Below are 57469 nucleotides of genomic sequence, written 5' to 3' on the forward strand. Positions count from 1 at the left end.
TTCTTAAAATATGGCGGTGAGGGGGGGATTGACTCGCTTCGCTCGCCCCTGCGGGGCAGCCCGCTTACTGCGTTCGCGGTCTGTCCAACTGGCTGCGCCAGTTGTCGAACCCCGGTCGGGGGTTCTCATCCCCCCGTACGGAGAATATAAAAGAAAAAAGCCCGTACTTTCGTACGAGCTCTTCTTAAAATATGGCGGTGAGGGGGGGATTGACTCGCTTCGCTCGCCCCTGCGGGGCAGCCCGCTTACTGCGTTCGCGGTCTGTCCAACTGGCTGTGCCAGTTGTCGAACCCCGGTCGGGGGTTCTCATCCCCCCAGCGGGTGCCACATGCGAAAAAAAAGCCCGTACTTTCGTACGAGCTCTCATCTCGAATATGGCGGTGAGGGGGGGATTCGAACCCCCGATACGTTGCCGTATACACACTTTCCAGGCGTGCTCCTTCAGCCACTCGGACACCTCACCATATTGTCTTGCTGCTCACCTTGGGTGGGCAACGGGGCGCTACTATAGGGAGTTGAGCTAAAACGGTCAAGCATATTTTTTTCTTTCTTTACCGTTCGGTTAAGCAATGAACACTGCCCCGTCGATTCATCGACGGGGCAGCTATTTTAACGCTGGGAGTCCAGCTTTTCGTTATTCTTCACGACGTCCTGCGCCTTGCTGTAGCTTTCAATCAGCAACTGATACGCCGGGAAGACTTTGGTGTACACCTCAGCCCACTCGGCGGCATCCGGACGGTTCCAGGTGCGCTGCAGTTCAGAGGCTACCGCGGCGGTATCCATTGGTACTACGCCGGCCTGGACTACGCGGGCCAGGGTGATCTCCTGCGCCATTTTGCTATAGGTACCCGAGGCGTCGATAACGGCAAACACCTTATAACCGTCGGCGACGGCGGCAATCGCCGGGAAAGCCATGCACACGCTGGTAATAGTACCGGCAATGATTAAGGTTTTACGCCCGGTGGCTTTCACCGCGGCGACAAACTCCGGGTTATCCCAGGCGTTGATCTCGCCTTTACGCGCAATATACTTCGCATGCGGCGCATTTTCATGAATTTCCGGAATCAACGGGCCGTTCGGGCCCTGCGGCACGGAAGCGGTGGTGATCACCGGGATCCCGGCAAGCGATGCCATTTTCGCCAGCGCGGCGGCGCGAGCGCGCAGTTCCGGCATCGGCATATCGCCGACGGTCTGAAACAGGCCGCTTTGGTGGTCAATCAACAGCATCGCGGTATCGTTAACATCAATCACCGGACGAGAACCGTTAAAGTTAGCTGGAGTAGACATATTCTTCACCTCAATTTCGTTAGATTTGGCCAAAACGGCCGCTGTTAAAATCGCGAATTGCTTCGGCAATTTGCGTTTTGGTATTCATCACAAACGGGCCGTAGCCCACGATCGGCTCCTGGAGCGGCTCGCCGGCCATCAGCAGAACCTTCGCGTTGGAGCCCGCTTCCAGATGGAAGGCTTCACCTTTTTGGCTCAGCACTACCAGCTGTCCTTCCCGTGCGTTTTCGGTACCGTTGACGGTGACTTCGCCCTCGAGTACAACCAACGCGGTGCTCCAGCCTTCCGGCTGATGCAATGTCACATCGTGACTTTGTTTGAGCTGCATATCCCACACGTTCAACGGTGAGAACGTATGCGCTGGGCCGGCGACATCGCCGTAACGCCCGGCAATCACTCTGACGCTGCCGGCCTCGTCTTCCAGCGTCGCTTGCGGAATGACGTCTGCGGTAATGCTCTGATAGCCCGGGGTCGTCATCTTGTCTTTCGCCGGCAGGTTGACCCACAGCTGCATCATTTTCAGTTCACCGCCGGAGCGGGTGAACGCTTCCGAGTGGAACTCTTCATGCAGGATCCCGGCCCCAGCCGTCATCCACTGCACGTCGCCAGGGCCGATAATGCCGCCTCTGCCGGTTGAGTCGCGATGCTCTACTTCACCGGAGTAGACAATGGTGACGGTTTCGAATCCGCGATGCGGATGCTCGCCGACGCCGCGTTTACCGTTTCCCGCCGGAAAAGTATGCGGACCGGCATAGTCGAGCAGTAAAAATGGGCTCAGTTGTTCGCCGTGGGTCTGGTAAGAAAACATTGAGCGAACCGGGAAACCGTCACCCACCCAGTGCTGCGAAGGGGCGGTGTAAACGCCAGTAATCTGTTTCATGGTTATCTCCTGCGTGTCTGTATCTGATGTGAATAAGCTTATATCTGGGGCTAATATTCCGGTAGATAGCGAAAATGACCTATACTGTTCTAAAAATGGAACGATGGAGAAAAGGATGCAGGATCTCAACGACCTGGCCTGGTTTGTTCAGGTGGTAGACCATGGCGGTTTTGCCGCTGCTGGTCGGGCGCTCGACCAGCCTAAATCCAAACTCAGCCGCCGCATTGCGCAACTGGAAGAACGCTTGGGCGTGCGCCTGATTCAACGAACCACCCGACAGTTCGCCGTCACGGAAGTCGGCCAAACTTTCTACCAACATTGCAAGGCGATGTTGATAGAAGCCGAAGCGGCGCATCAGGCGGTAGAAACGCTGCAATCTGAACCGCGCGGCAGCGTCAAGCTCACCTGCCCGGTAACCCTGCTGCATGCCCATGTTGGCCCGATGCTGGCACGCTTTATGGTGCGATACCCTGGAGTAACGCTGCATCTGGAAGCCACCAATCGGCGGGTGGATGTGGTGGGCGAGGGGGTTGACGTGGCCATCCGCGTGCGGCCAAGGCCATTTGAAGATAGCGACCTGGTCATGCGGGTGTTGGCCGATCGCGGTCATCGCCTGGTGGCGAGTCCGGCGCTGATCGCTCGGCTTGGGCGCCCACAGGCGCCGGCGGAATTGAGTACCTGGCCGGGGCTAAGTATTGGCGCCGGAAAACATCAGCATAAATGGCAGCTGACCGGTCCGGAGGGGGCGCGAGCCGAGGTTTATTTCACCCCGCGGATGGTGACCAGCGATATGCTGGCGCTGCGCGAGGCGGCCATGGCGGGCGTTGGCGTGGTTCAACTTCCTTTATTAATGGTGCGCGATCAGCTGGCGTCAGGGGAGCTGGAAATCGTGCTTGATGAGTGGCAACCGCGTCGGGAAGTCATTCATGCGGTGTTCGCCTCGCGGCGCGGTTTATTACCTTCCGTCAGAGCGCTGGTGGATTATCTCAGCGAAGAGTATCAGCGGATGGAAGAGGATTAGCTTCGTTTTTTCCCGGCGGCGCTGCGCTTGGCCGGGCTACTGGCTAATGGTGCGGCCTGTGGGATGGGTAGCCCGGGCGAGGCATTTATGCCGACCCCGGGAAGGGCGGCGGTGCCACATGCGAAAAAAAAGCCCGTACTTTCGTACGAGCTCTTCTTAAAATATGGCGGTGAGGGGGGATTGACTCGCTTCGCTCGCCGTTACTCGGCCCATCCATGGGCCTCGCCCCTTCGGGGCCAACGCAGGCGTTGTTCAAAAACGCTCCCGGCGTTTTTGTCGGGGCAGCCCGCTTACTGCGTTCGCGGACTGTCCAACTGGCTGCGCCAGTTGTCGAACCCCGGTCGGGGGTTCTCATCCCCCCAGCGGGTGCCACATGCGAAAAAAAAGCCCGTACTTTCGTACGAGCTCTTCTTAAAATATGGCGGTGAGGGGGGGATTGACTCGCTTCGCTCGCCCCTACGGGGCAGCCCGCTTACTGCGTTCGCGGTCTGTCCAACTGGCTGTGCCAGTTGTCGAACCCTGGTCGGGGGTTCTCGTCCCCCCCAACGGAGAATATAAAAGAAAAGAGCCCGTACTTTCGTACGAGCTCTCATCTCGAATATGGCGGTGAGGGGGGGATTGACTCGCTTCGCTCGCCCCTGCGGGGCAGCCCACTTACTGCGTTCGCGGTCTGTCCAACTGGCTGCGCCAGTTGTCGAACCCCGGTCGGGGGTTCTCGTCCCCCCCAACGGAGAATATAAAAGAAAAGAGCCCGTACTTTCGTACGAGCTCTCATCTCGAATATGGCGGTGAGGGGGGGATTCGAACCCCCGATACGTTGCCGTATACACACTTTCCAGGCGTGCTCCTTCAGCCACTCGGACACCTCACCATATTGTCTTTCCCGTTGTTGCTGGGAACGGGCGCTAATGTAGGGAAATACGTATCTCCCGTCAATCATCTTTTTTAAAAAAAGATGCGTTTAGCCAAACTTCAAACAACTTGCTTCTTAATCGCGCGGTAATCGTTTTTTTTGTCGCCATTCTCTTTATTGCTCGATAGCGATGCGGAATTTGTTATGCTGGCAAACCAATACAAAACAAAGAGTAAAACACGACGCAAACCTCAACCTACTCACGCGTCAGTAATCAGGAGTCATTATGGAGATTATTTTTTACCACCCAACGTTCGATACCCCATACTGGATAGCAGAACTGGAAAAACATCTGCCGGGAGCGCGCGTTCGTGAGTGGAAACCTGGCGACAATCAACCAGCCGACTATGCGCTGGTCTGGCATCCACCGGTAGAAATGCTGCAAGGCCGCGAATTGAAAGCGGTTTTTGCCCTCGGCGCAGGCGTGGATTCCATTCTTAGCAAGCTGCGGGAACATCCGGAAATGCTGCCGCTTTCGATTCCGCTGTTCCGCCTCGAAGATACCGGCATGGGCCTGCAGATGCAGGAATATGCGGTAAGCCAGGTATTGCACTGGTTCCGCCGCTTTGATGATTATCAGGCGCTGAAGCAGGAATCCCGCTGGCAGCCGTTGCCGGAATATCGTCGCGAGGATTTCACTATTGGTATCATGGGGGCAGGGGTGTTGGGCGGCAAAGTCGCGGAAAGCCTGTTGCGCTGGGGTTTCCCGCTGCGCTGCTGGAGCCGTAGCCACAAATCCTGGCCGCAGGTTGAGAGTTTTGCCGGTCAGGAAGAACTGGGCGCGTTTCTACAAGAAACCCGAGTGCTGATCAACCTGTTGCCCAATACGGCCGAAACCGTCGGCATCATTAATGAAACCTTACTTTCTCAACTTCCGGATAACAGCTATGTTCTGAATCTCGCCCGCGGCGTGCATATCGTCGAGCCGGATTTACTGGCGGCGCTTAATAGCGGCAAACTGAAAGGGGCGATGCTGGATGTCTTTAGCCGCGAACCGTTGCCGAAAGAGAGCCCGCTGTGGGCGCATCCGCGCGTGGCCATGACGCCGCATATTGCCGCCGTTACCCGTCCGCAGGAAGCAATTGCCTATATCGCCAGCACCATTAGCCACCTGGAGCGGGGTGAAACGGTCAGCGGGCTGGTCGACCGCCAGCGCGGTTACTAATCGATAACCCCGCTACGGCGGGGTTTTTACTGATCATGACTCCTGATTCCTGCTATTCTTGCCACAAATAGAGGAGGAGATTGTGATGTATCCTGTTGACCTGCACATGCATACCGTCGCCAGCACCCACGCCTACAGTACCCTGCATGACTATATTGCCGAGGCCAAACGTAAAGGCATTAAACTATTTGCGATAACCGATCACGGCCCGGATATGGCAGATGCCCCGCACTACTGGCATTTCGTCAATATGCGTATCTGGCCGCGTCTGGTTGATGGCGTCGGCATTCTGCGCGGTATTGAAGCGAATATCAAAAATACCCAAGGTGAAATTGACTGTACCGGACCAATGCTGACTTCGCTGGATCTGATCATTGCTGGATTTCATGAGCCAGTATTCCCGCCCCAGGATAAAGCCACTCATACTGAAGCGATGATTGCCGCGATTGCCAGTGGCGCAGTCCACATGATTAGCCATCCTGGTAATCCGAAGTTCCCAATCGATATTCCAGCGGTAGCCGAAGCGGCGGCAAAGCATCATGTGGCGCTGGAAATTAATAATTCCTCATTCCTCTCATCGCGTATTGGTAGTGAGGATAATTGCCGGGCGATCGCCGCCGCAGTGCGTGATGCGGGTGGTTGGGTGGCGCTGGGTTCGGACTCGCATACCGCCTTTACCCTTGGCGAATTTACCGAATGCCGCAAAATCCTTGACGCGGTGAATTTCCCGGAAGAGCGGATCCTCAACGTCAGTCCGCGTCGACTATTGAATTTCCTCGAATCACGCGGAATGCCGGCGATTGCGGAATTTGCAGACCTTTAATTTGAACCACTGGAACATATTGTATGAATGAATTTTCAATCCTCTGTCGCGTGCTGGGCTCGCTGTACTATCGTCAGCCGCAGGATCCGCTGTTAGTGCCGCTGTTCACGCTGATTCGCGATGGCAAGCTGGCCGCCAGCTGGCCGCTGGAACAGGATGAATTACTGGAGCGTCTGCAGAAGAGTTGTGATACCCAGCCCTTAACCGCTGATTACAACGCCCTGTTCGTCGGTGACGAATGTGCGGTTTCACCTTATCGTAGCGCGTGGGTTGAAGGGGCCACTGAAGCGGAAGTCCGCGGTTTTCTTACTCAACACGGTATTCCCACTGGCGAAGGCCCGACCGATCATATCGGATCCTTACTGCTGGCCGCATCCTGGCTTGAAGATCATGCCTCGGATGACGAAAGCGAAACGCTGGAAACGTTGTTTGCCGATTATCTATTGCCGTGGTGCGGCACCTTCCTTGGAAAAATGGAAGCGCATGCGCAAACTGCATTCTGGCGCACCATGGCGCTATTAACGCGTGAAGCGATTTCCGCGATGTGGGATGAACTACAGGAAGAAAACGACGAATAAATGTGACACAGGTCACTTTTGATGTGAAACAGCAAACTCACGCATTCATATTGTGTGTTCTGGATCGCATTTGGTTGCCGCGTATCTGCTATGATACGCGGCATGAACATACTCTTCGCAATCGCACTCACGACGGGCATTCTCTCCGGCATTTGGGGATGGGTGGCGGTCTCACTTGGCCTGCTGAGCTGGGCCGGATTCCTCGGCTGTACGGCCTATTTCGCGTGCCCACAGGGCGGTCTGAAAGGGCTGTTGATTTCCGCCTGCACGGTCATGAGCGGCGTGATATGGGCGCTGGTGATTATTTACGGTAGCGCGTTGGCGCCGCAGCTGGAAATCCTCAGCTATGTGATGACCGGAATAGTCGCTTTCCTGATGTGCATTCAGGCGCGCCAGCTGCTGCTCTCTTTTGTTCCCGGAACCTTTATCGGCGCCTGCGCGACGTTTGCCGCGAGCGGCGACTGGCGCATTGTCGTGCCGTCTCTGGCGCTGGGATTGGTTTTTGGCTATGCCATGAAAAATAGCGGGCTGTGGCTGGCAGCGCGAGCGGCAAAGAATAAATCTTTGGCTAACGATCACGTCTGATTTTCTTCACATTTCCTCGATGACGGGAGGAAGCTTCCCGTCACGCACTACATGAAAGCCTTTTCGCATCAACCCCTCTTCGATTGTTTTTTCCTCTTAATGCAGACATTTTGAGCAAACAAACCATAATAATTTGATACCGTTTGCAAAAACGAAGAGAAAAAAGTATCAACAGGTACTTCATATATATACTGATTTTGTATGTAGTTGCTTGTATTCAACTGCGCTCATGGATGATTTGTAAGGTTTTTTTGACCGTTACGCAGAGGGGTTTTGCCGTGAAAAAAATGACTGGCGTACTACTTGCTACAGTTTGTTTCCTTCCCGCTTTATTGACTTTTTCGACTACCTCTAGCGCCGCAAGCGGCGTGATTCGTTTCCACGGCGGCGTTGTCGAACCGCCTTGTCAAATTCGTTCTTCAGAAGATCAGGTCTCGATGGCCTGCGCTAAGCAGAAGTCAGTTACTTTTTCTGCTCAGCAGGTGGCCCGAGGGGATCTGCAACATGCCAATATCAAATCTACGCAATTAACCTACATTAATCCTCAGCACACTAACGCTATCCTCGAAGTGAATTATCGTTAACAGTACAGCCCCTGCCGGACCCGCAGGGGTTTTCCCGTCTCTCACCTGATATTCCCACGCAGATTTTTTGTAGCAAAATCAAGATGAATCGGTTTTGTTATCAAAAAGAAAACAAAAAGTAATATATTTGTGTTTTATAACGCAATCATTGCCTTGCCGTAGTCTGGCGGCGCAGTGCGCTCAGGGATGGCCTGTTGCTTCTTTGCTATTCAAACAGAGGAGTCTGCCGTGATAAAAAAAATCCACGCCTTAGCGGTGCCATGTCTGATGTTGTCATGCTTATTTGGCTCAGTGAATGCCGCGCCGACCGGCGGCGTTGTCGCCATTTACGGGCAGGTCGTTGACCCCTCCTGCGAAGCCAATAGTGTGGGTGATAAGATTGAAATGGCCTGTCCGCGGCTGCGTACCCATATGGTTTCGCCGCAGGTGCTGACGACGGGGAATTACAGCAATGACGCCGTCCATTCGGCACAATTAAAGTATATTGATCCGCAACATACCCGCGCTATCCTCGAAGTGAATTATCGCTAAATACTGGCCCTCAGGCTTCCGCCTTGGGGGCTATCATGCCATAGTAGACATCACGCTAGGTATGAAGACGTTTGCCGACAGGAGGGGGAAATGGTTGTTCAACCTGAAGTAGTTCTCGGCGATATTACGACGTTGCAGGTAGATGTTATTGTTAACGCGGCCAACCCATCGTTACTGGGCGGCGGTGGCGTTGATGGCGCCATTCATCGGGCCGCGGGCCCGGAATTACTGGCCGCCTGCAAAATAGTCCGTCAGCAGCAGGGCGAATGTCCGCCCGGGCATGCGGTTATCACCAGCGCCGGTAATTTACCGGCCAGCGCGGTGATTCATGCGGTCGGCCCCGTCTGGCACGGCGGCGGCGAGCAGGAAGCTGAATTACTGGCGGATGCCTATCGCAATAGTCTGTTGCTGGCGGCAGCCAATAATTATCGTTCTATTGCTTTTCCGGCTATCAGCACCGGCGTATATGGCTATCCGAAACAGGCGGCGGCGGAAATTGCGGTAAAAACGGTGAATGCTTTCCTCACCCGATATAATCCGCTGGAACGGGTCTATTTCGTCTGTTTTGATAAAGAAACGGCGGAAATCTATCAGCGATTATTACAGGCAGAATGAATCGTGATACCGACAGCGCGCGGGCGCGCTGTCGGTTGCAGATTTTAGTTAACCGACACCGGCGCTTTCGCCGGTTTTTGTTGCGGTTTACCTGAGAACAGGAAGCGCAGCAGCGGAATACGAAGATGGATTTCGTACAATATCAGCGCAATCCCCACCACAAATACCAGTCCGGTGATAAAACCTAACAGGTTCGATTTTATTATCGGCGTAATCCATGCCCCATACAGCAGGGTGAGCGGATGGTGCACCAGGTAGATAAACAGCGAAGCGTTGACGAAGTAAGTCACCCGAGCGGACTGGAAGTTAAGCAGGCGGTGGCCCAGTGAGAACACCACGTTTACCATCCACAGCCCCAGCACCATCGTAATCACCGATTCGGTTTCATACATCCAGCCATCGCCAGAACCATACTGCTGGTTAAGACGATAGGCGATAAAGCCCAGCAGAGCGCCAACAAAACACCAGGGTGATGAAGTGGTGAACATCGCTTTTAGTCGCGGATTGATGAAGGTCTGCGCGCCGAGAATGAAGAACGGCAGATAAAACAGGGTCTGCATAACGATAAAGTTAAACAGTCCGTTGCTGAGAATCGGCGGGTATACGATAAAAATGGTGCGACGGATCACCGCATACAATACGCCAAGCCCCAGAAAAATCAGCGATAATTGACTGAATGTGACGGTGTCACCGAAGCTGACGGTCTGCGTTTTTCGCCGATTGGCCAGCCACTTAAACAGCACTATCCCGGCGGTGGTCAGCACCACGAGCACCAGCAAAAACCACAGATGGGAGATAAGCTCCCAGGCCAGGGTGTTGAATTTGTCATAGCCGGAGAGCGTATGCCAGTCCTGGGCTTTACCATTGACGTATTGCAGCATCAGAAACTGCGGCAGGGTGAGCAGCGGGATCGCGGTGAGCATCGGGATGCCAACTCGCTCTACACGCACTTTCCACCATTTCTTCAGCGGATAGCGGAGAAAAAGCATGTATGAGAAATAGCCGGAAATAACAAAGAAGACCTGCATACGGAAGGCATGGATAAAATCGTTGAACAGCGTTAGCCCCCAGGAGGGCTCCAGGCTATTCACATGCCAGCTGTGGCTGGAGTAGATAAGTGAGATGTGAAACGGGATCCCTAACAGCATCAGCCAGGCGCGGATACTGTCGAAGAAATATTCACGTTCTACTGGTGTTTTATTCATAAATTCACAACAATCTCAGACAATTCGTCTTATCACTCAGGGCGATAACGGTTACATTGCCAGCAACCCTACATGAACTCAGGGTATCTGTCTCCAGGATAAGTACGCAAAGTGCAATATGGGACAGAGAACTGTTTATTCCCTGGTCCGCTAAGCTGAACAATGCAGGGATTATGTTGTCGGATTGCCTGAGTTTCCATTAAAATAGATCGGATCGATTTAAGCACACAAAGGGGGAAGTGCTTACTTACTATGAAACATAAACCACAGATGATGAAAATGCGTTGGTTAAGCGCAGCCGTAATGTTGTCCCTGTGTACTTCATCTGCATGGGCATTCAGCATTGATGACGTAGCAAAACAGGCGAAAACGTTAGCCGGGAAAGGCTATGAAGCGCCAAAAAGTAACCTGCCCTCCGCCTTCCGCGATATGAAATACGCGGATTACCAGCAAATCCAGTTCAATCACGATAAAGCCTACTGGAATAATCTGAAGACCCCATTCAAGCTGGAATTTTACCACCAGGGCATGTATTTCGACACGCCGGTTACTATTAATGAAGTGACCAGCACCAGCGTACGTAAAATTAAATATAGCCCGGATTATTTTAATTTTGGCAATGTTCAGCACGATAAAGACACGGTGAAAGACCTTGGTTTCGCCGGTTTTAAAGTACTGTATCCGATCAATAGCAAAGACAAGAATGACGAAATCGTCAGCATGCTCGGGGCCAGCTACTTCCGCGTTCTGGGCCAGGGTCAGGTCTATGGGCTTTCCGCCCGCGGCCTGGCTATCGATACCGCGCTGCCGTCCGGCGAAGAGTTCCCTCGCTTCCGCGAGTTCTGGATTGAGCGTCCGAAAGCGACCGATAAGCGCTTAACTATCTACGCGCTGCTGGATTCCCCGCGTGCGACCGGCGCCTATCGCTTTGTGATTATGCCCGGGCGCGACACCGTGGTTGATGTGCAGTCGAAGGTTTATCTGCGCGACAAAGTCGGCAAGCTTGGCGTGGCGCCGTTGACCAGTATGTTCCTGTTTGGGCCGAACCAACCGTCGCCGACCACCAACTATCGTCCGGAATTACATGACTCCAACGGTCTGTCGATTCTTGCCGGTAACGGCGAGTGGATCTGGCGTCCGCTGAATAACCCGAAACATCTGGCCGTCAGTAGTTATGCGATGGAGAACCCGCAAGGGTTTGGCCTGCTGCAGCGTGGCCGCCAGTTCTCCCGATTTGAAGATCTCGACGATCGTTACGACCAGCGCCCGAGCGCGTGGATCACTCCGAAAGGCGACTGGGGTAAGGGTAAAGTCGAATTGGTTGAAATCCCGACCAACGATGAAACCAACGATAATATCGTCACCTACTGGACCCCGGATCAGCTGCCGGAACCAGGCAAAGAGATGAACTTCAAGTACTCTATTACCTTCAGCCGCGATGAAGACAAACTGCATGCGCCAGACAGCGCTTATGTGGTGCAGACTCGCCGCTCAACCGGTGATGTGAAGCAGTCTAATCTCATTCGCCAGCCAGATGGCACCATCGCTTTCATCGTTGATTTCACCGGCGCTGACATGAAAAAAATGGCGGCGGATACCCCGGTAACGGCGCAGGCGAGCATCGGCGATAACGCCGAAATCGTGGAAAACTCGGTCCGCTATAATCCGGTTATCAAAGGTTGGCGTATGACCCTGCGCGTGAAAGTGAAAGATCCGAAGAAAACCACGGAAATGCGTGCGGCGCTGGTCAATGGCGATCAGACGCTAAGCGAAACCTGGAGCTATCAGCTGCCTGCCAATGAATAAGATAACGAATTATATCGACGCATTGCCGCTGTCGGATGCAGAAAAAGCCGCATTACCTGATACGAGCCTGCAAGCCGTACATGAAGCGCTTGACGCAGAGCATCATCATTTTTCGCGCGATGAAGATTCCCCATTAGGATCGGTAAAAGCGCGGCTGGAGCATAGCTGGCCGGACTCTCTGGCCGGCGATCAGCTGGTGAAAGATGATGAAGGACGCACTCAGCTTCATGCGATGCCGAAAGCGAAACGTTCCTCGATGATCCCCGACCCGTGGCGTACCAACCCGGTAGGCCGCTTCTGGGATCGTCTGCGTGGCCGTGATGTGACTCCGCGCTATCTCTCTCGTCTCACGCAGGAAGAGCGCGAAAGCGAACAGAAATGGCGTACCGTCGGCACCATTCGCCGCTATATTTTGCTGCTGCTGACGCTGGCGCAAACGGTGGTGGCCACGTGGTATATGAAGACCATCCTCCCTTATCAGGGGTGGGCGTTGATCAATCCATCCGATATGGTTGGCCAGGATCTATGGGTCTCCTTCATGCAGCTACTGCCGTACGTGTTGCAGACCGGCATCCTGATCCTCTTCGCGGTACTTTTCTGCTGGGTCTCGGCCGGTTTCTGGACCGCGCTGATGGGCTTCCTGCAACTGCTGATCGGGCGTGATAAATACAGTATTTCGGCATCCACCGTTGGTGACGAGCCGCTGAACCCGGAACACCGGACGGCGCTTATTATGCCAATCTGCAACGAAGATGTTGACCGCGTGTTTGCCGGCCTGCGCGCCACCTGGGAATCGGTGAAAGCGACGGGTAACGCTGCGCATTTTGACGTTTACGTGCTAAGCGACAGCTACGACCCGGATATTTGCGTTGCCGAGCAAAAAGCGTGGATGGAGTTGATTGCCGAAGTGCAGGGTGAAGGCCAGATCTTCTATCGTCGCCGTCGCCGTCGCGTGAAACGTAAAAGCGGCAACATCGATGATTTCTGCCGTCGCTGGGGTAGCCAGTATAGTTACATGGTGGTGCTCGACGCTGACTCAGTGATGACCGGCGAGTGCCTGAGCGGGCTGGTGCGCCTGATGGAAGCGAATCCGAATGCCGGGATCATCCAGTCTTCGCCGCGCGCCTCCGGTATGGATACCCTTTATGCGCGCTGCCAGCAGTTCGCCACCCGCGTGTACGGCCCGCTGTTTACCGCCGGGCTGCACTTCTGGCAGTTGGGTGAATCGCACTACTGGGGTCACAACGCCATTATCCGCGTGAAGCCGTTCATCGAACACTGTGCGCTGGCGCCGCTGCCGGGCGAGGGTAACTTTGCCGGTTCGATTCTGTCGCATGACTTCGTGGAAGCCGCGCTGATGCGCCGTGCGGGTTGGGGCGTATGGATCGCCTACGATCTGCCAGGCTCCTATGAAGAGCTGCCGCCGAACCTGCTGGATGAGCTGAAGCGCGACCGTCGCTGGTGTCAGGGTAACCTGATGAACTTCCGCCTGTTCCTGGTGAAAGGGATGCACCCGGTACACCGTGCGGTGTTCCTGACCGGCGTCATGTCTTATCTGTCGGCGCCGCTGTGGTTTATGTTCCTTGCATTGTCGACTGCGCTGCAGGTCGTGCACGCCCTGACCGAGCCGCAATACTTCCTGCAACCGCGCCAGCTGTTCCCGGTATGGCCGCAGTGGCGTCCAGAACTGGCTATCGCGCTGTTTGCCTCGACCATGGTACTGCTGTTCCTGCCGAAACTGCTGAGTATCATTCTGGTGTGGTGCAAGGGGCCGAAAGAGTACGGCGGCTTCTTCCGCGTGACGCTTTCCCTGCTGCTGGAGGTGCTGTTCTCGGTGCTGCTGGCGCCGGTGCGCATGCTGTTCCACACCGTGTTCGTGGTCAGCGCGTTCCTCGGTTGGGAGGTGGTGTGGAATTCACCGCAGCGCGATGATGACTCAACGCCCTGGGGCGAGGCCTTTATGCGTCACGGCTCGCAGCTGCTTCTGGGTCTGGTTTGGGCGGTTGGTATGGCGTGGCTGGATCTGCGTTTCCTGTTCTGGCTGGCGCCTATCGTCGTGTCGCTAATTCTCTCTCCATTTGTTTCGGCAATTTCCAGCCGCGCGACGGTAGGTCTGCGTACTAAACGCTGGAAATTGTTCCTGATCCCGGAAGAGTATTCGCCGCCGCAGGTACTGAAAGATACCGATGCTTACCTGACTCTGAACCGTCAGCGTTCGCTGGGCGATGGCTTTATGCATGCGGTGTTTAACCCATCGTTCAACGCCCTGGCGACGGCAATGGCAACGGCGCGTCATCGCCACGGTCGTATTCTGGATATTGCCCGTGAACGCCACGTTGAGCAGGCGCTGAATGAAACGCCTGATAAACTTAACCGCGATCGTCGTCTGGTTCTGTTAAGCGATCCTGTAACGATGTCGCGTCTGCACTACCGCGTGTGGAACTCCCCGGAGAAATACTCTTCCTGGGTGGGGGAGTATCAGAAACTCACGCTGAACCCGCTGGCGTTGAAAACGAAGTAAGCCGTACGTTAAGGAAAATACCGGCAATTGTGCCGGTATTTTTTTGCCTGAGAGGAAGTGAATGAGAATATTTGTGCTTATCGCCATGACGCTGGTACTCAGCGGCTGCGGCAGCATTATTAGCCGTACGGTACCGGGGCAGGGCCATGGCAACCAATATTACCCCGGCGTACAGTGGGATGTTCGCGATTCAGGCTGGCGCTATCTGACCATTCTCGATCTGCCATTCTCGCTGGTATTTGATACGCTGTTGCTGCCGTTAGACGCCAGCCATGGTCCCTATGAGTAATTAACGCTCGTCCCACTCATCGGCTGCCGTCTGCCCCTCTTCGGTATCCAGGGAAGGCTCCAGCTGAAACTCGCCTTCATCCCATTCGTGTAGCGTATTTTCTTCCACCCACTCCTGGCGTAGCTCGATTTCGTCATAATCACCGTCAAATACGCTTTGCGCCGCTTCACCACTGAGCATGGGGAGACACTCGCCTTCTTCATCTTCGCTGGCGAAGAATTCAGCCCGCCAGGCGATATCACCGTCCTGGAGTACGTACTTCTGCATATTGAACTGTTCGATATCGGCAGTTTCTTCATCGCTATCGGGATTATCGGCCAAAAACTCTTCCCGGGCGGCGTCGATTGCCTCTTCGAGCGTGGCGTAGAAAACTGATTCCGTTGACATAGCTAACCCCCTAAGAAGAATGAAAAAGGAACACGTTTCAATCTATAGAAGGCGGTTAGCCTGGCGTCAAGGCAGAGAAGCGCTGAAGCGCTTAATTTACCGAACGTTTACCCGAGCCTCCGTCATCCGCTGAAGCGTTATGCCGTGGGCGACGTAGACTGATGGTCGAGTAAAAAGCGTTAAACAGGACGACGCAGGCGGTGACGAGGAACACGGCGCGGAAGCCGTAGTTAGCCGAGACCGAGGCGCCGATTAACGGCCCGGTGACGTTGCCAATATCGCGAAATGACTGGTTATAGCTGAAGATACGCCCCGATATCTGGCTGGTGGAGTTGTACACCAGCAGAGTTTGTACGGCGGGTAATAGCGCGCCGTCGGCGGCGCCGAGCAAAAAGCGCAGAATACCCAGCTGTAGCGGCGTCTGAACGAATGACATTGGGACCAGCAGCAGCACGGAAATAACCAGGGCAACGATCAGGATCTTTTCCGGCCCAATACGATCGCCGAGCTTGCCTAAACGTGGCGCGCTCAGCAGGGCGGCAATGCCGGGTACGGAGGCAATCATACCGCTAATAAAGGCGATATTGCTGACGTTACCCGCCAGGTCGCGCACGTAGAGCGTCAGGATCGGCGCAATGGAACCCGTCGCCACCTGGATAATCAATGAGGTCACGAACAAGCTGAGCACCAGTTTAGGGTTCTTGAGCGAACCGAAAACGTCCCTGGCATTGAGCATCTCTTTTTTGTTCACCGGAACAAAGTTTTCGCGAATCAAAAATAGGGTGAACAGGAAGCAGATAAACAGCACCGTGGCGGTCATGAAGAAGACGGTGCGCAAACCCCAGTGGTCGGCAAGGAAACCGCCCGCCAGCGGGCCAAGGAGGGCGCCGCTTACCGCGCCGGTTGAAAGCGTTCCTAGCGCCCAGCCGCTTTTTTGACGCGGGATCTGGGTTGCGATCAGCGCATTGGCATTGGGGATAAAACCGCCCAGTAAACCCAGCAGCGCGCGCAGGATCAGGAATTGCCAAATGTTTTGCGCCATGCCCATCAGCATCATGACGATGGCCATTCCCAGCGCTGAACGCAGCAGCATAATCTTACGCCCTTTACGGTCTGCTAATCCGCCCCAGAACGGCGAGGCAACGGCGGAAAACAGGAAGGTAATGCTAAACACCAACCCTGACCACATATTCAGCGCGCTATGGCCGGTCACACCCAACTGTTCGACATAGAGTGGCAAAAAAGGCATCACGAGGCTAAAGGCGGCGCCGGTTAAAAAGCAGCCAAGCCAGGTGACGGTAAGATTTCGTTTCCAGTTAATAGGCGTATCAGCAGACGACATAAGGTCTCACTGGCCCGCGGCGCGGGTCAAAATAAAGGAAAATATGAGCCTGCTAATTATGCGCCTGAGAAATGGTTGTCGCAATGGAGCGTAGCTTTTAAAGCTAAAGGAGTATTAAAAAGGATCGGCGGTAAAAATATATCCGGGCAGGGGACCACCCGGATAATGAGTCAATCAGTAGCGCGAAGGCACGCCTTCCGGACGCGTCTTAAAGCGACGATGCAGCCACATATATTGCTCTGGCGCCATCATGATGCATTGTTCGACGATTTTGTTCATCCATGCGGCGGTGGTCTCCGCGTTATCCAACGGCGGATCGCACTCCGGCGGCAGCATGATGAGCTCATAGCCTTTGCCGTTTGGTTTGCGGCGCGGAACAAATGGCACAATGCAGGCTTTGGACATTTTCGCCAGCATCCAGGTACCCGAAGTGGTGGCGGCCTGGTCGACGGCGAACAGCGGCGCGAAGACGCTGGCGGTCGGGCCGTAGTCGTGATCCGGGGCGTACCAGACCACTTCGCCTTTTTTCAGCGCGCGGATCATGCCTTTGAGATCTTTACGGTCAATCATATCTTTGTTGGAACGCAGGCGGCCCCAGGTCTGCAGCCAGTCGATAACCGGATTGTCATTCGGGCGATAGACGCCGATACCGGGCTCGTTCATGCCGAACATGCGCGCGCCCATTTCCAGCGTCAGGAAATGAATACCAATCAACAGAATGCCGCGCTGTTGTGCCTGCACGTCGCGGACATATTGGAAGCCGATGGTGTCTGTCCAGCGCGCAATGCGTCGGGTTGGCCAGAACCATGCCATCCCGGTTTCCATCAGGCCCATGCCGACGGACTCAAAGTTTTGTACTACCAGCTGATGACGCTCTTGCTCGCTCTTCTCAGGAAAGCAGAGTTCAAGATTGCGATAAGCGATTTTTGCGCGGCGTTTCATAAAACGCATTGCCAGACGACCAATGGCATTACCGAGACGGTAGATAACCGGATAAGGGAGTTGGACAACTAACCACAACAGGCCTATGCCCAGCCAAAGCAGCCAGTAGCGCGGATGGAGCAGCGCGGCGGAAAATTTCGGTAAATGGGTCATTTCATACCTGTCTGATTTAACAACGCGTTCTATTATCGCATTTTTTTGCGCTGCCGCCAAAAGCAGTCTCCTGCTGAAGCTGATTGTTAACGGCTGAAAATTACGTGGCTGAAATGTAGCGTAAAATGTAGGGATGTAAATTAACGGTGTTTGCTATATGATGCCCGCCGTTTATTTTACTCATTTCCTATGTCGAGCAGGTACACCATGCCAGTGTTACACAACCGCATTTCAAATGAGACGTTAAAGGCGCAGATGCTGGCTGAAACCGAGCCGCGCACGACGATCTCGTTCTATAAATATTTCACTATCGTTGACCCGAAAGCGACCCGCGACGCCCTGTGGCTGGCGCTGACTAAGCTGAATGTCTTTGGCCGCATCTATCTGGCCCATGAAGGTATCAATGCGCAGATCAGCGTGCCGGAAAGCAAGGTCGCGGCGTTACGTGAGTTTCTCGATGGTTTTGACCCGGCGCTGAAAGGGTTACGTCTGAATATCGCGCTGGATGATGACGGTAAATCCTTCTGGGTCCTGCGCCTCAAGGTTCGCGACCGTATTGTGGCCGACGGTATTGATGACCCGACTTTTGATCCCTCTGACGTGGGCGAGTACCTGAAAGCGGCGGAAGTGAACGCGATGCTGGACGATCCGGACGCGGTATTCATCGATATGCGCAACCATTATGAATACGAAGTCGGTCACTTCGAGAACGCGATGGAAATTCCGGCGGATACCTTCCGCGATCAATTGCCGAAAGCGGTTGAGATGATGCAGGAGTACAAAGACAAGAAGATTGTCATGTACTGTACCGGCGGCATTCGCTGTGAGAAAGCCAGCGCCTGGATGAAGCATAGCGGTTTCAATAAGGTGTGGCACATTGAAGGCGGGATTATCGAGTACGCACGCCGCGCCCGTGAACAGGGCTTGCCGGTACGCTTTATCGGTAAGAACTTTGTCTTTGACGAGAGAATGGGCGAGCGTATTTCTGATGATGTGATTGCCCACTGCCATCAATGCGGCGCACCGTGCGACAGCCACACCAATTGCCTCAACGACGGCTGCCATTTGCTGTTTATTCAGTGCCCGGCTTGTGCCGAGAAATTTGCCGGTTGCTGCAGCGAAGCCTGTATGGAAGAGCATAAACTGCCGGAAGAGGAGCAGCGCAAATTGCGGGCGGGGCGAGAAAATGGCAATAAGATTTTTAATAAATCCCGCGGCCGTCTTAATACCAAACTAGGTATCCCGGATCCCGACCCGTCAGTAAAACCATAACCAGATGAGGTCGATTACTGCTAGCAGCAGCCACAGCGCGAGATAAATCATAAAGTGCTCGCGCACGTTGTTGACTAACCAGTGGTACAGGCGACGCATACACGCTCTCTGAGATGAAACGGCCTCAATCGAGGCCGTTTTGTTTTATAGCTGGCTATTATTGTGAAAATCGCGCCAGCGAGAAGGGAGTCAGATCAAACTCCGTCGTTTCACCTTGCGCAAATTGCGTCGCAATTTCGCCAAGTACCGGCGCAAACTTGAAACCGTGACCGCTTAAACCGGTAATGAGTAATGTATTGTCGTGACCGGGAAGGGTATCAATGATGAAATCTTCATCTGCCGTATTATCGTATGTGCAGGAAGCGCCGTGCAGGCAGCCGCCAATTCCGGGTAGCACGTTGCGCAGGAAATTGAACGACTCAGAGCCATCGCTGGCGACAGCGCCAAACGGTTTCCGCTCGCCCGGCTCGGAAATCAGCTGGCCGCCATTATGCTTGCCGATCTTCAATTCGTTGTCTTCCGCCGGGAAGCCATAATACTGATCGCCATTCGGCAGCTCGCCGGTGAAAGCCGGGAAGTTATTTTTCGCGCTATAGCGACCATCGGCCTGGAACCAGGCGAAGACTTTACGTACCGGTTGAATGGGCAGTTCCGGCAATAATTTTGTTACCCAGGTCCCGGCGCTGATCAGCAGTTTTTTGCCGCTGTAGCTACCATCGGCGGTATCAATGGTCACGCCGTCGGTGTGATGGTGAATTGCGGTAACCGGGCAGTTGAACAGTTGGGCGCAGCCCGCTTCGCGCGCCAGGCGAATCCAGGTTTCTACCGCCAGCTCGCTGCGTAACACGCCGGAAGCCGGTTCAAAAATAGCCCGGTAATCTTGCGGGATACGAATCTCCGGCCAACGTTTCATAACCGCCTCAGCATCCAGCTCTTCCACGTTAAGCTCAAACTGACGCGCGCTGTGGGCCACGTTATTGAGAAAATCGGAGCCGGCGGGGCCAAGGTTAATAACCCCGGTTTTTTCGAATACGGCCTCGCCGCTACTTTGCGCAAATTCGTCCCATAGCTGCTGGGCGCGTAGCACCAACGGTACGTATCTTTCGCCCTCGCCATAAGCGTGACGAATCAGACGCGTGTTGCCATGGTGGCTGCCTTCCAGGTGCGGCGGTTTGTGGGCATCGGTCATCAGGACATTCAGACCGGCGCGGCGGGCGTAATAGCCAGCGGCAGCGCCAACGGAGCCGCTACCGATAATGATGAGGTCGTATTGCATGGTGAGTTCCGGGTTATTGTTTTATTAGCAGGGTAATTAACATCAGCCGGATGTACAAGCGCGAAAAATAATTCAGGCACCCGCAGGTGCCTGTTCAGTGAATATTTAGACATCATCGGTGATGCTAATGTCTGCGATACTCATTTGCCTGGTAATCGCCAGATTCTATCTTCGCTATTCCTGCTTCCAGAATAGAAATAAACTGACGTGCGACATCCGTCGTTAGCCATAGCGTCTGGCCAATTTCTGCTTCTTTATCGCTTTCTTGGGTGGGGTTTTGGTAGTGCAGGCGCAACATCAGCGCATCGTAGCTATCAACGGTGCTGATGTCCCATCCGACGAGGGGATGGGTCTGGATGACTTCATTATTCTTTTCCATCATAACCCCTTATTCATATGTTAAAAGACAACAATTCTCGAGGTTTAATGCTTGTTTTCTGAAGCAGGTTAATTATATCAGCAGTTAAGTGCAAACTCGAGAAAATAAATAATTAGAGACAAATTTTGCGCTGATCGGTTGTTTTTTGCGCGGATTTCATCCTGAGTCTCATTATTTTTTAAGGAATTTATCAGGATATTAAGGAAAGTCTTAGTTATAGGCGGAGATAAAAAAGCCGGGGCGACCCGGCAAAAAAAAGCACAATGAGGGAGCAAATTGATTTTGCGTAAGCAAACCCGGAGGCTTAGTCGTGGATAAACCAATCGTCGGCGCTTTCCCAGGTTTCCTGCAGGATTTCGCTAATCCGGTCTTTGTCTTCTTTCAGGCCACCGATGACAGATAAATTATTGCCGGCGGCGTAACGTACCGTGACCTGGTTTTCTCGTTCCGGATAATGTTGAGCGATACGCTTAGCGAGTTCGTTATTCAGCGCTTCCAGCGCGCCGCTGGGTAAGGCTGTGGTTTTGGCAATTGACACTTCGATGCGCATAATGGCCCCCTGGGTAATATACTGTTTATTTATACAGTAACACTTGCGCATTTACAACAGGGGGCAAAAAACTTTATTTTTTCATCGTCCAACGCACGGTTTCACCGGCCAGGAACGGCACCAACGTATCGTCTGGAAGAGCGATACTTTCGGCAACGGTGCTCTCTTCACGTACCAGTTCAACGTAGCTTTCATTCACCGGCAGGCCGTAGAAACGCGGGCCATTCAGCGAGCAGAAAGCCTCAAAATGCTCCAGCACATTCATCTCTTCAAAGACGGTGGCGTAGCTGCCGAGCGCGGTGGGGGCATTGAAACAGCCCGCACAGCCGCAGCTGGCCTCTTTACGGTGGCGCGCGTGCGGGGCGGAGTCTGTGCCGAGGAAGGCGCGGCTGAACCCGCTGGCGACCAGTTCACGCAGCGCCTGCTGGTGGACGTTTCGCTTGAGGATCGGCAGGCAGTATAGATGCGGACGAATACCGCCAACCAGCATATGATTGCGGTTAAACATCAGATGCTGCGGCGTGATGGTGGCGGCCAGCAGTTCGTTGCCGTCGCGCACGTATTCAGCAGCATCTTTGGTGGTGATATGTTCGAAGACCACTTTTAACCCCGGCAGCCGTTTGCGCAGCGGTTCCATCACCGTCTCGATAAAGCGCGCTTCGCGATCGAAGATATCGATATCAGCATGGGTAACTTCGCCGTGCACCAGTAGCGGCATGCCCAGTTTTTCCATCCGTTCCAGTACCGGCATGATGGCGTCGGTGCTGGTTACGCCGTGACTGGAATTGGTAGTGGCGTTTGCCGGGTAGAGCTTGGCTGCGGTGAACACGCCTTCATGGAAACCGCGCTCCAGTTCGTCCGGGTCGAGCGTGTCGGTCAGGTAGCAGGTCATCAGCGGCGTGAAATCATGCCCGGCGGGAATTGCATCGATGATGCGCTGGCGGTAAGCAATGGCAGCAGCGACGGTCGTTACCGGCGGTACCAGATTCGGCATCACGATCGCCCGGCCATAAAACTCACTGGTGTAAGGCACGACGGTTTTCAACATATCATCATCGCGTAAATGAATATGCCAGTCGTCAGGGCGGCGGATTTTCAATACCTGGGGTTGTGCTGTCATGGAAGGCTCCGGCTAATTGGTTCAGTCATCAGGGCTGTTTTTTGCCGGGCACTAAGGATAAGCGTAAACGTTTTCCTTTGCACTCATTTCCGTAAAAAATTAAGGGCGCCATATTCAGCGCCCTTATCGTTTAGTCAGTGAAGGGGATGATTATCTCGCCCGGTTTCACTTCGATGCCTTTAGCGTATTTCTTCGCTAAGGCTTCGCCGGTGCTGGCATCTTCACGCAGAACGTAGGCCGGTTGCTGGTTGAAATAACTGCGCAGCGACTGATTCAGATAAGGGATCAGCGTCTGTACCACGGAGGTGAGCTTTTCCGGCTTAACTTTCGCATCGACGACTTCCATTTCACGCAGATAAATCGCGCCTTGCTCTTTATTGAACACCGGCAGCGCTTTGAGCTTCAGGTCGATGGTCGCTTTCTGATTGCCAAACAGCGAATTCAGATCCAGATTAGCGGTTCCGCTCAGCGCCACTTTATTCGGCTCTTCACGACCGATGGCGCTGGTCAGGTTTTGCAGTTCAATATGCGCATCCGCTACGCCAGGCAGGCCGATATCTTTGGCGAAGTGATTACGTTTCTGCAGCGCCTGGTTAATCTCCTGCTCGCTAACGGAGTATTGCGTAAGCTGGTTACATCCGCTCAGAAGGCCGCCGACAATCAGCGCGGCCGCGATCAACATCTTTTTCATTGGGTTCCTTAACGTCATGCCATAGCTAATCCTGACACAAAGCAGCATGGTCTGCTAGCCCCGCTTGTACTAGCGGAAAATGCTGAAAAAAAGGATTACCACTTTGGCCGAGCGTCAGGTGCGCGGTTCCAGCATGCCGGAAGCCGAGCGTTTTTGACTGAACTGCCACCACAGCGCAATGAATGTCGCAAAGCCGATAATGCCCAGCATCAGCCACGGCAGCTCGGGCTGATTGAGCACTTTACCGGCGTCAAACAGCCAGCCGCCGCCGGCGTACCCCAGCGCGCCGCCGAAAGCCAGGCCAAGGCGGCTGAAACCCATATAGCTGCCGCGAGCGCGGGCATCGGCCAGTGACGCGCCCAGCGTTTCGCGCGCGGGTTCGGCAATGATTGAGCCGATATAAAAGATACAGATTAGGGTAAACAGCTGCTGCAGTGTGCTGGTTAAGCCAATCGGCAGCATCGCCGCCGTCATCACCAGCAAACCCGCCATCAGACGATGCTCGAGGCGAAAACGTTTCTCGCTCCAGCGGGCGATGGGGTACAGCAGCGTCAAGGAAATTGTCGCTTCAATGGCATACATCCATTTCACCGCCGCCGGAGAGCCTGCAATATCGTTAACCATAATCGGCAGCATAAGCATCACCTGCACGGCCAGCATGTAGTAACCGGTCAGGGTCAGCACATAAGTGACAAAGCGCTTATCGCGTAACACCAGCCCCAGTCCTTCGCGGATTGGCGTTTTGACCGTCGAGAGTTTCCATGCCGGCAGATACCAGGCGTTAAACGCGGCACAGGCAATGAAGAGCGCTGCCCCTGCGCTGCACACCAGACGGAAATCGTACTGTAAGAGCCAACTGCCCAGCAGAGCGCCGATGACCGCGCCGGCGCTATCCTGCATCATCAGGATAGAGAAGAAGCGACCACGTTGATGCGGGCGCACCAGTTTGACCACCAGCGCCGCTCGCGGCGGGTCGAACAGGGTGCCGCCGAGACCGGACAAAATGCATGAAAGCCAGAGCACCCAGGGCTCATGGGCGACGGCCATCGCCGCGAAACCGCCGGCGCGCATCAGCATCCCGGTGACAATCATCGGTTTGGCGCCGAAACGGTCGGCAATCGCGCCGCCGAAGATGCCTAAACCTTGTTGCACCAGTTGACGTAGACCGAGGGCAATACCGACCATCAGCGCCGCCCAGCCCATTTGGTCGACAAAACGGATCGATATCAGGGGGAATACGACAAAAAAGCCGAGCACAACCAGCATGTTATCGACCAACAGGAAATATTTACCCAGGCTCCTTGCCTGCGATACGCGGGACATTTCCCCTCCAGGGAAAAAGAAAGATAAGCTTAGATATTCTGCGGTGGCGGCGGTTATTTTCCCAGCATACTGGCGACAATATTTTTTTATCAAAAAGCAAGATCGATTGAGGCTATTCATCGAAAAACGGAGGTGGTGCAGAAAATGGTATGTTGCTGTTTTCCCACCTTCACTCAGGGAAGGTATAGTGAAAGATATCAGTTTGGGGCAGGGAACAGGAGTGAGGAATGTTTGGCTATCGCAGTAACGTACCCAAGGTGCGTTTGACGACGGACCGGCTGGTGGTGCGGCTGGTTCACGATCGTGACGCCTGGCGTCTGGCCGATTACTACGCGGAAAATAAAGGGTTCCTGAAACCCTGGGAGCCGGTGCGCGATGAAAGCCACTGTTATCCCTCCGGCTGGCAGGCGCGGTTATCGATGATTACGGAGTTTCACAAACAGGGTTCGGCATTTTATTTCGCGCTACTCGATCCTGATGAGAAAGAGATTATTGGCGTAGCGAATTTCTCAAACGTGGTGCGTGGTTCATTCCATGCCTGCTATCTCGGCTATTCCATTGGTGAAAAGTGGCAAGGGCAGGGGCTGATGTTTGAAGCGCTGACCGCGGCGATTCGCTATATGCAACGTACGCAGCATGTCCACCGCATCATGGCCAACTATATGCCGCATAACAAACGCAGCGGCGATCTGCTCGCCCGGCTCGGATTCGAAAAAGAGGGTTACGCAAAGGACTACCTCCTCATTGATGGACAATGGCGAGATCACGTATTGACGGCGTTAACGGCCACTGACTGGACCCCAGGGCGCTAAGGAGACAACATGAAATATCAGCTAACCGCGCATGAAGCGCGCATCATTGGTTGCCTGCTGGAGAAGCAGGTAACCACGCCGGAACAGTATCCGCTATCAGTGAATGCGGTGGTTACCGCCTGTAACCAGAAAACCAACCGCGAGCCGGTGATGTCGCTGGCGGAAAGCGATGTCCAGGATTTGCTGGATGAGCTGGTTAAACGCCACTACCTGCGTACGGTAAGCGGTTTTGGCAACCGGGTAACCAAATATGAACAGCGCTTCTGCAATTCCGAATTTGGCGACCTCAAATTAACGGCGGCGGAAGTCGCCATCGTCACGACGCTGCTGCTGCGCGGCGCGCAAACGCCAGGCGAGCTGCGCAGCCGCGCGCAGCGGATGTATGAATTCCGCGATATGGCCGAGGTGGAAAGCACGCTCGACAATTTGGCCAGTCGTGAAGACGGTCCTTACGTCGCGCGCCTTCCGCGCGAGCCGGGTAAACGCGAAAGCCGCTATATGCACCTGTTTTGTGATGACATGGATTCGCTCATTACCGTCGTGGAAGCCGTGTCCCCGCCGAATGACGATTTGCAGGCGCGCGTTGAGGCGCTGGAAAGTGAAGTCGCTGAGCTCAAAATACGTCTTGATTCCCTGCTGGCTCATTTAGGAGAGTAACCGTGACGGCGAAATTACGTGTTGGCGTGGTGGGGCTTGGCGGCATTGCACAAAAGGCATGGCTGCCGGTGCTTGGCGCCGCTGATGGCTGGACGCTGCAGGCCGCCTGGTCGCCGGGGAAAGAGAAAGCGTTACGCATCTGCGAAACCTGGCGTCTGCCTTATGCCGAGTCTCTGGATGCGCTGGCGGCGCAATGTGATGCGGTATTTGTTCATACATCAACCGCTTCACATTATGAAGTGGTTCATCATCTGCTGAATGCAGGCGTTCATGTTTGTGTGGACAAGCCGCTGGCGGACAAGCTCAGCGAAGCCGAATCACTGGTTGAACTGGCAGCGCGTCGGCGTTTAACGTTAATGGTGGGATTCAATCGCCGCTTTGCGCCGCTGTATCGTGAATTGAAAGCGCATCTCAATGATGCGGCGTCATTGCGCATGGATAAGCACCGTAGCGATAGCGTCGGCAAAGAACTGCGTTTTACCCTGCTGGATGATTATCTGCATGTTGTTGATACCGCACTGTGGCTGGCAGGAGATAAGGCGCGGGTGAATGGCGGGATCCTGCAAACCACTTCTCAAGGGGAAATGCTCTACGCCGAGCATCACTTCAGCGCGGGGCAACTGCAGATAACGACTAGCATGCATCGTCGCGCCGGAAGCCAGCGTGAGTGGGTGCAGGCGGTAACCGATGGCGGGCTGTATGAGGTGAGCGATATGCGCGAGTGGCGTGAAGAGCGTGGCAGCGGAATCTTGCAGCGCCCGGCGCCCGGCTGGCAGACAACGCTTGAGCAGCGCGGATTCGACGGCTGCGCACGGCACTTCATTGAATGCGTGCAAAATCAGACGGTTCCGGAAACCGCCGGCGAGCAGGCGCTTTTAGCCCAGCGGATCGTGGAAAAGCTCTGGCGTGAAGCGATGAGCGAATAACTGGTTGTAACAACTGACAGTAGTAATTCATTGCGAACCCGGTAGACTATCGCCACTTTCCAGCGCCCGCTTTTGCGGGCGTTTTACTCCATGGGTTGTGGAATAAGACAGTAATGAATCTATTAAAATCATTAGCGGCAGTCAGCTCGATGACCATGTTCTCGCGCGTGCTGGGGTTCGCCCGCGATGCTATCGTCGCGCGTATTTTTGGCGCCGGGATGGCGACCGACGCCTTTTTCGTGGCCTTCAAACTGCCAAACCTTTTGCGGCGTATTTTTGCCGAAGGCGCCTTTTCTCAGGCCTTTGTGCCGATCCTCGCTGAATATAAAAGCAAGCAGGGCGAAGACGCGACGCGGGTGTTCGTCTCCTATGTTTCCGGGCTGTTGACGCTGGTTCTGGCGCTGGTCACGGTGGCAGGGATGCTGGCTGCGCCATGGGTGATTACCGTAACCGCTCCGGGCTTTGCCGATACGCCGGATAAATTTGCCTTAACCACCCAACTGCTGCGTATCACCTTCCCCTATATTTTATTGATTTCGCTGGCGTCGCTGGTGGGGGCTATCCTTAACACCTGGAACCGCTTCTCGGTTCCCGCCTTCGCGCCGACCTTCCTTAACGTCAGCATGATTGGTTTTGCCCTGTTTGCCGCGCCTTATTTTCATCCGCCAATGTTGGCGATGGCCTGGGCGGTCACGGTTGGCGGTATCCTGCAACTGGCGTACCAACTGCCGCATCTGAAAAAAATCGGTATGCTGGTGCTGCCGCGGGTTAATCTGAAAGATGCTGGGGCGATTCGCGTGGTCAAGCAGATGGGGCCGGCGATCCTCGGCGTATCCGTCAGCCAGATTTCGCTGATTATCAACACCATTTTCGCCTCCTTCCTGGTCTCAGGTTCGGTCTCCTGGATGTATTATGCCGATCGTCTGATGGAGTTCCCCTCCGGTGTGTTGGGCGTGGCGCTGGGGACCATTCTGTTGCCATCGCTATCAAAAAGTTTCGCCAGCGGCAATCACGATGAGTACTGCCGACTGATGGATTGGGGGCTGCGCCTGTGCTTCCTGTTGGCCTTGCCAAGCGCGGTTGCCTTAGGCATTCTCGCCAAACCGCTGACGGTATCGCTATTCCAGTACGGTAAGTTTAACGCTTTTGATGCGGCGATGACCCAGCGCGCGCTGGTGGCTTATTCGGTTGGTCTGATGGGGCTTATCGTCGTGAAGGTGCTGGCGCCGGGCTTCTACTCGCGCCAGGATATCAAGACGCCGGTTAAAATCGCCATTGTTACCCTGATTATGACCCAGGTAATGAACCTGGCGTTTATTGGTCCGTTGAAGCATGCCGGTTTGTCGCTGTCTATTGGTCTGGCCGCGTGTCTGAACGCCGCGCTGCTTTACTGGCAACTGCGTAAGCAGAAAATCTTCACCCCGCAGCCGGGCTGGTTCGTCTTCCTGCTGCGTCTGGTCATCGCGGTGCTGGTCATGGCGGCAGCGCTCGTCGGCGTGATGTATCTGATGCCGGAATGGTCGCAGGGGACGATGCCGTTCCGCCTGATGCGTCTGATGGTAGTGGTAGTCGCCGGCGTTGTCGCCTATTTCGCGACCTTGCTGCTGCTCGGCTTCCGCCTGAAAGAGTTTGCCCGCCGCACGATTTAAATTCATCGTTACGTCGGGCCTGATTAACCCGTTCCGCTATGCGGAGCGGGTTTTTTTATCTCACGGCGCGTTCAGCGGCCTGTAGACGGGCATTTTCCAGCAGGCGGATAATCAGAGCAATCGCGCCGCTGCTCACCGCCAGAATCACCACGCCATTCCAGCCAGCCAGCACGTACAGTTTACTTCCCAGCACCGATCCCAGAGCCATACCGATGAAGACCACGGTAAACAGCAAGGCGTTAAGCCTGCCGCGGGCCTGGGGCTCCAGGCTGTAAACCAGATTTTGATGCGCTACCAGGCTTGATTGCAGACCAAGGTCAAAACCGATAGCCGATAACGCAATCAGCGCCAGTTGGCCGTGTACCGGCAGGGCGGGCAGCAGCAACATCAGGGCAAAGGAGACGGTGACGAATGCCGCGCCGAGCTGGGTGACTCTCCCCGCGCCAACTTTATCCGCCAGACCGCCTGCCAGCGGTGCCGCCAGGGCGCCTGCCGCGCCCGCGATACCGAAGCCGCCGGCGACCGCGCTACCCATCTGGTAATGTTCGGCGAGCATCACCGCCAGCGTCGACCAGAATGCGCTAAAGGCGATAGATAAAAAGCCCTGGGCGAATGCCGCGCGGCGCAGCGCGGGGTAGCGCTGCCACAGATGGGCCATTGACTTCATCAACTGCGGATAACTGAGGGTAGAGTGGATCTCAAAACGCGGCAGAACACGCCACATTAACAGGCCGATGAAAGCGATACTGACTGCCGCAGCCTGGTACATGACCCGCCAGCCAAATAGCGCGCCGACCAGCCCGCTGACGGTACGCGAAAGCAGGATCCCGAGCAGCAGGCCGGTCATCACCGTACCGACCATTTTCCCCTGTTTGCCCGCCGGCGCCAGAATCGCCGCCGCCGGGACAATATCCTGCGCCATGGTCGCCGCCATGCCGATCAGCAGGCTGACGACCAGCAGCGAGGTAAGCTGACCGGTCACGCTGCAGAGTAGCAACAGCGCCGCCAGCACGGCGCTTTTCAGCAGGATAAGCGTTCTGCGATCGTGGCGGTCGCCGAGCGGCAGCAGAAATAATATTCCCAATGCATAGCCTGCCTGAGTCAACGTGGGCACCAGCCCCATTCCCTCTACGCTGAGATGCAGGTTGGCGCCGATTAACGGCAGCAGCGGTTGGGCGTAGTAGATGGATGCGACGCTAAAGCCTGCGCCGAGCGCGAGAATAAAAATAACCCATCCGGCCTGGCGGGTGGATAAAGGAAGCGGTGTCATGGTAATGCCCTCGTAAATGCGTTGGCGCTATTGTTCCCCGAAGCGGACTGGCGCGGAAGATAGGGTAGTGGTAAAACGGTTATACGTAGCACGTATAGGCAAAATATAAATGAAGAAACAAGAGCGTATAGATCGGATTGAGCTGATGCGGACGTTTATTCGCATCGTCGAAGCGGGTTCGCTCTCGGCGGCAGCTCTCCAGATGAGTACGACACAGGCGACCGTTAGCCGACGCTTGCAGTCGCTGGAGACGTTACTTGGCGCAAGGCTTATTCTGCGCACGACCCATGCGATGAAACTGACCGATGACGGCGAGCGTTGCTATCAACATGCGCGACGACTGGTGGAGAGTTGGCTGGCGCTGGAAGATGATCTACGCATCGAGGAAGACCGACCGGTTGGCGTGCTGCGGGTGCGGGCGCCGCACGCGTTTGGGCAACAGCAATTGCTGGGCCCGCTGGTGAGTTTTCTGCAGCGATATCCTGAGCTCTCCGTTGAGTGGATGCTGAATGATAAAACCGTCGATTTTCTGAGCGATAATATTGATTGCGCGATCCGCGTCGGTGCGGAAGTCGATCCGGCAACGGTATCGGTACTATTGGCTGTGGTTCCCCGCAGCCTGGTGGTTGCGCCTGAGCTATTGGCGCGCCACCCGGAACTCAGCGAACCTCAGATGCTCTCCACGCTGCCCTGGGTCGCTATCAGCACTTTTTACCAGCATGAAGTCACGCTACAGCATCAGGTGGGCGGGCAGTTGATGAGCTTCCCGATTGTCCCTTGTCTGAGTACCGATAGCGTCTACGTTGCGCGTAACACCGCGCTGGCGGGGTTGGGGGCGGCTATTGTTTCCAGTTGGGCGGTGGAGGAGGATATTGCGGCAGGCCGGCTGATTGAACCGTTTGCGCAGTGGCGGGCTTCGCCGCTGCCGGTGCATCTGGTTTACCCCTGGGCGCGCTATTATCCGACGCGGCTACGCAAGTTTCTCGATTTGATGCGCGAGGTAATGCCGCAGGTGGCGGGGATGCAGCGTCCGGACGAGAAGAAATAAAAAAACCGGCCAGTTGGCCGGTTTTTTAGTGGTGCACCGTTACTCTACAGGTTGCGGGCGAGTCGCTTCCGCCGTGGCCTGATGAGTGGCGCTATGGCCGCCTGCAGACCCTTTACCCTCAAAGGCAAACGGAGGACGAACCCAATCGCTTTGGCGCGGTGCTTCCGGCACGTATTCCGGAGCCGGGGCGCGGGTCATCGGCGCGGTCGCGTGGCGAGTCGCAGTGGATGTCGGTTGCGCTTTCACCACTGGCGCGGCGTTGACGACCGGTGTCGGTTCAACAACCGGCGCGGCTTCTTCAACGGCGGCAACGGTGGTTTCTTCGACAACAGCGGTTTCTTCTGCGACGGTTTCTTCAGTAGCCGGAGCAGGAGTCGTCTCAGTTTCTTCGGCTACCGTCTCTGCTGGTTCACTGACCTCTGCCTGCGGCACAACGTTTTCCGCAACAGCCACAGTCTCTTCAACCACCGCCGTTTCTTCGACGACCGGCGCTTGAGCTACAGTCGCTTCTGGGGTCGGTTCGTTGGCCACTGCCGGTGCGGCAGTTTCAGCCGCGACGGTTTCCGCAACGACAACCGGAGCGATAGTCTCCGCGACGACTGGCGTAATGATAGGCTCAACGCTGGCGGTTTCTTGTACCGGTAACTCTTCCTGCTGCTGATCCTGCACGCGAGCAATCGGATAACGGATCCACGCTTTACCAGATGCCAGCTCAGGCGATGCGCAGGCGATAGCCAACGGCATCGGCGACTGGGTCGGATAACGCTCATCGCGGTAACGGCGACGACGCTGACCGCTTACGCGCAGGTGACGCGGAGAGCGACGTGAACGGCGAGGCATACCGTTAGATTCACGAGCGTCGCCGTTTTCATCCTGCTCAGCGGCAGTTTCAACGACGGCCGGCAGATCGACTTTTGCCAGTTCAGTACGCGGCGTAGTAGATTCCGGCTGCTGCTCGGCTACGGTTTCGATAACCTGCTCGGTTTCCACGGACTCAAAGCGGATTTTCTGCGCCAGCTGACGCGGCTTACGACGCGGCATGCTCTGAACGCGTTCTTCCTGCTCGGTTTCCTGCTGGACTACCGGTTCTTCACGGGTCTGAGCTTTCGCTTCCTGCTGTGCCTGGCGCTTGTCATCATTACGACGACGGTTGCGTTCACGGCGCGGTTGCTGCTGCTCATCACGTGATTTGCCGGTATCAGCCTCATTGCCTGCGGTTTGACGAGATTCGCGCTGTTCAACGTTCTGCGGTTGTTTCTCACGGCGATTACGGCGGTTTTCCTCACGAGACTCACGAGAGTCGCGACCTTCAGCGTTTTCACCACGGTTGTCGCGATTGTCACGATTATCGCGGCTATCGCGGTTATCACGACGGTCATTGCGATCGCGGCGATTATTAGAACGCGGTTTACGACGCTCTTGCTGACGTTCCGGTTTCTCTTCTGTTTTTTGCTCAGTCTTGACTTCCGCCGGTTTGGCTTCTTCTGCGCCAGCAAAAATGTTTTTCAATGCGCCAAAGAAGCGGGACAGCAGGCCAGGTTGGGCAGGCGTTGCTACTTTTGCGGCTGGAGCGGCGGCGGCTTTCGCTGCGACCGGGGCGGCTGAGGTTTCTTCCTGTACCGGTACTGGCGGCGCATCCGGCATCACGAAAGCGGCCAGCGCAGGTTCCTCACGGCGTTTACGCTCAGCAGGTTCCTCGTCGGACGGCATCGCCATCTCTTCTTCGTGCAGTTTCGGCAGCAAATAGCTCAGGGTTGAGGTCTCTTCGCCTTTACGCACGCGCAGTACGGAGTAGTGCGGGGTTTGCATCTCGTCGTTCGGGACGATGATGACGCGAATGTCGCTCTGACGGGTTTCAATCGCGCTGACTGCGGCACGTTTTTCGTTAAGCAGATAAGACGCAATGGGGACCGGAACGATCGCGTGGACTTCTTTGGTGTTCTCTTTCAGCGCTTCTTCTTCAATCAGACGCAGGATAGAGAGCGACAGCGATTCGTTGTCACGCACGGTACCGGTGCCGCTACAGCGTGGGCACACGTGGTGGCTGGATTCACCCAGTGACGGGCTCAGACGCTGGCGGGACATCTCCAGCAGGCCGAAGCGCGAGATATGGCTGATCTGGATACGCGCGCGGTCCTGGCGGACGGCTTCACGCAGGCGGTTTTCAACTGCGCGCTGGTGGCGTACCGGGGTCATATCGATGAAGTCGATAACGATCAGGCCGCCAAGGTCGCGCAGACGCAGCTGGCGCGCGATTTCGTCAGCCGCTTCGAGGTTAGTATTGAACGCCGTTTCTTCGATATCGCCGCCGCGGGTCGCGCGAGCGGAGTTGATGTCGATAGCGGTCAGCGCTTCGGTACTATCAATAACGATAGAACCACCGGATGGCAGGCGAACTTCACGCTGGAACGCGGATTCAATCTGGGATTCAATCTGGTAGTGGCTGAACAGCGGGATTTCACCGGTGTACAGTTTGATTTTGCTGCTGAAATCCGGACGACCGAGGGCGGCGATATGCTGGCGCGCCAGCTCAAGCACTTTCGGGTTATCGATCAGGATTTCGCCGATGTCCTGGCGCAGGTAGTCGCGGAAGGCACGTACGATAACGTTACTTTCCTGGTGGATCAGGAATGGAGCAGGGCGGCTCTCAGCGGCTTTCTGAATCGCTTCCCAGTGCTTCAGGCGGAAGCTCAGATCCCACTGCAGCGCTTCAGCGGATTTGCCGACGCCCGCGGTACGTACGATAAGACCCATGCCGTCCGGCAACTGCAGGCTCGCCAGCGCTTCTTTCAGCTCGGTACGATCGTCACCTTCGATACGGCGTGAAATACCGCCGGCGCGAGGGTTATTCGGCATCAGTACCAGGTAGCTGCCTGCCAGGCTGATAAAGGTGGTCAGCGCAGCGCCTTTATTACCGCGCTCTTCTTTATCAATCTGAACAATGACTTCCTGACCTTCGCGCAGAACGTCCTTAATGTTAGGGCGGCCATGAGAGCTGTAATTGGCTGGGAAGTATTCGCGGGCAATTTCTTTGAGGGGGAGGAAACCATGACGCTCAGCGCCGTAATCGACAAACGCGGCTTCAAGGCTAGGTTCAATACGTGTGATTTTGCCTTTGTAGATGTTCGCTTTTTTCTGCTCGTGCCCGGGGCTTTCGATATCCAGGTCGTACAGGCGCTGCCCATCAACAAGAGCGACGCGCAACTCTTCCTGCTGAGTTGCGTTGATTAACATTCTTTTCATCGTAACTTACTCATTATTCTTACATTGACGACTAAGCTACGGGCAGAGTAACGCCTTACCGGGTGAAAACCGATGGCCTCGAGTCTGGTTCACGTCGCCAACCTCACGGTTGTCGCGCGCTTAAGAGGCGCAGAGTGTCGGTCGCCTGTGTTTCAAACGGAAACACAGCGCAATTATTCAGGGGAACAGCCTGGGATGTATCACCAGAGAATATTCCATTTATACACTTCATCCTTTAAGTGATTTCGCGTTGGCCGCGCTTGTTCACTTCAATCGATTGCTTGTACAACCGACTGAAGATTCTCTCTTTTGCAGCCTTGACGCACCTCAAACGATGTTGCGTATATTCTCATCGTCTCTCACGTCGCAGGGGTAATGGCTTAACCTGTTCACCTCAATCGGAGGATTCAGATGAACTCCCGGTAGTCCCGGAGTCGTCGCCGTCCTGCCACGCAAAAATCTTATAGAGCCTGTGCCGGTAAGGACTGCAACCCGCAGCCCGCTAACTGTCTGAAAGATCAATACGTCTTACGCCATTGCTGCGTGGATGATCGGTCAGACAAAATTGGTCATTCCGCTAATTTCTTGTTCTAACAAGTGTCAACACGGAAAACAGCCTCATTATTCCATTGCTAACCTTGTTATAGCAAGTTCACTTTTACCTTTTATCACCGGGTTACTCACAGTTTTTTCACCAGCGTCTACAGATTGTTCTAATAACAAACAAAACGCCGATGAAGCATGCGATGAAATCCGGATACTGATAAATATAAGCATATAAAAATGAGTGGCGCTAATGCCCTCGGCTATTTAGAATCGCCGACCATGAAAACTGAGACTCCAACCGTAAAAATGGTTGCCATTTCCGCCGATGAAGCGGGGCAACGTATCGACAACTTTTTGCGTACGCAACTTAAGGGCGTACCGAAGAGCATGATTTATCGCATCCTGCGTAAAGGCGAGGTGCGGGTAAACAAAAAACGCGTCAAGCCGGAATATAAACTGGAAGATGGCGATGAAGTGCGTATCCCGCCAGTGCGTGTCGCCGAGCGCGAAGAAGAGGCCGTTTCGCCGCACCTGCAAAAAGTGGCGGCGCTGTCGGATGTGATTCTCTATGAAGACGATCATATCCTGGTGCTGAATAAACCTTCCGGCACCGCAGTGCACGGCGGTAGCGGTCTGAGCTTCGGCGTGATTGAAGGGCTGCGCGCGCTGCGCCCGGAGGCCCGTTTCCTTGAACTGGTTCACCGTCTCGATCGCGATACTTCCGGCGTGCTGTTGGTGGCGAAAAAACGTTCGGCGCTTCGTTCGCTCCACGAGCAGCTGCGTGAGAAAGGGATGCAGAAGGATTATCTGGCGCTGGTGCGCGGTCAGTGGCAGTCGCACACGAAGGTGGTACAAGCGCCTCTGCTGAAAAATATTCTGCAGAGCGGCGAGCGTATCGTGCGCGTGAGCCAGGAAGGTAAGCCCTCCGAAACGCGCTTTAAAGTAGAAGAGCGTTACGCATTTGCCACGCTGGTGCGCTGTAGTCCGGTTACCGGGCGTACGCACCAGATTCGCGTTCATACGCAGTATGCGGGACATCCGATTGCTTTTGACGATCGCTATGGCGATCGCGAGTTTGACAAGCAGCTTTCAGGGACTGGCTTAAACCGCCTGTTTTTGCATGCGGCGGCGTTGAAATTCACCCATCCTGGCACCGGAGAGGTGATGCGTATTGAAGCGCCGTTGGATAACCAACTGAAGCACTGCTTACAGGTTTTACGTAATAGCAAATAGGTAAAGCGGCGGATTTATACTCCGCCGCTTTCTTTTCTGACTAACTGAGTAACGGGTTGTAGCCTTCCCGGCGCAACATCTGGCATAGCGCTATTAGCGGTAACCCAACCAGCGAATTAGGGTCGCGTCCTTCCAGTCGTTCAAATAGCGTAATACCTAATCCTTCGCTTTTAAAACTCCCGGCGCACTGCAGAGGGTTCTCTTTACGGATATAGGCCTCGATCTCCTGATCGCTTAAATGCCGAAAATGGACGTCGAAAGGTTCGCATTCCGTTTGCAGGTGTCCGTTGGCGGAATTATAGAGCGCCAGTCCGGTATAAAAAGTGACAATCGTGCCGCTGGCTTTGCGTAGCTGACGGTGGGCGTTTTCTTCAGTGTGTGGTTTACCGGTAATTTCGCCGTCTAAGACGCAAACCTGATCGGAACCTATAATAAGGTGCTGAGGGAAGCGGGATGCTAGCGCCTGGGCTTTGGCTTGCGCCAGACGCACAACCAACTGGCGGGCGGATTCGCCGGGCAGAGGCGTTTCATCAACCTCAGGCGCTGCGCATTCGAACGGCAGCGAGAGTTTTTCCAGCAGCATCCGTCGCCACGGCGAGGTTGAGGCCAGGAGAAGATTAGACATATTTTTTCATCCACATATAGCGCTTCGCAGAGCATCATTTTAAACTATGCGCCGCAATGTGTGCGAATAAATGGCAAAAGGCAACCTGAGGCTGCCTTTTTCTTTGACTCTATGACATTACAAAGTTAATATGCGCGCCCTATGCAAAAGGTAAAATTACCCCTGACTCTCGATCCGGTTCGCACGGCTCAAAAACGCCTTGATTACGAGGGTATCTACGCCCGTGATCAGGTTGGCCGTGTCGCCGATTCAGTCGTCAGCGTGGACAGTGATGTGGAATGCAGCATGTCGTTCGCTATCGATAACCAGCGTCTCGCCGTTATTACCGGTGAGGCGAAGGTATCGGTAACCCTCGAATGTCAGCGTTGCGGGAAACCGTTCCCTCATCATGTTCACACAACGTATTGTTTCAGCCCTGTCAGAAATGACGAACAGGCAGAAGCACTACCGGAAGCGTATGAGCCGATTGAGGTTAACGAATTCGGTGAAATCGATCTGCAGGCGATGGTTGAGGATGAAATCATTCTTTCCTTGCCGGTAGTTCCGGTGCATGATTCTGAACACTGTGAAGTGTCCGACGCGGACATGGTCTTTGGCGAACTGCCTGAAGAGGCACAAAAACCAAACCCATTTGCCGTATTAGCCAGCTTAAAGCATAAGTAATTGAGGAGTAAGGTCCATGGCCGTACAACAGAATAAACCAACCCGTTCCAAACGTGGCATGCGTCGTTCCCATGACGCTCTGACCGCAGTCACCAGCCTGTCTGTAGACAAAACTTCTGGTGAGAAACACCTGCGTCACCACATCACTGCCGACGGTTTCTACCGCGGTCGCAAGGTAATCGCTAAGTAATCACGCCTTACTCCGTGGATTTCACGTTGCAAGAAAACGTAATTAACGTCCTTGTAACGTGAAAGACAAGAGTAAAAGCGTGGTGAAGCTTAGTGAGGATCTCCCCAGGTAACTGGGGAATAACCGAACCGGGCAGCGACGATACCTTGACACGTCTAACCCTGGCGTTAGATGTCATGGGGGGCGATTTTGGCCCATCCGTGACAGTGCCTGCAGCACTGCAGGCACTGAACTCTAATTCGCAACTCACACTTCTTTTAGTCGGCGACCCCGACGCCATCACGCCATTACTTGCCAAAGCTGATTTCGAACAACGTTCGCGATTGCAGATTATTCCTGCACAGTCAGTTATTGCCAGTGATGCGCGGCCCGCTCAGGCTATCCGCAATAGTCGCGGTAGCTCGATGCGCCTGGCGCTGGAGCTGGTAAAAGAAGGCCGGGCCGAGGCCTGTGTTAGCGCGGGAAATACCGGCGCGCTGATGGGACTGGCGAAATTATTGCTCAAACCCATTGAGGGAATTGAGCGCCCGGCGCTGGTGACGGTGCTACCGCATCAGCAAAAGGGCAAAACGGTGGTGCTGGATTTAGGCGCCAACGTCGATTGTGATAGCACGATGCTGGTACAGTTCGCGGTGATGGGCGCGGTGTTAGCTGAAGAAGTCGTAGGGATTAAAAATCCACGCATTGCGCTGTTGAATATCGGCGAAGAAGAGATGAAAGGTCTCAATAGCATCCGTGATGCGTCGGCGATTCTCAAAACACTGCCGTCCTTCAACTATATTGGTTACCTTGAAGCTAACGAGTTGCTGACGGGTAAAACGGATGTTCTGGTTTGTGATGGATTCACGGGCAACGTCACATTAAAGACGATGGAAGGTGTTGTCAGAATGTTCCTTTCGCTGCTGAAATCACAGGGAGAGGGAAAAAAACGGTCGTGGTGGCTGATTTTATTAAAGCGTTGGTTACAAAAAAGCCTGAGCAGGCGATTCAGTCACCTCAACCCCGACCAGTATAATGGCGCCTGTCTGTTAGGATTGCGCGGTTCTGTGATCAAAAGTCATGGCGCTGCCAACCAGCGCGCATTTTGCGTCGCAATAGAGCAGGCAGTGCAGGCGGTGCAGCGGCAGGTTCCACAGCGGATCGCCGCTCGCCTGGAATCGTTATACCCAGCAGGCTTTGAACTGCCAGGGAGCAGCAGCGGTAACGGGAATGCCCGACGGCACAACGGGACCAACGGATACGACTGACGCCCTGCGGTTTGAACAACGCGGGTATATTACCCAAGAGTGACTGAGCGTACATGTATACAAAGATTATTGGCACCGGCAGCTATCTGCCTGAGCAAGTGCGTACTAACGCCGACCTGGAAAAAATGGTTGAAACGACTGACGAGTGGATTGTCACGCGTACAGGTATTCGTGAACGCCGTATTGCCGCAGCGAACGAAACAGTTGCTACGATGGGCTTCGAAGCCGCAAAGAAAGCGCTTGAAATGGCGAATGTCAACCCGGAGCAAATTGGTCTGATCGTTGTTGCGACCACCTCGGGCACTCATGCCTTCCCGAGCTCTGCGTGCCAGATTCAATCTATGCTGGGCGTAAAAGGTTGCCCGGCGTTCGACGTCGCAGCCGCCTGCGCGGGCTTTACCTATGCCCTGAGCATCGCCGATCAGTACGTGAAAAACGGCGCCGTTGATTATGCGCTGGTGATCGGCGCTGACGTGCTGGCGCGCACCTGCGATCCAACCGATCGCGGTACGATCATTATCTTCGGTGACGGCGCGGGCGCGGTAGTGCTCGGCGCTTCTGAAGAGCCGGGGATTATCTCCACGCATCTGCATGCCGATGGCCGCTACGGCGACCTGTTAACGCTACCGAACGCCGATCGCGTTGAGCCGGAAAACCCGATTTATCTGACGATGGCCGGTAACGAAGTGTTTAAAGTTGCGGTCACCGAACTGGCGCATATCGTTGACGAGACGCTGGCGGCCAACAACCTTGAGCGCTCGGCGCTGGATTGGCTGGTGCCGCATCAGGCTAACCTGCGTATCATCAGCGCGACGGCGAAAAAACTGGGAATGTCGATGGATAATGTAGTGGTCACGCTCGATCGTCACGGTAATACTTCCGCGGCCTCGGTTCCTTGCGCGCTCGATGAAGCCGTTCGCGATGGCCGTATTCAACGCGGTCAGTTGATTCTGCTGGAAGCCTTCGGTGGTGGTTTCACCTGGGGTTCCGCGCTGGTTCGTTTTTAGTATAAGGATTTAAACATGACGCAATTTGCTTTTGTGTTCCCGGGACAGGGCTCTCAGGCTGTCGGTATGCTGGCAGATATGGCCGCGACCTGGCCAGTTATTGAAGAGACCTTCGGCGAAGCTTCCGCAGCGTTGGGTTACGATCTGTGGGCGCTTGCCCAACAGGGCCCGGCAGAAGAACTGAACAAAACCTGGCAAACGCAACCGGCGCTGCTGACCGCGTCCGTCGCGTTATATCGCGTATGGCAGCAGCAGGGCGGTAAAGCGCCGGCGCTGTTAGCCGGTCATAGCCTGGGCGAATACTCTGCGCTGGTCTGCGCAGGCGTTATCAATTTCGCTGATGCTGTTCGTCTGGTTGAACTGCGTGGTAAATTCATGCAGGAAGCGGTACCGGAAGGTACCGGCGCGATGTCTGCAATTATTGGCCTTGACGACGCGTCCATCGCTAAAGCTTGTGAAGAATCTGCGCAAGGGCAGGTGGTTTCGCCAGTGAACTACAATTCACCGGGCCAGGTGGTTATCGCCGGGCACAAAGAAGCCGTTGAACGCGCGGGCGCCGCGTGTAAAGCCGCAGGCGCCAAACGCGCGCTGCCGCTGCCGGTCAGCGTACCTTCGCACTGCGCGCTGATGAAACCTGCCGCTGAAAAACTGGCGGTAGAGCTGCAGAAAATCACTTTTAACGCGCCGACCGTTGCGGTTGTGAACAACGTCGACGTGAAGTGCGAAACCGCGCCGGACGCTATCCGCGACGCGCTGATTCGCCAGCTGTACAGCCCGGTGCAGTGGACTAAGACCGTTGAGTTTATGGCATCTCAGGGCGTCGAGCACCTGTATGAAATGGGCCCGGGTAAAGTCCTCACCGGCCTGACCAAACGTATTGTTGACACCCTGACTGCTTCTGCGCTCAACGAGCCGGCTGCGATGTCTGCGGCGCTTGAGCAATAAAAGAGGAATACCATGAGTTTTGAAGGAAAAATCGCGCTGGTTACCGGCGCGAGCCGCGGTATCGGCCGCGCTATCGCTGAAACCCTCGCCGCGCGCGGCGCGAAAGTTATCGGTACTGCCACCAGCGAAAGCGGCGCGCAGGCAATCAGCGACTATTTAGGCGCCAACGGTAAAGGTCTGATGTTGAATGTGACCGACCCGGCATCTATTGAATCTGTTCTGGAAAATGTTCGCGCAGAGTTTGGCGAAGTTGACATCCTGGTCAATAATGCCGGGATTACTCGTGATAACCTGTTAATGCGAATGAAAGATGATGAGTGGAACGATATTATCGAAACCAACCTGTCATCGGTATTCCGTCTGTCAAAAGCGGTAATGCGCGCTATGATGAAAAAGCGTCATGGACGTATTATCACTATCGGTTCTGTGGTTGGTACCATGGGAAATGCTGGTCAGGCTAACTACGCTGCGGCGAAAGCGGGTCTGATCGGTTTCAGTAAGTCACTGGCACGTGAAGTTGCGTCTCGCGGTATTACTGTAAACGTTGTTGCTCCGGGCTTTATTGAAACGGACATGACGCGTGCGCTGACCGATGAGCAGCGTGCGGGTACGCTGGCGGCAGTTCCTGCGGGGCGCCTTGGCTCCCCAAATGAAATCGCCAGCGCGGTTGCATTCTTAGCCTCTGACGAAGCGGGTTACATCACTGGTGAAACCCTGCACGTCAATGGCGGGATGTATATGGTCTGACCGAGATTTGCGCAAAATGTTCAGGAAGCGCGCAGTCTGCACGCTTGCGGGTACTGTTTTGTGCGAAATCATTTGCGTTATTAGGGCAAACAGCCGCAAAATAGCGTAAAATCGTGGTAAGACCTGCCGGGATTTAGTTGCAAATTTTTCAACATTTTATACACTACGAAAACCATCGCGAAAGCGAGTTTTGATAGGAAATTTAAGAGTATGAGCACTATCGAAGAACGCGTTAAGAAAATTATCGGCGAACAGCTGGGCGTTAAGCAGGAAGAAGTTACCAACAATGCTTCCTTCGTTGAAGACCTGGGCGCTGATTCTCTTGACACCGTTGAGCTGGTAATGGCTCTGGAAGAAGAGTTTGATACTGAGATTCCGGACGAAGAAGCTGAGAAAATCACCACCGTTCAGGCTGCCATTGATTACATCAACGGTCACCAGGCGTAAGTGAACATCTCCAGGCGGTCATTCGACCGCCTGAGTTTTATCTTTTTTTGTCCCACAAGAATCTATTTTCCCTCCCTGGAGGACAACCGTGTCTAAGCGTCGTGTAGTTGTGACCGGACTGGGCATGTTGTCTCCTGTCGGCAATACCGTAGAGTCTACCTGGAAAGCTCTCCTTGCCGGTCAGAGTGGCATCAGCCTGATCGACCATTTCGATACTAGCGCCTATGCAACGAAATTTGCTGGCTTAGTAAAGGATTTTAACTGTGATGATATCATCTCGCGCAAAGAACAGCGCAAGATGGATGCCTTCATTCAATATGGAATTGTCGCTGGCGTTCAGGCCATGCAGGATTCTGGCCTTGAAGTGACGGAAGAAAACGCAACCCGCATCGGCGCCGCTATCGGTTCCGGTATTGGTGGCCTTGGCTTGATCGAAGAAAACCACAGTTCGCTGGTAAATGGCGGACCGCGGAAGATCAGCCCGTTCTTCGTACCGTCCACAATTGTTAACATGGTGGCCGGTCATCTGACCATCATGTTCGGTCTGCGTGGACCGAGTATCTCCATCGCGACCGCTTGTACTTCAGGCGTACACAATATCGGCCACGCGGCGCGTATTATCGCTTACGGCGATGCCGATGCGATGGTTGCCGGTGGTGCAGAGAAGGCGAGTACGCCGCTGGGCGTAGGCGGCTTTGGCGCTGCGCGTGCGCTGTCTACCCGCAATGACAATCCGCAGGCGGCAAGCCGTCCGTGGGATAAAGAGCGTGATGGCTTCGTGCTGGGCGACGGCGCCGGTATGGTCGTACTGGAAGAGTACGAGCATGCGAAAAAACGCGGCGCGAAAATCTACGCTGAGATCGTCGGCTTTGGTATGAGCAGCGATGCCTACCATATGACGTCTCCACCGGAAGATGGCGCTGGCGCTGCGCTGGCGATGGTTAACGCCATTCGTGATGCGGCAATTGAACCGGGCCAGATTGGCTACGTCAACGCTCACGGAACTTCTACGCCAGCGGGCGATAAAGCAGAAGCCCAGGCGGTGAAATCCGTGTTTGGCGATGCGGCACGCCGTGTGATGGTGAGCTCCACCAAATCCATGACTGGCCACCTGTTAGGCGCGGCTGGCGCAGTAGAGTCTATCTACTCTATTCTCGCGCTGCGCGATCAGGCGGTTCCGCCGACCATCAACCTGGATAACCCGGATGAAGGTTGCGACCTGGACTTCGTTCCTCATGAAGCGCGTCAGGTTTCCGGTATGGAATACACCCTGTGTAACTCCTTCGGCTTTGGCGGTACTAACGGTTCGATTATCTTCAAAAAAGTCTGATCAACCGCTAATGCTGGTTTAAGCGTTGACGAAAGACCCGCCTGGCGGGTCTTTTTTTATTCGGTTTTCTCCGCTTGTTCTCTGCTTTTTATCCTGAGACACTGTGCCACCGGTGAGAGGAGCCCTCTATGTTCTTGATAAATGGTGTCGAGCAGGATGTGCTGGCAGCAAACGACCGCGCAATTCAATTCGGTGATGGCTGTTTCACCACCTCGCGAATCATCAACGGCCAGATAGCCTTTTTCAATGCCCATCTGGGCCGTTTGCAGGATACGTGCGAAAAACTCTTTATACCTTTTACTGAATGGCGAACGTTGGCCGCAGAGATGCAAGAACTGGCAAAGCCGCACAGTGAAGGCGTCCTCAAAGTGGTCATAACGCGTGGCTCAGGAGGCCGGGGATATAGCGCGACAGGCTGCATGCAGCCGAACCGCATGATGAGCGTTTCTTCTTTCCCCTCGCATTATGCGCGATGGCGAGAAGAGGGAATAACCCTGGCGTTAAGTCCGATCCGCCTGGGGCGCAATCCCTCGCTGGCCGGGCTCAAACATCTTAATCGCCTGGAACAAGTCTTGATTCGTACTCATCTTGAGCAGACAGACGCCGATGAGGCGCTGGTCCTTGACAGCGACGGGTGGCTTACGGAATGCTGTGCCGCGAATGTGTTCTGGCGTAAAGGAAGCCATGTGTTCACGCCGCGCCTCGATCAGGCGGGCGTCAATGGCATTATGCGCCAGTACTGTATAGCCAAGTTGGCACGTTCGCCTTTTGATGTTGTCGAAGTATCCGTGCGCCCCGATGTGCTGCGCGATGTCGATGAAGTGCTGATTTGCAATGCGCTTATGCCGCTAGTACCGGTTCGTCGTTGGGATGACATCTGTTGGTCCGAACGCGATCTTTACCATTTTTTAGCCCCATTGTGTGAGCTGCCTGGTTAGTCATGAAGAAAATGTTACGTTTTGTCTTGCTGTTAGTGGTGGTGTTCGGTATTGCCGCAGCGGCAGGGATGTGGAAAGTCCGCCAACTGGCAGACAGCAAGTTGCTTATTAAAGAAGAGACCATCTTCACCCTTGAGCCAGGAACCGGACGAGTGGTGCTTGGCCAGCAGCTTTATGGCGATAAAATTATTAATCGTCCGCGCGTATTCCAGTGGTTGCTGCGCGTCGAACCCGAACTTTCTCATTTTAAAGCGGGTACTTACCGCTTCACACCGCAAATGACGGTGCGCGAAATGCTGCAGCTACTGGCAAGCGGCAAAGAGGCGCAGTTCCCGTTACGTTTTGTTGAAGGGATGCGCGTTAGCGACTATCTGCATCAGCTGCGCGATGCGCCGTATGTAAAACACACTTTAGAAGACGATAGTTACGAAACGGTGGCCAAAGCGCTGGGGCTTGAGCATGCCGATTGGGTTGAAGGCTGGTTCTGGCCGGATACCTGGATGTACACCGCCAATACCAGCGATATCGCGATTCTTAAACGCGCGCATCAGAAAATGGTCGCTGCGGTAGCGAAAGCCTGGGAAGGGCGGGCGGAAAATCTACCGTATAAAGATCAAAACCAATTACTGACCATGGCCTCTATTGTTGAGAAAGAGACCGCGGTTCCTGCCGAGCGCGATCGCGTGGCTTCGGTCTTTATCAACCGCCTACGTATTGGCATGCGTTTACAGACCGACCCTACCGTGATTTACGGCATGGGTGAGCGCTATAATGGTAAACTGACGCGCAAAGATCTGGAAACGCCGACCGCCTATAACACCTATGTGATTAGCGGTATGCCGCCAGGGCCCATCGCCGTGCCGGGCGAAGCGTCTCTCAATGCGGCCGCGCATCCGGCGAAGACGCCGTATCTCTATTTTGTTGCCGACGGAAAAGGCGGCCATACGTTCAATACCAATTTGGCCAGCCATAACCGCTCGGTTCAGGACTATTTAAAAGTACTTAAGGAAAAAAATGCGCAGTAACTATATCGTCATCGAAGGCCTGGAAGGGGCGGGGAAAACGACCGCACGCAATCTGGTCGTTGAGACACTCGAACAGCTGGGTATCCGCGATATGGTGTTTACCCGTGAGCCGGGCGGCACCATCCTGGCTGAAAAACTGCGCAGCCTGGTGCTGGATATCCAGTCTACCGGCGATGAAGTCATTAACGACAAGGCGGAAGTACTGATGTTTTACGCCGCCCGCGTACAGTTGGTTGAAACCGTTATCAAGCCGGCGCTGGCCCGCGGTCAGTGGGTCATTGGCGACCGTCACGATCTCTCAACTCAGGCCTACCAGGGCGGCGGGCGCGGTATCGATCAGGGAATGCTGGCGACGCTACGCGATGCGGTGCTCGGCGATTTCCGCCCTGATTTAACGCTCTATCTTGACGTGACGCCGGAGGTCGGCCTCAAGCGCGCGCGCGCGCGCGGCGATCTGGATCGGATTGAACAGGAGTCGATGAACTTCTTTAATCGTACCCGCGCGCGCTACCTTGAACTGGCGGCGCAGGATCCGACTATCCGTACGGTGGATGCAACGCAGCCTCTGGAAGCGGTTGAACGTGATATCCGTTCTGTCATCACACAATGGGTTGCGGAGCAACGCGCATGAAATGGTATCCGTGGTTACGCCCGTCCTTCGAGCAGCTAGTGGCTGGTTATCAGGCAGGACGGGGTCACCATGCGTTATTACTGCAGGCGTTGCCGGGGATGGGCGGCGACGCGCTCATCTACGCGTTATGCCGATTCCTGATGTGCCGCCAGCCGGAAGGGCATAAAAGCTGCGGCCATTGTCATAGCTGCCAGCTTATGCAGGCCGGCACCCATCCTGATTACTACACGCTTGCCCCGGAGAAAGGCAAGAGTGCGCTAGGTATCGATGCGGTGCGCGGCATCACTGAAAAACTCTATGAGCGCGCGCGTCTCGGCGGCGCGAAGGTGGTGTGGATCAACGATGCGACGTTGTTAACCGATGCCGCCGCCAATGCTTTGCTGAAGACGCTGGAAGAGCCGCCGGAACACACCTGGTTTTTCCTGGCCTGTCAGGAGCCGGCGCGGCTGCTCGCTACCTTGCGTAGCCGTTGCTTCTCATATCATCTTGCCCCGCCCTCTGAAGCCTGGGCATTAGGGTGGTTAGAGCGCGAAGTGACAATGTCACAAGATGCTTTGTTGGCCGCTCTGCGCCTCAGCGCTAACGCGCCCGCAGCAGCGCTAGAGTTACTGCAAGAGGCCAACTGGGCGCCGCGTCAACAGCTCTGCCAGGCGCTAGCCAGCGTGTTAACCAGCGGCGATTGGCTGTCATTATTACCGGTTCTGAATCACGAACAGGCTCCGGTGCGTCTGCACTGGCTGGCATCGCTGTTGCTGGATGCGCAAAAAAGGCAACAGGGTATTTCGCTTCTGAGTAATCCGGATGCCTGGACGCTGGTTAACCAGCTGGCGCAAACACTCTCGGGCCCGCGTCTTGAAGCTATCACGCGCGATGTGAGCGCCTGTCGCGAACAGTTACTGAGCGTGGTCGGCGTCAACCGCGAACTACTACTCACCGAGCGCCTCCTGCGCTGGGAACATTACCTGCAACCCGGGGCGGTTCTGCCCGTCTCGCATCTCTGAGAATAAGAATATGTTATTAGTCGATTCCCACTGCCATCTTGATGGCCTGGATTATCAAACGTTGCATAAAGACGTCGATGATGTTCTGGCGAAAGCCGCCGCGCGTGATGTCAGGTTTTTCCTGGCGGTCGCCACGACGCTGCCGGGATACCGCGGGATGCGTGAATTAATCGGCCAGCGCGATGACGTCGTGTTTTCTTGCGGCGTGCATCCCCTGAACCAGGATGAAGCGTATGACTTTGAGGAACTGCGTACGCTGGCAGCGGAAGAGGGCGTCGTGGCGATGGGGGAAACCGGGCTCGATTACTTCTATACCCCGGAAACCAAACTGCGCCAGCAGGAGTCTTTCCGTCAACACATTCGCATTGGCCGCGAATTAAATAAACCGGTGATTGTGCATACCCGCGATGCGCGCGCCGACACGCTGGCAATTTTGCAGGAAGAAAACGTGACGGATTGCGGTGGCGTACTACACTGTTTCACAGAAGATAGAGAGACTGCGGGTAAACTGCTCGATATGGGATTCTATATTTCGTTTTCCGGTATCGTCACATTCCGTAATGCCGAACAGCTACGAGATGCCGCGCGTTATGTGCCGCTCGATCGTCTGCTGGTGGAGACCGATTCGCCGTATCTGGCGCCGGTGCCGCACCGCGGCAAAGAGAACCAGCCGGCAATGGTTCGTGATGTCGCCGAATACATGGCGGTGTTGAAAGGCGTGCCGTTGGAGCAACTCGCGCAACAAACCACCGAAAACTTTGCCAGCTTGTTCCACATCGACCCTGCCAGACTGCAACCTGCCTGATCTTTCTATTATTTTAAGGCTCGTAATTAATACTTAAAGCGAGTAAAGTTCACCGCCGCGACAGAGGCGGTGAACGCATTTTTGCAACATACAGATACACATTATGTAAATCAGTGTAAATTTTTATATGTTGACTGAATGAAACGTGATAGCCGTCAAACAATCTCCGCGTTAATTATTTTACTCTGTGTAATAAATAAAGGGCGCTTAGATGTCCTGTCCACGGCCCGGTTCTCCCCCCGAGCCAATGCGTGAAAACGTAAAAAAAGTACCAAATACTCAGGAGCACTCTCAATTATGTTTAAGAATGCATTTGCTAACCTGCAGAAGGTCGGTAAATCGCTGATGCTGCCAGTATCCGTACTGCCTATCGCAGGTATCCTGCTGGGCGTCGGTTCTGCCAACTTCAGCTGGCTGCCAGCCGTGGTTTCTCACGTCATGGCAGAAGCAGGCGGTTCAGTATTCGCCAATATGCCGCTGATCTTCGCAATCGGTGTTGCGCTTGGCTTCACCAATAACGACGGTGTATCCGCACTGGCTGCAGTCGTAGCTTACGGCATCATGGTGAAAACCATGGCGGTAGTCGCGCCGCTGGTTCTGCATTTACCTGCTGAGGAAATCGCAGCGAAACACCTGGCTGATACCGGCGTGCTTGGCGGTATTATCTCGGGTGCGATTGCAGCCTACATGTTCAACCGCTTCTACCGTATCAAGCTGCCTGAATATCTGGGCTTCTTCGCGGGCAAGCGCTTTGTGCCGATTATCTCTGGTCTCGCTGCTATCTTCACCGGCGTGATCCTGTCCTTTATCTGGCCGCCGATCGGTTCCGCCATCCAGACCTTCTCTCAATGGGCGGCTTACCAGAACCCAGTTGTGGCGTTCGGTATCTACGGCTTCATTGAGCGCTGCCTGGTACCGTTTGGTCTGCACCATATCTGGAACGTACCTTTCCAGATGCAAATTGGTGAATACACCAACGCTGCAGGCCAGGTGTTCCACGGCGACATCCCGCGTTACATGGCAGGCGACCCGACTGCAGGTAAACTGTCTGGCGGCTTCCTGTTCAAAATGTACGGCCTGCCGGCTGCAGCTATCGCGATTTGGCACTCTGCTAAACCAGAGAACCGCGCCAAAGTCGGCGGTATCATGATCTCCGCTGCGCTGACCTCGTTCCTGACCGGTATTACCGAGCCGATCGAGTTCTCCTTCATGTTCGTAGCGCCGATCCTGTATATCATTCACGCGATTCTCGCAGGCCTGGCATTCCCGATCTGTATCCTGCTGGGTATGCGTGACGGGACTTCGTTCTCTCATGGTCTGATCGACTTTATCGTTCTGTCCGGCAACAGCAGCAAACTGTGGCTGTTCCCGATTGTCGGTATTTGCTACGCGATCGTGTACTACGTCGTCTTCCGCGTGCTGATTAAAGCGCTGGACCTGAAAACGCCGGGTCGTGAAGATGCAACAGAAGACAGCAAAGGCGCCGCTACCAGTGAAATGGCCCCGGCTCTGATTGCTGCTTTCGGCGGTAAAGAGAACATCACTAACCTCGACGCATGTATTACTCGTCTGCGCGTGAGCGTGGCTGATGTAGCGAAAGTTGATCAGGCTGGTCTGAAAAAACTGGGTGCTGCTGGCGTAGTTGTTGCAGGTTCTGGCGTTCAGGCCATTTTCGGTACCAAGTCCGATAACCTGAAAACCGAAATGGATGAATACATCCGCAACAGCTAAGACGTAGTGTGGGGAGACTAAGGCAGCCAAATGGCTGCCTTTTTTACGTCGGTATTCTGGTCATTGTTTGGCAATATCCGGAAAATGGGGAGAAATGCTTATTCCCTCAGCAGCTAAGTCTATAGTTGAATAAGAAAAACTGCATTCAGGTTGAAAGAGAGGGAGGAAGTCGCTCATACTCTTAGCTGATCCTGTGCATTCGTGTTTATCTGCAGAGGCAGGCCGGAGCACGGTATAAAACTAATAAGGAATCAGTCATGGCAGAAGAAACGATTTTCAGCAAAATCATTCGCCGGGAAATCCCGTCGGATATTGTTTATCAGGATGAGCTGGTCACCGCTTTTCGCGATATCTCTCCGCAGGCGCCGACCCATATTCTGATTATCCCGAATATCCTGATTCCGACCGTAAACGACGTCACTACCGAGCACGAACTGACTTTGGGCCGTATGATGACCGTCGCGGCCAGGATTGCCCGTGATGAAGGCCTGGCTGATGACGGCTACCGCCTTATCGTTAACTGCAACCGCCATGGCGGCCAGGAAGTCTACCATATTCATATGCACCTGCTGGGCGGTCGTCCGTTAGGCCCGATGCTGGCGCATAAAGGCTAAACCGATGCGCGCTGCTTATTCAGGCGTTTTGATTCTGACGGCGCTACTGGCCGGATGTAGCTCGCGCCCGGAAATTCCGGTTGGCGAACAGCAGACTTTGGTGATGGAATCCAGCGTTCTGGCGGCGGGTATCAGCGCCGATCCGCCGTCGGTCACCGCCTCGGAAATCCAGGCCACCGCTACCTCAAGATTATTTAATGAACGGCAACAGCCCATAACCGTGCACTACCGTTTCTTCTGGTATGACGCCCATGGGCTGGAGATGCATCCGCTGGAACCTGCGCGAAGCGTGACGGTTCCAGCCCACTCGTCCGTGGTGCTCTACGGCAGTGCCAATATTCTCGGGGCGCACAAAGCCCGTCTTTATCTTTATCTCTAAGAGGTCATCATAATGATTAAAATGTGTCGCTATGCGTTAATCACTGCACTGGCGATATTCCTGGCAGGCTGTGTGGGGCAACGAAATGAACCTGCGCCAGTCGAGGAGGCCAAGCCGAAGCCGGAACAACCTGCGCAGCCGCAGCCGACGGTACCTGCCGTGCCGACGGTGCCAACGCAGCCGGGTCCAATCGAACACGGCGGTGAACAGCCTTCGCAGCCGTCCCAGCCCGCGCCGCGCGTTCGCCACTATAACTGGGACGCCGCTGTGCAACCGATGGTCGGTCAGATGCTGCAGGCGGGCGGCGTGAACGCAGGTAGTATTCTGCTGGTGGATAGCGTCAACAACCGTACCAACGGATCGCTGAACGCATCCGAAGCGACCTCCGCGCTGCGCAATGCGTTGGCGGGCAACGGCAAGTTTACGCTGGTTTCCTCACAGCAGCTCTCCGTAGCGAAACAACAATTAGGTCTTTCGCCGCAGGATAGTCTCGGCAGCCGCAGCAAAGCGATGGGAATTGCGCGCACCGTTGGCGCTCAGTATGTGCTGTATTCGAATGCCACCGGCAACGTCAACGCGCCGGAGCTGAAAATGCAACTGATGCTGGTGCAGTCCGGCGAGATTATCTGGTCAGGCAAAGGTGCGGTTCAGCAACAATAAGCTAACGCGCGACGAGCTCTTGTCGCGCTTTTTTCCCCGCTATTCGCCTGTCGCCGCGCTGACTGAAAACGGTCTTAGCGGCGGCAGCTGTATTATCAGCGATGGCGTTCGTCGGCTGGTGTTGCGCCAGCCACACGATCCGCTGGCGCCGCTCAGCCATTTTCTACGCCAGTACCGCGTGCTTCAGCGCCTTCCCGCGACCCTTTCCCCGGCGCCGGTGTTCTTTTCGCCGTGCTGGATGGTGGTGGAGTATTGCACAGGGGAAGTGAAAAGCGGGCTGCCGGAATGCCCCTCGCTTGCCGGGTTATTGTATCATCTGCATCAACAGCCGCGTTTTGGCTGGCGTATCGAGCTGGCGCCGTTGCTTGAATTGTACTGGCAGCAGTGCGATCCGGCGAGGCGAACGGTTTTCTGGTTACGCTGGCAGAAACGGTTATTACGCCGGCGAGAACCACAGCCGTTGCGTTTGGCGCCTCTGCATATGGACGTCCACGCCGGCAATATAATTCACCGCGACGACGGGCTGCGCTTGATTGATTGGGAGTATGCCGGAGACGGCGATATCGCACTGGAACTGGCGGCGGTATGGTGCGATGCCCCTACGCGTCGTCAGCTGCTTAAAGCCTATTCACGGCTCGCGCATCTTGATGAGCGTCAGCTGCGGCGGCAAATACAACGCTGGCGACCGTGGGTGCTCATGCTGATGGCGGGATGGTATGAACGGCGCTGGCAGCAGAGCGGCGACCGGCAATTTATTACGCTGGCGGATGCGACATGGCGTCAGCTAAAAATAGAAAATAAAGGATAAGAGAGGTCTGTGTGGGTCCGGTAATGTTGGATGTCGAAGGTTTTGAACTGGATGCGGAAGAGCGTGAGATTCTGGCTCATCCTTTGGTCGGCGGCTTAATTTTGTTTACCCGCAACTACCACGATCCGGCGCAATTGCGTGAACTGGTACGTCAAATCCGCGAGGCCTCGCGTAATCATCTCGTGGTGGCGGTAGATCAGGAAGGCGGACGCGTGCAGCGTTTTCGCGAAGGTTTTACTCGCCTGCCGGCTGCGCAGTCTTTTGCCGCTCTGCTGGGGGTGGAAGAGGGCGGTAAACTCGCCGCTGAGGCCGGTTGGCTGATGGCCAGCGAAATGATCGCCATGGATATTGATATCAGCTTTGCGCCGGTGCTGGATGTCGGCCATATCAGCGCCGCGATCGGTGAACGCTCCTGGCATGACGACCCGCAAAAAGCGTTGGCGATGGCGCGTCATTTCATCGACGGTATGCATGCCGCCGGCATGAAATCCACCGGTAAACACTTCCCGGGCCACGGCGCGGTGACGGCGGATTCACACAAAGAGACGCCGTTTGACCCGCGTCCGGCAGCGGAAATTCGCGCCAAAGATATGGCGGTGTTCAAAAGTCTGATCGATGAGCAACGGCTGGATGCGATTATGCCGGCGCACGTGATTTACTCTGACATCGATCCGCGGCCGGCTAGTGGTTCAGAATACTGGCTGAAAACGGTGCTGCGCGGCGAGCTGGGCTTTGACGGCGTCATCTTCTCTGACGACCTGTCGATGGAAGGGGCGGCGATCATGGGCAGCTATGCTGAACGTGGACAGGCATCGCTCGATGCCGGTTGCGATATGATCCTGGTCTGCAATAATCGTAAAGGCGCGGTGAGCGTATTGGATAACCTGTCCCCGATCAAAGCAGAGCGTGTTACAAAATTGTATCATAAAGGTTCATTTACCCGTCAGGAACTGCGAGATTCCGCGCGTTGGCAGACGGTCAGCGCACAGCTGGAGGCGCTCCATGCGCGCTGGCAAGAAGCGAAGTCTGCGTAATTAACCTGAAGGGCGTTGTTGTCTGGTGAGGATACGATGATTATCTATTTACACGGTTTTGACTCTAACAGCCCCGGTAACCATGAAAAGGTGCTGCAGCTGCAGTTTATCGACCCGGACGTGCGGTTGATTAGCTACAGTACGCTCCATCCAAAACATGATATGCAGCATTTGTTGAAGGAAGTCGACAAAATGCTGCAGCTCAATGCCGACGATCGGCCGCTGATATGCGGTGTCGGGTTAGGTGGCTACTGGGCGGAAAGGATTGGTTTCCTGTGCGATATTCGCCAGGCCGTGTTCAACCCGAATCTGTTCCCTCACGAGAACATGGAAGGGAAAATCGACAGGCCGGAGGAGTATCAGGATATCGCCACCAAGTGCGTGAACAACTTCCGTGAAAAAAATCGCGACCGTTGCCTGGTAGTGCTATCACGCCATGATGAGGCGCTGGATAGCCAACGCTCGGCTGACTTGTTGCATCATTATTACGAAATCATCTGGGATGAAGAACAGACTCACAAATTTAAAAGTCTTTCACCGCACCTGCAGCGAATAAAGGCTTTTAAGACCCTCGGCTAATCCTGTTTTGTCATAATCAGCCCGCAGCGTGCAAACGCCGCGGGCTTTTTCTTGTCCATAATTGACGTTGTTCGTTTAAAAAATATGCGGTAAAACTTGATGCACATCAATTTTGGTATGACCAATGTTCCGTTCATGCTATTCTCGGTGCTGCTGAATGGTTTCATCGCTGCAACCTATTGTTAACTAAGAGCTATTTGAATAACTTTTAATTAACAATTGGTTAATAATTTTAGGGGGTCTTGTGACTACGCCATTGAAAAGAATCGTTATTGTAGGTGGTGGTGCCGGCGGACTGGAACTGGCTACTCAGTTGGGTAGAAAGCTGGGCCGCAGCAAAAAAGCGAAAATTACGCTGGTGGACCGCAACCATAGCCACCTGTGGAAGCCGTTGCTGCACGAAGTGGCGACCGGTTCTCTGGATGAAGGCGTTGACGCGCTGAGCTACCTGGCGCATGCGCGCAACCATGGTTTTCAGTTCCAGTTAGGCTCGGTGGTGGATATCAATCGCGAAGGGAAAACCATTACCCTCGCGGAACTGCGTAACGAGAAAGGCGAGCTGTTGGTTGCCGAGCGTAAGCTGCCGTACGACACGCTGGTAATGGCGCTGGGTAGTACCTCAAATGACTTTAACACGCCAGGGGTGAAGGAAAACTGTATTTTCCTGGATAACCCGCACCAGGCGCGCCGTTTCCATCAGGAAATGCTCAACCTGTTCCTCAAGTATTCTGCAAATCTCGGTGCGAACGGTAAGGTCAATATCGCTATCGTCGGCGGCGGGGCTACCGGGGTTGAGCTGTCCGCCGAGCTACATAATGCGGTGAAACAGCTGCATAGCTATGGTTACAAAGGGTTGACCAACGAAGCGCTGAACGTGACGCTGGTTGAAGCCGGCGAACGTATTCTTCCGGCGCTGCCGCCGCGCATTTCCGGCGCCGCGCACAATGAACTGACTAAGCTTGGCGTACGTGTCCTGACGCAGACCATGGTGACCAGCGCAGACGTTAACGGCCTGCACACTAAAGATGGTCAATTTATTGATGCCGACCTGATGGTGTGGGCAGCGGGCATCAAAGCGCCTGATTTTATGAAAGAGATTGGCGGCCTGGAGACCAACCGTATTAATCAGCTGGTGGTGGAGCCGACGCTGCAGACCACCCGTGACCCGGATATTTACGCCATCGGCGACTGCGCCTCCTGCGCTCGCCCGGAAGGTGGGTTTGTCCCACCACGCGCCCAGGCGGCGCACCAGATGGCAACCTGCGCGCTGAATAACATTCTGGCGCAGATGAAAGGCAAAGCGCTGAAACCGTATGTCTATAAAGATCACGGTTCACTGGTCTCGCTGTCGAACTACTCCACCGTTGGCAGCCTGATGGGCAACCTGATGCGCGGCTCGATGATGGTTGAAGGGCGAATTGCGCGCTTCGTGTATATCTCGCTGTATCGCATGCATCAGATTGCGTTACACGGCTATTTCAAAACCGGCCTGATGATGTTGGTAGGACGTATTAACCGCATCATTCGTCCGCGTCTCAAGCTGCACTAAGCGGCAGGCAATCAGGATAGCGTCATCGCGGCGCTATCCTGAAAACACAGCATATCCTTCTGCCAGAATCGCTAATTCCTGTTAGGAATCCTCTGAATCCCCTTGATTTGCCGTAGGTTCCCGCATTTTTCATCCGCTTTCTGATTTGCATACCCCCTGAGCAGCACGCAGAATTGCTAGTAACAGCAATGAAGGAGGAACTCCCGTGAATAAATCAATGTTGGCGGGTATTGGGATTGGCGTTGCCGCCGCGTTGGGCGTCGCCGCCGTTGCCGGTCTCAATGTATTAGATCGTGGCCCGCAATATGCGCAAGTGGTGTCCAGTACGCCAATAAAAGAAAGCATAAAAACGCCGCGTCAGGAATGCCGTAACGTGACCGTTACCCATCGTCGCCCGGTTCAGGATGAAAACCGTATTGCCGGTTCCGTTCTCGGCGCGGTCGCCGGCGGCGTGATTGGCCATCAGTTTGGCGGCGGTCGCGGTCGAAGCGTAGCGACCGTTGTCGGCGCGTTAGGCGGCGGCTATGCCGGCAACCAAATTCAGGGCTCAATGCAGGATAACGACACCTATACCACTACCCAGCAGCGCTGTAAGACGGTCTACGATAAGTCGGAAAAAATGCTCGGTTATGACGTCACCTATAAAATCGGCGACCAGCAGGGCAAAATCCGCATGGACCACCAGCCGGGGGCGCAAATCCCGCTGGACAGCAACGGTCAGCTGATTCTGAATAACAAAGCGTAAAACAGCAGTTTTAAGCTATTAGCCCCTCAATCACTCAGGCTGAGGGGCTTTTTTTATCAGAACGTTAACGCGTAGTTCAGGCCGAAGGTCCGGCCGCGGCCTTTATATTCGTACAGCCCGGCGCTGCCATAGGTTGGACTATACAACAGCGGCGCACGCTGTCCCCAGATGGTGACGTAATCCTCATTCAGCAAGTTCTCGATGCTAAAGGTCAGTTTACCCACCGGGAGCAGATAGCTACCGATAAAATCGACGGTATTGTACCCATCAAGCTTATTGCCGCTGGCATCGCTTAAATCAAATACCTGCTGGCTTTGCACACGCAGCGACCACGGGTCCGGCGCCCAGCCGACCCAGGCAGTAGCTTTCGACGGCGAGGCCAGGGTGACGTCCCACTTCTGCCAACTGCCATCAGTTTTTACTTGCGATTTCAGCACGTTGAAGTTAGCGCCCAGACTCCAGTCGCTATCAGGCACGAAGTAGTCCACCGCGCCTTCCACGCCGTAAATGCGTCGTTTATCCGATTGCACATCAATGGTCATATCGCTGCGGTTAACCACGATGGTTTTGTCTGATGTCGAGTAATAAGCGGCAAGCTGGGTGCGCAGGTTGTCGCCGGTGTAGCGCCAACCCAGCTCCCAGGAGTTAACTTTGATCCCCTGCAGCGGCGAGTCGCCGACGTTAACACTGGAGACCAGCGGCAGATGGCCGTTGACCGCGGCGCCGTAGCTGCCGATACCGTAATATTTACCCGGATCCGGGAGTTCGACGCCCTGAGAGAAGTTAAACCAGGTCTGCTGGCGTTCGGTAATGTGGGCGACGATCCCGGCGTTAAAGAGAAAGTTATCATAATCGGTCTTGCCGCCAGGAATGGCGTCAGCCGACCGGTATTTACCTTTGGCGACATCCTGCTGTTGCGCATAGCCGACAAAATCATCAACCCGATTTTCCGTCCACTGATAACGGACGCCGCCGCTAAGGGTGAAGATGTCGTTCAGGTCATAACTGCTTTGCAGGAACGGCGCGAGATTGGTGATGCTGTAGCCAGGGTAACGGCCCGTGGTATAGGCTGACTGGTTGTTCAGGCCGCCGGAAGCCATCGCTTTATCCAGATCGAAAAACATCTGGTTGGAATTAAAGGTTTCATGGTCGGCATCAACGCCCCAGGTTAGATCCCATCCCGTTAGCGGCTGGCTGTTGAAGGTAATTTTAGCGCCGTACTGGTCGGTATCCTGCTGTGAGGCGGAAAAACTGCTGATTTTACCTTTGCTCAAGGCCGGGAAGGGGTAGAAGGTCAGCGATTCGTCGCGATAGTAAATCTGGCTGACCAGGTTCTGACCGAAGAAGTCGGCGTCGGAATATTGCAGGCTGATCAAATGACGTTCGGTGCCGGGTACGCGGTCAGAGTTAAGCCCGTTAGAGGTCCAGGCTTTACTTTCGCCAAGTACCGCCGACATATCTTTGCCCAGATTCAGGCCATAATCATCGCCCTGGCTTTTATAGTACTGCGTGACTAGCTGGAGCTGACGCTGGTCATCGATTTCTATGGTACCGGTGCCCATCACGTCGAGTCGGTCTGAATGCTGTAAGCCGGTTTGCGTATTATCGAGGATCAGCGCGTCATTGTTGCCGTCATACCAGCCGCCGAAGCGCTGATAGGCCACTGATAGACGGCCGGAAGCATGATCGGTACCGCCGCTGACGGCCGCCGCCACCCGTTCATCATGGTCGTTGCTATTGGCAAAGCCGGTTTTACCACCCAGCTCCAGATCCACCTGGCGTTCCTGCTGGCCTTTTTTCGTAACGATATTAATCAGACCGCCGGTACTACCGCCACCGTATAACGACGTCGCGCCGGAAATAACTTCAATATGCTCGATGTTAAACGGATCGATGGCATCAAGCTGGCGGCTATCGGTGCGCGATGAATTGAGGCGCACGCCGTCGATCAGCACGACGATGGCGCGTCCGCGCATGTTCATGCCGTAGTTGGTACGCCCCTGGCTGCTGACATCTATCCCGGGGATCAGCTGCGCGAGGACATCTTTAAACTCTTTACCTCCCTGAACCTGTTGCTCGATTTCCTGGCCTTCAATCACCCAGGTGGTTTGCGCCATCTCAGCGACGGTACGGTGGTTACGGTTGGC

Annotated in this window: 57 protein-coding genes and 2 tRNA genes (1 of these 59 cut by a window edge); 40 read left to right on the forward strand and 19 right to left on the reverse strand. The window is 54.8% G+C overall.

From position 1 onward, the window contains the following. Positions 1–375 precede the first annotated feature (375 nt). The 3 genes from PGQ95_RS08575 to PGQ95_RS08585 all read right to left on the reverse strand — a co-directional run bounded on the left by PGQ95_RS08575 (position 376) and on the right by PGQ95_RS08585 (position 2167). Positions 376–463 (reverse strand) — tRNA-Ser (locus PGQ95_RS08575). 146 nt (positions 464–609) lie between these two features. Next, a complete protein-coding gene (locus PGQ95_RS08580) occupies positions 610–1287 on the reverse strand; it encodes an isochorismatase family protein (RefSeq protein ID WP_015367229.1) in 678 nt (225 codons plus the stop codon). Positions 1288–1306: 19 nt separating this feature from the next. Next, on the reverse strand, positions 1307–2167 hold the full coding sequence (locus PGQ95_RS08585) for a pirin family protein (protein ID WP_430915017.1): 861 nt from the start codon (positions 2165–2167) through the stop codon (positions 1307–1309). 115 nt (positions 2168–2282) lie between these two features. Here PGQ95_RS08585 and PGQ95_RS08590 point away from each other — a divergent pair, with 115 nt between their 5' ends. After that, positions 2283–3188 carry a LysR family transcriptional regulator gene (locus PGQ95_RS08590; RefSeq protein ID WP_015367227.1) on the forward strand — a complete coding sequence of 302 codons (906 nt, stop codon included), beginning with the start codon at positions 2283–2285 and terminating at the stop codon, positions 3186–3188. Positions 3189–3971: 783 nt separating this feature from the next. On the opposite strand, the gene PGQ95_RS08595 is transcribed toward PGQ95_RS08590, so the two are convergent. Beyond that, positions 3972–4059 (reverse strand) — tRNA-Ser (locus PGQ95_RS08595). Positions 4060–4327: 268 nt separating this feature from the next. Between PGQ95_RS08595 and ghrA the strand changes: the two genes are divergently transcribed. The 7 genes from ghrA to ymdB all read left to right on the forward strand — a co-directional run bounded on the left by ghrA (position 4328) and on the right by ymdB (position 8982). Next, positions 4328–5266 (forward strand): glyoxylate/hydroxypyruvate reductase GhrA, encoded by a 939-nt coding sequence (gene ghrA / locus PGQ95_RS08600; protein WP_430917753.1) that lies wholly within the window; start codon positions 4328–4330, stop codon positions 5264–5266. Between the two features lie 85 nt (positions 5267–5351). Next, on the forward strand, positions 5352–6089 hold the full coding sequence (locus tag PGQ95_RS08605; protein WP_015367224.1) for a phosphatase: 738 nt from the start codon (positions 5352–5354) through the stop codon (positions 6087–6089). 23 nt (positions 6090–6112) lie between these two features. Then, a complete protein-coding gene (locus PGQ95_RS08610; RefSeq protein ID WP_430917755.1) occupies positions 6113–6667 on the forward strand; it encodes a TorD/DmsD family molecular chaperone in 555 nt (184 codons plus the stop codon). A gap of 102 nt (positions 6668–6769) precedes the next feature. Next, positions 6770–7252 (forward strand): DUF1097 domain-containing protein, encoded by a 483-nt coding sequence (locus tag PGQ95_RS08615; protein ID WP_080961886.1) that lies wholly within the window; start codon positions 6770–6772, stop codon positions 7250–7252. Positions 7253–7539: 287 nt separating this feature from the next. Then, positions 7540–7836, forward strand: coding sequence for a fimbrial assembly protein (locus PGQ95_RS08620; protein ID WP_228302313.1), 297 nt, complete (start codon positions 7540–7542; stop codon positions 7834–7836). A 228-nt stretch (positions 7837–8064) separates the two neighbouring features. Further along, on the forward strand, positions 8065–8367 hold the full coding sequence (locus PGQ95_RS08625) for a type 1 fimbrial protein (RefSeq protein ID WP_087858023.1): 303 nt from the start codon (positions 8065–8067) through the stop codon (positions 8365–8367). Between the two features lie 90 nt (positions 8368–8457). Further along, the gene (gene ymdB, locus PGQ95_RS08630; RefSeq protein ID WP_087858022.1) at positions 8458–8982 is read left to right on the forward strand and encodes an O-acetyl-ADP-ribose deacetylase; all 525 of its coding nucleotides are present in this window, start codon (positions 8458–8460) and stop codon (positions 8980–8982) included. 44 nt (positions 8983–9026) lie between these two features. On the opposite strand, the gene mdoC is transcribed toward ymdB, so the two are convergent. Beyond that, positions 9027–10187 (reverse strand): glucans biosynthesis protein MdoC, encoded by a 1161-nt coding sequence (gene mdoC, locus PGQ95_RS08635; RefSeq protein ID WP_430917759.1) that lies wholly within the window; start codon positions 10185–10187, stop codon positions 9027–9029. A gap of 252 nt (positions 10188–10439) precedes the next feature. Between mdoC and mdoG the strand changes: the two genes are divergently transcribed. The 3 genes from mdoG (at position 10440) to PGQ95_RS08650 (ending at position 14803) form a co-directional block, all read left to right on the forward strand. Continuing rightward, a complete protein-coding gene (gene mdoG, locus PGQ95_RS08640; protein ID WP_045393624.1) occupies positions 10440–11993 on the forward strand; it encodes a glucans biosynthesis protein MdoG in 1554 nt (517 codons plus the stop codon). After that, on the forward strand, positions 11986–14514 hold the full coding sequence (gene mdoH / locus PGQ95_RS08645) for a glucans biosynthesis glucosyltransferase MdoH (RefSeq protein ID WP_113374206.1): 2529 nt from the start codon (positions 11986–11988) through the stop codon (positions 14512–14514). The genes mdoG and mdoH overlap by 8 nt, the downstream gene beginning before the upstream one ends. A gap of 61 nt (positions 14515–14575) precedes the next feature. Further along, complete coding sequence (locus tag PGQ95_RS08650; RefSeq protein WP_087858019.1) at positions 14576–14803, forward strand: YceK/YidQ family lipoprotein; 228 nt, start codon at positions 14576–14578, stop codon at positions 14801–14803. On the opposite strand, the gene PGQ95_RS08655 is transcribed toward PGQ95_RS08650, so the two are convergent. The 3 genes from PGQ95_RS08655 to PGQ95_RS08665 form a co-directional block, all read right to left on the reverse strand. Then, entirely contained in the window at positions 14804–15190 is a 387-nt protein-coding gene (locus PGQ95_RS08655) for a MysB family protein (RefSeq protein ID WP_087858018.1), read from the reverse strand. Between the two features lie 91 nt (positions 15191–15281). After that, a complete protein-coding gene (gene mdtG / locus PGQ95_RS08660; RefSeq protein WP_087858017.1) occupies positions 15282–16532 on the reverse strand; it encodes a multidrug efflux MFS transporter MdtG in 1251 nt (416 codons plus the stop codon). 174 nt (positions 16533–16706) lie between these two features. Next, positions 16707–17627, reverse strand: coding sequence for a Kdo(2)-lipid IV(A) acyltransferase (locus PGQ95_RS08665; RefSeq protein ID WP_087858016.1), 921 nt, complete (start codon positions 17625–17627; stop codon positions 16707–16709). A 207-nt stretch (positions 17628–17834) separates the two neighbouring features. On the opposite strand from PGQ95_RS08665, the gene PGQ95_RS08670 reads away from it, so the two are divergent. Continuing rightward, positions 17835–18899: a rhodanese-related sulfurtransferase gene (locus PGQ95_RS08670; RefSeq protein ID WP_087858015.1), complete on the forward strand. Its 1065-nt coding sequence runs from the start codon at positions 17835–17837 to the stop codon at positions 18897–18899. On the opposite strand, the gene PGQ95_RS08675 is transcribed toward PGQ95_RS08670, so the two are convergent. The 7 genes from PGQ95_RS08675 to mdtH all read right to left on the reverse strand — a co-directional run bounded on the left by PGQ95_RS08675 (position 18885) and on the right by mdtH (position 24238). Then, positions 18885–18998: a YceO family protein gene (locus PGQ95_RS08675; RefSeq protein ID WP_015367210.1), complete on the reverse strand. Its 114-nt coding sequence runs from the start codon at positions 18996–18998 to the stop codon at positions 18885–18887. The two genes, PGQ95_RS08670 and PGQ95_RS08675, sit on opposite strands and share 15 nt — an antisense overlap. 58 nt (positions 18999–19056) lie before the next feature. Beyond that, positions 19057–20175, reverse strand: a complete 1119-nt coding sequence (solA, locus tag PGQ95_RS08680; RefSeq protein ID WP_087858014.1) for an N-methyl-L-tryptophan oxidase — start codon at positions 20173–20175, stop codon at positions 19057–19059. A 124-nt stretch (positions 20176–20299) separates the two neighbouring features. Beyond that, complete coding sequence (gene bssS / locus PGQ95_RS08685; protein WP_015367208.1) at positions 20300–20554, reverse strand: biofilm formation regulator BssS; 255 nt, start codon at positions 20552–20554, stop codon at positions 20300–20302. Positions 20555–20858: 304 nt separating this feature from the next. Continuing rightward, a complete protein-coding gene (gene dinI / locus PGQ95_RS08690) occupies positions 20859–21104 on the reverse strand; it encodes a DNA damage-inducible protein I (protein ID WP_087858013.1) in 246 nt (81 codons plus the stop codon). A gap of 73 nt (positions 21105–21177) precedes the next feature. Next, the gene (pyrC, locus tag PGQ95_RS08695; RefSeq protein WP_430917763.1) at positions 21178–22224 is read right to left on the reverse strand and encodes a dihydroorotase; all 1047 of its coding nucleotides are present in this window, start codon (positions 22222–22224) and stop codon (positions 21178–21180) included. 130 nt (positions 22225–22354) lie between these two features. Then, positions 22355–22915: a lipoprotein gene (locus PGQ95_RS08700; RefSeq protein ID WP_087858011.1), complete on the reverse strand. Its 561-nt coding sequence runs from the start codon at positions 22913–22915 to the stop codon at positions 22355–22357. A gap of 114 nt (positions 22916–23029) precedes the next feature. Beyond that, on the reverse strand, positions 23030–24238 hold the full coding sequence (mdtH, locus tag PGQ95_RS08705) for a multidrug efflux MFS transporter MdtH (RefSeq protein ID WP_015367204.1): 1209 nt from the start codon (positions 24236–24238) through the stop codon (positions 23030–23032). Between the two features lie 227 nt (positions 24239–24465). On the opposite strand from mdtH, the gene rimJ reads away from it, so the two are divergent. From rimJ to murJ, 4 genes are all read left to right on the forward strand, one after another. After that, complete coding sequence (rimJ, locus tag PGQ95_RS08710) at positions 24466–25050, forward strand: ribosomal protein S5-alanine N-acetyltransferase (protein WP_087858010.1); 585 nt, start codon at positions 24466–24468, stop codon at positions 25048–25050. A gap of 9 nt (positions 25051–25059) precedes the next feature. Beyond that, positions 25060–25707 (forward strand): YceH family protein, encoded by a 648-nt coding sequence (locus tag PGQ95_RS08715; protein ID WP_042892208.1) that lies wholly within the window; start codon positions 25060–25062, stop codon positions 25705–25707. Between the two features lie 2 nt (positions 25708–25709). Then, the gene (locus PGQ95_RS08720; protein WP_087858009.1) at positions 25710–26633 is read left to right on the forward strand and encodes a Gfo/Idh/MocA family protein; all 924 of its coding nucleotides are present in this window, start codon (positions 25710–25712) and stop codon (positions 26631–26633) included. Between the two features lie 113 nt (positions 26634–26746). Beyond that, positions 26747–28282 carry a murein biosynthesis integral membrane protein MurJ gene (gene murJ, locus PGQ95_RS08725; RefSeq protein ID WP_015367200.1) on the forward strand — a complete coding sequence of 512 codons (1536 nt, stop codon included), beginning with the start codon at positions 26747–26749 and terminating at the stop codon, positions 28280–28282. A gap of 55 nt (positions 28283–28337) precedes the next feature. On the opposite strand, the gene PGQ95_RS08730 is transcribed toward murJ, so the two are convergent. Beyond that, the gene (locus PGQ95_RS08730) at positions 28338–29552 is read right to left on the reverse strand and encodes an MFS transporter (protein ID WP_430917766.1); all 1215 of its coding nucleotides are present in this window, start codon (positions 29550–29552) and stop codon (positions 28338–28340) included. A gap of 109 nt (positions 29553–29661) precedes the next feature. Here PGQ95_RS08730 and PGQ95_RS08735 point away from each other — a divergent pair, with 109 nt between their 5' ends. After that, positions 29662–30600 (forward strand): LysR family transcriptional regulator, encoded by a 939-nt coding sequence (locus PGQ95_RS08735; RefSeq protein ID WP_087858007.1) that lies wholly within the window; start codon positions 29662–29664, stop codon positions 30598–30600. Between the two features lie 39 nt (positions 30601–30639). On the opposite strand, the gene rne is transcribed toward PGQ95_RS08735, so the two are convergent. Next, complete coding sequence (gene rne / locus PGQ95_RS08740) at positions 30640–33843, reverse strand: ribonuclease E (RefSeq protein WP_430917768.1); 3204 nt, start codon at positions 33841–33843, stop codon at positions 30640–30642. Positions 33844–34668: 825 nt separating this feature from the next. On the opposite strand from rne, the gene rluC reads away from it, so the two are divergent. Next, positions 34669–35622, forward strand: a complete 954-nt coding sequence (gene rluC / locus PGQ95_RS08745) for a 23S rRNA pseudouridine(955/2504/2580) synthase RluC (RefSeq protein ID WP_072205245.1) — start codon at positions 34669–34671, stop codon at positions 35620–35622. 40 nt (positions 35623–35662) lie between these two features. On the opposite strand, the gene PGQ95_RS08750 is transcribed toward rluC, so the two are convergent. After that, positions 35663–36247 carry a Maf family protein gene (locus PGQ95_RS08750; protein WP_087858005.1) on the reverse strand — a complete coding sequence of 195 codons (585 nt, stop codon included), beginning with the start codon at positions 36245–36247 and terminating at the stop codon, positions 35663–35665. Between the two features lie 141 nt (positions 36248–36388). On the opposite strand from PGQ95_RS08750, the gene yceD reads away from it, so the two are divergent. From yceD to PGQ95_RS08860, 22 genes are all read left to right on the forward strand, one after another. Further along, positions 36389–36910 (forward strand): 23S rRNA accumulation protein YceD, encoded by a 522-nt coding sequence (yceD, locus tag PGQ95_RS08755; protein WP_430917770.1) that lies wholly within the window; start codon positions 36389–36391, stop codon positions 36908–36910. 16 nt (positions 36911–36926) lie between these two features. Next, on the forward strand, positions 36927–37100 hold the full coding sequence (gene rpmF, locus PGQ95_RS08760) for a 50S ribosomal protein L32 (RefSeq protein ID WP_000290724.1): 174 nt from the start codon (positions 36927–36929) through the stop codon (positions 37098–37100). Positions 37101–37246: 146 nt separating this feature from the next. Beyond that, entirely contained in the window at positions 37247–38347 is a 1101-nt protein-coding gene (gene plsX / locus PGQ95_RS08765; protein ID WP_430918041.1) for a phosphate acyltransferase PlsX, read from the forward strand. A gap of 53 nt (positions 38348–38400) precedes the next feature. Beyond that, positions 38401–39354: a beta-ketoacyl-ACP synthase III gene (locus tag PGQ95_RS08770; RefSeq protein WP_045393676.1), complete on the forward strand. Its 954-nt coding sequence runs from the start codon at positions 38401–38403 to the stop codon at positions 39352–39354. 15 nt (positions 39355–39369) lie between these two features. Next, positions 39370–40299, forward strand: a complete 930-nt coding sequence (gene fabD / locus PGQ95_RS08775; protein ID WP_087858003.1) for an ACP S-malonyltransferase — start codon at positions 39370–39372, stop codon at positions 40297–40299. Between the two features lie 12 nt (positions 40300–40311). Then, positions 40312–41046, forward strand: a complete 735-nt coding sequence (fabG, locus tag PGQ95_RS08780; protein ID WP_015367190.1) for a 3-oxoacyl-ACP reductase FabG — start codon at positions 40312–40314, stop codon at positions 41044–41046. A gap of 210 nt (positions 41047–41256) precedes the next feature. Further along, on the forward strand, positions 41257–41493 hold the full coding sequence (gene acpP, locus PGQ95_RS08785) for an acyl carrier protein (RefSeq protein WP_000103754.1): 237 nt from the start codon (positions 41257–41259) through the stop codon (positions 41491–41493). Positions 41494–41581: 88 nt separating this feature from the next. Beyond that, a complete protein-coding gene (gene fabF, locus PGQ95_RS08790; protein ID WP_087858002.1) occupies positions 41582–42823 on the forward strand; it encodes a beta-ketoacyl-ACP synthase II in 1242 nt (413 codons plus the stop codon). A gap of 128 nt (positions 42824–42951) precedes the next feature. After that, the gene (gene pabC / locus PGQ95_RS08795) at positions 42952–43761 is read left to right on the forward strand and encodes an aminodeoxychorismate lyase (protein ID WP_430917772.1); all 810 of its coding nucleotides are present in this window, start codon (positions 42952–42954) and stop codon (positions 43759–43761) included. Positions 43762–43763: 2 nt separating this feature from the next. Then, positions 43764–44786, forward strand: a complete 1023-nt coding sequence (gene yceG, locus PGQ95_RS08800) for a cell division protein YceG (protein WP_271031909.1) — start codon at positions 43764–43766, stop codon at positions 44784–44786. Further along, a complete protein-coding gene (gene tmk / locus PGQ95_RS08805) occupies positions 44776–45417 on the forward strand; it encodes a dTMP kinase (RefSeq protein ID WP_113374196.1) in 642 nt (213 codons plus the stop codon). The genes yceG and tmk overlap by 11 nt, the downstream gene beginning before the upstream one ends. After that, positions 45414–46418 carry a DNA polymerase III subunit delta' gene (gene holB / locus PGQ95_RS08810; RefSeq protein ID WP_087857998.1) on the forward strand — a complete coding sequence of 335 codons (1005 nt, stop codon included), beginning with the start codon at positions 45414–45416 and terminating at the stop codon, positions 46416–46418. The genes tmk and holB overlap by 4 nt, the downstream gene beginning before the upstream one ends. Positions 46419–46428: 10 nt before the next feature. Then, positions 46429–47223 carry a metal-dependent hydrolase gene (locus PGQ95_RS08815; protein ID WP_430917773.1) on the forward strand — a complete coding sequence of 265 codons (795 nt, stop codon included), beginning with the start codon at positions 46429–46431 and terminating at the stop codon, positions 47221–47223. 297 nt (positions 47224–47520) lie between these two features. After that, positions 47521–48954, forward strand: a complete 1434-nt coding sequence (gene ptsG, locus PGQ95_RS08820) for a PTS glucose transporter subunit IIBC (protein ID WP_045393695.1) — start codon at positions 47521–47523, stop codon at positions 48952–48954. 257 nt (positions 48955–49211) lie between these two features. After that, positions 49212–49568: a purine nucleoside phosphoramidase gene (gene hinT / locus PGQ95_RS08825; protein WP_087857996.1), complete on the forward strand. Its 357-nt coding sequence runs from the start codon at positions 49212–49214 to the stop codon at positions 49566–49568. 4 nt (positions 49569–49572) lie between these two features. Then, a complete protein-coding gene (locus PGQ95_RS08830; protein WP_087857995.1) occupies positions 49573–49947 on the forward strand; it encodes a YcfL family protein in 375 nt (124 codons plus the stop codon). Between the two features lie 21 nt (positions 49948–49968). Beyond that, a complete protein-coding gene (lpoB, locus tag PGQ95_RS08835) occupies positions 49969–50607 on the forward strand; it encodes a penicillin-binding protein activator LpoB (protein ID WP_213316802.1) in 639 nt (212 codons plus the stop codon). After that, complete coding sequence (gene thiK, locus PGQ95_RS08840; protein WP_113374194.1) at positions 50588–51415, forward strand: thiamine kinase; 828 nt, start codon at positions 50588–50590, stop codon at positions 51413–51415. Before lpoB ends, thiK begins: the two co-directional genes overlap by 20 nt. 23 nt (positions 51416–51438) lie before the next feature. Beyond that, the gene (gene nagZ / locus PGQ95_RS08845; RefSeq protein ID WP_430917774.1) at positions 51439–52449 is read left to right on the forward strand and encodes a beta-N-acetylhexosaminidase; all 1011 of its coding nucleotides are present in this window, start codon (positions 51439–51441) and stop codon (positions 52447–52449) included. 36 nt (positions 52450–52485) lie between these two features. Continuing rightward, positions 52486–53028, forward strand: a complete 543-nt coding sequence (gene ycfP, locus PGQ95_RS08850) for an alpha/beta hydrolase YcfP (protein ID WP_087857991.1) — start codon at positions 52486–52488, stop codon at positions 53026–53028. A 244-nt stretch (positions 53029–53272) separates the two neighbouring features. Further along, complete coding sequence (locus PGQ95_RS08855) at positions 53273–54577, forward strand: NAD(P)/FAD-dependent oxidoreductase (protein ID WP_087857990.1); 1305 nt, start codon at positions 53273–53275, stop codon at positions 54575–54577. A gap of 205 nt (positions 54578–54782) precedes the next feature. Then, positions 54783–55322 (forward strand): glycine zipper 2TM domain-containing protein, encoded by a 540-nt coding sequence (locus PGQ95_RS08860; protein ID WP_020079139.1) that lies wholly within the window; start codon positions 54783–54785, stop codon positions 55320–55322. Between the two features lie 56 nt (positions 55323–55378). Here the strand turns inward: PGQ95_RS08860 and PGQ95_RS08865 are convergent, their stop codons facing one another. After that, on the reverse strand, positions 55379–57469 hold the 3' portion of the coding sequence (locus tag PGQ95_RS08865; RefSeq protein WP_087857989.1) for a TonB-dependent siderophore receptor. The gene runs 99 nt beyond the window's last position; only the last 2091 of its 2190 coding nucleotides appear in the window; the start codon falls outside the window, past its right edge; its stop codon occupies positions 55379–55381.

The organism is Klebsiella sp. 141240 (assembly GCF_050600805.1).
In the GTDB taxonomy this organism is placed as follows: domain Bacteria; phylum Pseudomonadota; class Gammaproteobacteria; order Enterobacterales; family Enterobacteriaceae; genus Klebsiella; species Klebsiella aerogenes.

Bases quoted from the DNA above. Each gene is read 5' to 3' on its own strand.
- hinT (WP_087857996.1), top strand. From the start codon at position 49,212: ATGGCAGAAGAAACGATTTTCAGCAAAATCATTCGCCGGGAAATCCCG.
- fabG (WP_015367190.1), top strand. From the start codon at position 40,312: ATGAGTTTTGAAGGAAAAATCGCGCTGGTTACCGGCGCGAGCCGCGGT.
- PGQ95_RS08590 (WP_015367227.1), top strand. From the start codon at position 2,283: ATGCAGGATCTCAACGACCTGGCCTGGTTTGTTCAGGTGGTAGACCAT.
- tmk (WP_113374196.1), top strand. From the start codon at position 44,776: ATGCGCAGTAACTATATCGTCATCGAAGGCCTGGAAGGGGCGGGGAAA.
- rne (WP_430917768.1), bottom strand. From the start codon at position 33,843: ATGAAAAGAATGTTAATCAACGCAACTCAGCAGGAAGAGTTGCGCGTC.
- PGQ95_RS08665 (WP_087858016.1), bottom strand. From the start codon at position 17,627: ATGACCCATTTACCGAAATTTTCCGCCGCGCTGCTCCATCCGCGCTAC.
- ycfP (WP_087857991.1), top strand. From the start codon at position 52,486: ATGATTATCTATTTACACGGTTTTGACTCTAACAGCCCCGGTAACCAT.
- murJ (WP_015367200.1), top strand. From the start codon at position 26,747: ATGAATCTATTAAAATCATTAGCGGCAGTCAGCTCGATGACCATGTTC.
- solA (WP_087858014.1), bottom strand. From the start codon at position 20,175: ATGCAATACGACCTCATCATTATCGGTAGCGGCTCCGTTGGCGCTGCC.
- mdtH (WP_015367204.1), bottom strand. From the start codon at position 24,238: ATGTCCCGCGTATCGCAGGCAAGGAGCCTGGGTAAATATTTCCTGTTG.
- PGQ95_RS08610 (WP_430917755.1), top strand. From the start codon at position 6,113: ATGAATGAATTTTCAATCCTCTGTCGCGTGCTGGGCTCGCTGTACTAT.
- PGQ95_RS08735 (WP_087858007.1), top strand. From the start codon at position 29,662: ATGAAGAAACAAGAGCGTATAGATCGGATTGAGCTGATGCGGACGTTT.
- PGQ95_RS08700 (WP_087858011.1), bottom strand. From the start codon at position 22,915: ATGAAAAAGATGTTGATCGCGGCCGCGCTGATTGTCGGCGGCCTTCTG.
- PGQ95_RS08620 (WP_228302313.1), top strand. From the start codon at position 7,540: ATGACTGGCGTACTACTTGCTACAGTTTGTTTCCTTCCCGCTTTATTG.
- PGQ95_RS08580 (WP_015367229.1), bottom strand. From the start codon at position 1,287: ATGTCTACTCCAGCTAACTTTAACGGTTCTCGTCCGGTGATTGATGTT.
- ghrA (WP_430917753.1), top strand. From the start codon at position 4,328: ATGGAGATTATTTTTTACCACCCAACGTTCGATACCCCATACTGGATA.
- rpmF (WP_000290724.1), top strand. From the start codon at position 36,927: ATGGCCGTACAACAGAATAAACCAACCCGTTCCAAACGTGGCATGCGT.
- PGQ95_RS08830 (WP_087857995.1), top strand. From the start codon at position 49,573: ATGCGCGCTGCTTATTCAGGCGTTTTGATTCTGACGGCGCTACTGGCC.
- bssS (WP_015367208.1), bottom strand. From the start codon at position 20,554: ATGGAAAAGAATAATGAAGTCATCCAGACCCATCCCCTCGTCGGATGG.
- PGQ95_RS08750 (WP_087858005.1), bottom strand. From the start codon at position 36,247: ATGTCTAATCTTCTCCTGGCCTCAACCTCGCCGTGGCGACGGATGCTG.
- pabC (WP_430917772.1), top strand. From the start codon at position 42,952: ATGTTCTTGATAAATGGTGTCGAGCAGGATGTGCTGGCAGCAAACGAC.
- PGQ95_RS08675 (WP_015367210.1), bottom strand. From the start codon at position 18,998: ATGCGTCGCCTGTACCACTGGTTAGTCAACAACGTGCGCGAGCACTTT.
- PGQ95_RS08655 (WP_087858018.1), bottom strand. From the start codon at position 15,190: ATGTCAACGGAATCAGTTTTCTACGCCACGCTCGAAGAGGCAATCGAC.
- mdoC (WP_430917759.1), bottom strand. From the start codon at position 10,187: ATGAATAAAACACCAGTAGAACGTGAATATTTCTTCGACAGTATCCGC.
- rluC (WP_072205245.1), top strand. From the start codon at position 34,669: ATGAAAACTGAGACTCCAACCGTAAAAATGGTTGCCATTTCCGCCGAT.
- lpoB (WP_213316802.1), top strand. From the start codon at position 49,969: ATGTGTCGCTATGCGTTAATCACTGCACTGGCGATATTCCTGGCAGGC.
- fabD (WP_087858003.1), top strand. From the start codon at position 39,370: ATGACGCAATTTGCTTTTGTGTTCCCGGGACAGGGCTCTCAGGCTGTC.
- PGQ95_RS08770 (WP_045393676.1), top strand. From the start codon at position 38,401: ATGTATACAAAGATTATTGGCACCGGCAGCTATCTGCCTGAGCAAGTG.
- rimJ (WP_087858010.1), top strand. From the start codon at position 24,466: ATGTTTGGCTATCGCAGTAACGTACCCAAGGTGCGTTTGACGACGGAC.
- PGQ95_RS08615 (WP_080961886.1), top strand. From the start codon at position 6,770: ATGAACATACTCTTCGCAATCGCACTCACGACGGGCATTCTCTCCGGC.
- PGQ95_RS08605 (WP_015367224.1), top strand. From the start codon at position 5,352: ATGTATCCTGTTGACCTGCACATGCATACCGTCGCCAGCACCCACGCC.
- yceD (WP_430917770.1), top strand. From the start codon at position 36,389: ATGCAAAAGGTAAAATTACCCCTGACTCTCGATCCGGTTCGCACGGCT.
- PGQ95_RS08730 (WP_430917766.1), bottom strand. From the start codon at position 29,552: ATGACACCGCTTCCTTTATCCACCCGCCAGGCCGGATGGGTTATTTTT.
- ymdB (WP_087858022.1), top strand. From the start codon at position 8,458: ATGGTTGTTCAACCTGAAGTAGTTCTCGGCGATATTACGACGTTGCAG.
- PGQ95_RS08650 (WP_087858019.1), top strand. From the start codon at position 14,576: ATGAGAATATTTGTGCTTATCGCCATGACGCTGGTACTCAGCGGCTGC.
- yceG (WP_271031909.1), top strand. From the start codon at position 43,764: ATGAAGAAAATGTTACGTTTTGTCTTGCTGTTAGTGGTGGTGTTCGGT.
- ptsG (WP_045393695.1), top strand. From the start codon at position 47,521: ATGTTTAAGAATGCATTTGCTAACCTGCAGAAGGTCGGTAAATCGCTG.
- mdoG (WP_045393624.1), top strand. From the start codon at position 10,440: ATGAAACATAAACCACAGATGATGAAAATGCGTTGGTTAAGCGCAGCC.
- pyrC (WP_430917763.1), bottom strand. From the start codon at position 22,224: ATGACAGCACAACCCCAGGTATTGAAAATCCGCCGCCCTGACGACTGG.
- dinI (WP_087858013.1), bottom strand. From the start codon at position 21,104: ATGCGCATCGAAGTGTCAATTGCCAAAACCACAGCCTTACCCAGCGGC.
- holB (WP_087857998.1), top strand. From the start codon at position 45,414: ATGAAATGGTATCCGTGGTTACGCCCGTCCTTCGAGCAGCTAGTGGCT.
- mdtG (WP_087858017.1), bottom strand. From the start codon at position 16,532: ATGTCGTCTGCTGATACGCCTATTAACTGGAAACGAAATCTTACCGTC.
- PGQ95_RS08670 (WP_087858015.1), top strand. From the start codon at position 17,835: ATGCCAGTGTTACACAACCGCATTTCAAATGAGACGTTAAAGGCGCAG.
- PGQ95_RS08585 (WP_430915017.1), bottom strand. From the start codon at position 2,167: ATGAAACAGATTACTGGCGTTTACACCGCCCCTTCGCAGCACTGGGTG.
- PGQ95_RS08815 (WP_430917773.1), top strand. From the start codon at position 46,429: ATGTTATTAGTCGATTCCCACTGCCATCTTGATGGCCTGGATTATCAA.
- PGQ95_RS08715 (WP_042892208.1), top strand. From the start codon at position 25,060: ATGAAATATCAGCTAACCGCGCATGAAGCGCGCATCATTGGTTGCCTG.
- nagZ (WP_430917774.1), top strand. From the start codon at position 51,439: ATGTTGGATGTCGAAGGTTTTGAACTGGATGCGGAAGAGCGTGAGATT.
- acpP (WP_000103754.1), top strand. From the start codon at position 41,257: ATGAGCACTATCGAAGAACGCGTTAAGAAAATTATCGGCGAACAGCTG.
- mdoH (WP_113374206.1), top strand. From the start codon at position 11,986: ATGAATAAGATAACGAATTATATCGACGCATTGCCGCTGTCGGATGCA.